Source organism: Nocardia abscessus NBRC 100374, from assembly GCF_000308455.1.
Taxonomy (GTDB): Bacteria; Actinomycetota; Actinomycetes; order Mycobacteriales; family Mycobacteriaceae; genus Nocardia; species Nocardia abscessus.
Genome location: NZ_BAFP01000147.1, coordinates 1 through 55,931, shown reverse-complemented (window position 1 = coordinate 55,931; position 55,931 = coordinate 1). Strand labels below are relative to the sequence as shown.

Annotated in this window: 56 protein-coding genes (1 of these 56 running past the window's edge); 27 read left to right on the top strand and 29 right to left on the bottom strand. The window is 68.4% G+C overall.

Translation table 11 applies throughout. The annotated features are described in order from the left end of the window. Window positions 1-405, top strand: partial view of a glycosyltransferase family protein gene (locus ON19_RS30210; RefSeq protein WP_051169433.1) — the end only. Its footprint begins 981 nt before the window's first position; the window shows 405 of its 1,386 coding nt (coding positions 982-1,386); its start codon lies off the left edge, out of view; it ends in the stop codon at window positions 403-405. Here the strand turns inward: ON19_RS30210 and ON19_RS30205 are convergent. After that, a complete protein-coding gene (locus ON19_RS30205) occupies window positions 402-935 on the bottom strand; it encodes a CGNR zinc finger domain-containing protein (protein ID WP_043700416.1) in 534 nt (177 codons plus the stop codon). The two genes, ON19_RS30210 and ON19_RS30205, sit on opposite strands and share 4 nt — an antisense overlap. Before the next feature lie 84 nt (window positions 936-1,019). Here ON19_RS30205 and ON19_RS30200 point away from each other — a divergent pair, with 84 nt between their 5' ends. Continuing rightward, window positions 1,020-1,919, top strand: a complete 900-nt coding sequence (locus ON19_RS30200) for a DMT family transporter (protein WP_227954523.1) — start codon at window positions 1,020-1,022, stop codon at window positions 1,917-1,919. A gap of 1 nt (window position 1,920) precedes the next feature. Here the strand turns inward: ON19_RS30200 and ON19_RS30195 are convergent, their stop codons facing one another. The 3 genes from ON19_RS30195 to ON19_RS30185 form a co-directional block, all read right to left on the bottom strand. Beyond that, window positions 1,921-2,544: a TerD family protein gene (locus tag ON19_RS30195; protein WP_043700351.1), complete on the bottom strand. Its 624-nt coding sequence runs from the start codon at window positions 2,542-2,544 to the stop codon at window positions 1,921-1,923. Between the two features lie 94 nt (window positions 2,545-2,638). Then, window positions 2,639-3,739 carry a DUF475 domain-containing protein gene (locus ON19_RS30190; RefSeq protein WP_043700411.1) on the bottom strand — a complete coding sequence of 367 codons (1,101 nt, stop codon included), beginning with the start codon at window positions 3,737-3,739 and terminating at the stop codon, window positions 2,639-2,641. A gap of 161 nt (window positions 3,740-3,900) precedes the next feature. Beyond that, window positions 3,901-4,476, bottom strand: coding sequence for a TerD family protein (locus tag ON19_RS30185; protein WP_043700349.1), 576 nt, complete (start codon window positions 4,474-4,476; stop codon window positions 3,901-3,903). Between the two features lie 145 nt (window positions 4,477-4,621). Here ON19_RS30185 and ON19_RS30180 point away from each other — a divergent pair, with 145 nt between their 5' ends. The 6 genes from ON19_RS30180 to ON19_RS30155 all read left to right on the top strand — a co-directional run bounded on the left by ON19_RS30180 (window position 4,622) and on the right by ON19_RS30155 (window position 11,384). Next, window positions 4,622-5,839 carry a hypothetical protein gene (locus tag ON19_RS30180; protein WP_227954522.1) on the top strand — a complete coding sequence of 406 codons (1,218 nt, stop codon included), beginning with the start codon at window positions 4,622-4,624 and terminating at the stop codon, window positions 5,837-5,839. Between the two features lie 13 nt (window positions 5,840-5,852). Continuing rightward, a complete protein-coding gene (locus tag ON19_RS30175) occupies window positions 5,853-7,067 on the top strand; it encodes an HpcH/HpaI aldolase/citrate lyase family protein (RefSeq protein WP_083899708.1) in 1,215 nt (404 codons plus the stop codon). Further along, window positions 7,064-8,530, top strand: a complete 1,467-nt coding sequence (locus ON19_RS30170) for a phosphoribosyltransferase domain-containing protein (protein ID WP_043700347.1) — start codon at window positions 7,064-7,066, stop codon at window positions 8,528-8,530. Before ON19_RS30175 ends, ON19_RS30170 begins: the two co-directional genes overlap by 4 nt. Before the next feature lie 11 nt (window positions 8,531-8,541). Beyond that, on the top strand, window positions 8,542-9,666 hold the full coding sequence (locus ON19_RS30165) for a cysteine protease StiP family protein (protein WP_043700345.1): 1,125 nt from the start codon (window positions 8,542-8,544) through the stop codon (window positions 9,664-9,666). A 59-nt stretch (window positions 9,667-9,725) separates the two neighbouring features. Continuing rightward, window positions 9,726-10,514, top strand: a complete 789-nt coding sequence (locus ON19_RS30160) for an HAD family hydrolase (RefSeq protein WP_051169431.1) — start codon at window positions 9,726-9,728, stop codon at window positions 10,512-10,514. 180 nt (window positions 10,515-10,694) lie between these two features. After that, window positions 10,695-11,384, top strand: a complete 690-nt coding sequence (locus ON19_RS30155) for an esterase/lipase family protein (protein WP_043700343.1) — start codon at window positions 10,695-10,697, stop codon at window positions 11,382-11,384. 67 nt (window positions 11,385-11,451) lie between these two features. Here ON19_RS30155 and ON19_RS30150 read toward each other — a convergent pair whose 3' ends face one another. Next, on the bottom strand, window positions 11,452-11,850 hold the full coding sequence (locus ON19_RS30150) for a MerR family transcriptional regulator (RefSeq protein ID WP_043700340.1): 399 nt from the start codon (window positions 11,848-11,850) through the stop codon (window positions 11,452-11,454). Between the two features lie 47 nt (window positions 11,851-11,897). Between ON19_RS30150 and ON19_RS30145 the strand changes: the two genes are divergently transcribed. Then, window positions 11,898-12,695 carry an MBL fold metallo-hydrolase gene (locus ON19_RS30145; RefSeq protein ID WP_043700337.1) on the top strand — a complete coding sequence of 266 codons (798 nt, stop codon included), beginning with the start codon at window positions 11,898-11,900 and terminating at the stop codon, window positions 12,693-12,695. Between the two features lie 9 nt (window positions 12,696-12,704). Here ON19_RS30145 and ON19_RS30140 read toward each other — a convergent pair whose 3' ends face one another. The 4 genes from ON19_RS30140 to ON19_RS30125 form a co-directional block, all read right to left on the bottom strand. Continuing rightward, complete coding sequence (locus ON19_RS30140) at window positions 12,705-13,550, bottom strand: hypothetical protein (RefSeq protein ID WP_043700405.1); 846 nt, start codon at window positions 13,548-13,550, stop codon at window positions 12,705-12,707. A 203-nt stretch (window positions 13,551-13,753) separates the two neighbouring features. Continuing rightward, on the bottom strand, window positions 13,754-14,518 hold the full coding sequence (locus tag ON19_RS30135; protein ID WP_043700334.1) for an AIM24 family protein: 765 nt from the start codon (window positions 14,516-14,518) through the stop codon (window positions 13,754-13,756). A gap of 2 nt (window positions 14,519-14,520) precedes the next feature. Beyond that, entirely contained in the window at window positions 14,521-15,222 is a 702-nt protein-coding gene (locus tag ON19_RS30130; RefSeq protein WP_043700331.1) for an AIM24 family protein, read from the bottom strand. Between the two features lie 7 nt (window positions 15,223-15,229). Next, window positions 15,230-15,853 (bottom strand): AIM24 family protein, encoded by a 624-nt coding sequence (locus ON19_RS30125; protein WP_043700329.1) that lies wholly within the window; start codon window positions 15,851-15,853, stop codon window positions 15,230-15,232. A gap of 179 nt (window positions 15,854-16,032) precedes the next feature. Here ON19_RS30125 and ON19_RS30120 point away from each other — a divergent pair, with 179 nt between their 5' ends. Then, window positions 16,033-17,463: a TerD family protein gene (locus ON19_RS30120; protein WP_043700327.1), complete on the top strand. Its 1,431-nt coding sequence runs from the start codon at window positions 16,033-16,035 to the stop codon at window positions 17,461-17,463. A gap of 28 nt (window positions 17,464-17,491) precedes the next feature. Beyond that, on the top strand, window positions 17,492-19,057 hold the full coding sequence (locus ON19_RS30115; RefSeq protein ID WP_051169430.1) for a TerD family protein: 1,566 nt from the start codon (window positions 17,492-17,494) through the stop codon (window positions 19,055-19,057). A gap of 24 nt (window positions 19,058-19,081) precedes the next feature. On the opposite strand, the gene ON19_RS30110 is transcribed toward ON19_RS30115, so the two are convergent. From ON19_RS30110 to ON19_RS30100, 3 genes are all read right to left on the bottom strand, one after another. Then, window positions 19,082-20,752 (bottom strand): glycosyltransferase family 87 protein, encoded by a 1,671-nt coding sequence (locus ON19_RS30110; protein ID WP_043700403.1) that lies wholly within the window; start codon window positions 20,750-20,752, stop codon window positions 19,082-19,084. A gap of 718 nt (window positions 20,753-21,470) precedes the next feature. Further along, on the bottom strand, window positions 21,471-23,903 hold the full coding sequence (locus ON19_RS30105; protein ID WP_043700325.1) for a transglycosylase domain-containing protein: 2,433 nt from the start codon (window positions 23,901-23,903) through the stop codon (window positions 21,471-21,473). Between the two features lie 472 nt (window positions 23,904-24,375). Next, a complete protein-coding gene (locus ON19_RS30100; protein ID WP_043700323.1) occupies window positions 24,376-24,795 on the bottom strand; it encodes a DUF5318 domain-containing protein in 420 nt (139 codons plus the stop codon). Window positions 24,796-24,908: 113 nt separating this feature from the next. Here ON19_RS30100 and ON19_RS30095 point away from each other — a divergent pair, with 113 nt between their 5' ends. The 4 genes from ON19_RS30095 to ON19_RS30080 all read left to right on the top strand — a co-directional run bounded on the left by ON19_RS30095 (window position 24,909) and on the right by ON19_RS30080 (window position 28,586). Next, complete coding sequence (locus ON19_RS30095; protein ID WP_051169429.1) at window positions 24,909-26,021, top strand: DUF1707 SHOCT-like domain-containing protein; 1,113 nt, start codon at window positions 24,909-24,911, stop codon at window positions 26,019-26,021. 4 nt (window positions 26,022-26,025) lie between these two features. Then, the gene (locus ON19_RS30090; protein ID WP_043700320.1) at window positions 26,026-26,823 is read left to right on the top strand and encodes a DUF1707 SHOCT-like domain-containing protein; all 798 of its coding nucleotides are present in this window, start codon (window positions 26,026-26,028) and stop codon (window positions 26,821-26,823) included. A 112-nt stretch (window positions 26,824-26,935) separates the two neighbouring features. Then, window positions 26,936-27,493, top strand: a complete 558-nt coding sequence (locus tag ON19_RS30085; protein ID WP_039803160.1) for a PadR family transcriptional regulator — start codon at window positions 26,936-26,938, stop codon at window positions 27,491-27,493. Continuing rightward, a complete protein-coding gene (locus tag ON19_RS30080; protein ID WP_043700314.1) occupies window positions 27,486-28,586 on the top strand; it encodes an inositol-3-phosphate synthase in 1,101 nt (366 codons plus the stop codon). The genes ON19_RS30085 and ON19_RS30080 overlap by 8 nt, the downstream gene beginning before the upstream one ends. A gap of 60 nt (window positions 28,587-28,646) precedes the next feature. Here ON19_RS30080 and ON19_RS30075 read toward each other — a convergent pair whose 3' ends face one another. From ON19_RS30075 to ON19_RS30040, 8 genes are all read right to left on the bottom strand, one after another. Continuing rightward, window positions 28,647-28,916: a type II toxin-antitoxin system RelE family toxin gene (locus ON19_RS30075; protein ID WP_043700312.1), complete on the bottom strand. Its 270-nt coding sequence runs from the start codon at window positions 28,914-28,916 to the stop codon at window positions 28,647-28,649. Next, on the bottom strand, window positions 28,913-29,170 hold the full coding sequence (locus tag ON19_RS30070) for a type II toxin-antitoxin system Phd/YefM family antitoxin (protein WP_043700309.1): 258 nt from the start codon (window positions 29,168-29,170) through the stop codon (window positions 28,913-28,915). The genes ON19_RS30075 and ON19_RS30070 overlap by 4 nt, the downstream gene beginning before the upstream one ends. 39 nt (window positions 29,171-29,209) lie before the next feature. After that, a complete protein-coding gene (locus ON19_RS30065; protein WP_043700307.1) occupies window positions 29,210-29,635 on the bottom strand; it encodes a GyrI-like domain-containing protein in 426 nt (141 codons plus the stop codon). A 9-nt stretch (window positions 29,636-29,644) separates the two neighbouring features. After that, a complete protein-coding gene (locus tag ON19_RS30060; RefSeq protein WP_043700304.1) occupies window positions 29,645-30,103 on the bottom strand; it encodes a GyrI-like domain-containing protein in 459 nt (152 codons plus the stop codon). A gap of 251 nt (window positions 30,104-30,354) precedes the next feature. Further along, window positions 30,355-32,637, bottom strand: a complete 2,283-nt coding sequence (locus tag ON19_RS30055) for a transglycosylase domain-containing protein (protein ID WP_043700293.1) — start codon at window positions 32,635-32,637, stop codon at window positions 30,355-30,357. Between the two features lie 456 nt (window positions 32,638-33,093). Next, on the bottom strand, window positions 33,094-33,987 hold the full coding sequence (locus tag ON19_RS30050) for a carbohydrate ABC transporter permease (protein WP_174377745.1): 894 nt from the start codon (window positions 33,985-33,987) through the stop codon (window positions 33,094-33,096). Next, complete coding sequence (locus ON19_RS30045) at window positions 33,987-35,015, bottom strand: carbohydrate ABC transporter permease (RefSeq protein ID WP_227954521.1); 1,029 nt, start codon at window positions 35,013-35,015, stop codon at window positions 33,987-33,989. The genes ON19_RS30050 and ON19_RS30045 overlap by 1 nt, the downstream gene beginning before the upstream one ends. A 46-nt stretch (window positions 35,016-35,061) precedes the next feature. Further along, window positions 35,062-36,363, bottom strand: coding sequence for an ABC transporter substrate-binding protein (locus ON19_RS30040; protein WP_043700394.1), 1,302 nt, complete (start codon window positions 36,361-36,363; stop codon window positions 35,062-35,064). 121 nt (window positions 36,364-36,484) lie between these two features. Here ON19_RS30040 and ON19_RS30035 point away from each other — a divergent pair, with 121 nt between their 5' ends. Next, window positions 36,485-37,327 (top strand): DUF2786 domain-containing protein, encoded by an 843-nt coding sequence (locus ON19_RS30035; protein ID WP_227954520.1) that lies wholly within the window; start codon window positions 36,485-36,487, stop codon window positions 37,325-37,327. 124 nt (window positions 37,328-37,451) lie between these two features. Continuing rightward, the gene (locus tag ON19_RS30030) at window positions 37,452-37,964 is read left to right on the top strand and encodes a TIGR04338 family metallohydrolase (RefSeq protein WP_043700291.1); all 513 of its coding nucleotides are present in this window, start codon (window positions 37,452-37,454) and stop codon (window positions 37,962-37,964) included. A 447-nt stretch (window positions 37,965-38,411) separates the two neighbouring features. Here ON19_RS30030 and ON19_RS30025 read toward each other — a convergent pair whose 3' ends face one another. Next, the gene (locus tag ON19_RS30025) at window positions 38,412-39,377 is read right to left on the bottom strand and encodes an o-succinylbenzoate synthase (RefSeq protein WP_043700290.1); all 966 of its coding nucleotides are present in this window, start codon (window positions 39,375-39,377) and stop codon (window positions 38,412-38,414) included. A gap of 105 nt (window positions 39,378-39,482) precedes the next feature. Between ON19_RS30025 and ON19_RS30020 the strand changes: the two genes are divergently transcribed. Continuing rightward, a complete protein-coding gene (locus tag ON19_RS30020; protein ID WP_043700288.1) occupies window positions 39,483-39,893 on the top strand; it encodes a hypothetical protein in 411 nt (136 codons plus the stop codon). Between the two features lie 45 nt (window positions 39,894-39,938). Beyond that, a complete protein-coding gene (locus tag ON19_RS30015) occupies window positions 39,939-40,277 on the top strand; it encodes a hypothetical protein (protein WP_043700286.1) in 339 nt (112 codons plus the stop codon). 131 nt (window positions 40,278-40,408) lie between these two features. Here ON19_RS30015 and ON19_RS30010 read toward each other — a convergent pair whose 3' ends face one another. After that, window positions 40,409-41,578: a thiolase family protein gene (locus ON19_RS30010; protein WP_043700284.1), complete on the bottom strand. Its 1,170-nt coding sequence runs from the start codon at window positions 41,576-41,578 to the stop codon at window positions 40,409-40,411. Window positions 41,579-41,677: 99 nt separating this feature from the next. On the opposite strand from ON19_RS30010, the gene ON19_RS30005 reads away from it, so the two are divergent. Beyond that, window positions 41,678-42,208 carry a winged helix-turn-helix transcriptional regulator gene (locus ON19_RS30005; RefSeq protein WP_174377744.1) on the top strand — a complete coding sequence of 177 codons (531 nt, stop codon included), beginning with the start codon at window positions 41,678-41,680 and terminating at the stop codon, window positions 42,206-42,208. A gap of 116 nt (window positions 42,209-42,324) precedes the next feature. On the opposite strand, the gene ON19_RS30000 is transcribed toward ON19_RS30005, so the two are convergent. Then, window positions 42,325-43,407, bottom strand: a complete 1,083-nt coding sequence (locus tag ON19_RS30000) for an ABC transporter ATP-binding protein (RefSeq protein ID WP_043700387.1) — start codon at window positions 43,405-43,407, stop codon at window positions 42,325-42,327. 183 nt (window positions 43,408-43,590) lie between these two features. On the opposite strand from ON19_RS30000, the gene ON19_RS29995 reads away from it, so the two are divergent. The 6 genes from ON19_RS29995 (at window position 43,591) to ON19_RS29970 (ending at window position 48,836) form a co-directional block, all read left to right on the top strand. Continuing rightward, entirely contained in the window at window positions 43,591-44,385 is a 795-nt protein-coding gene (locus ON19_RS29995; protein ID WP_043700282.1) for an LLM class F420-dependent oxidoreductase, read from the top strand. A 147-nt stretch (window positions 44,386-44,532) separates the two neighbouring features. Beyond that, on the top strand, window positions 44,533-46,329 hold the full coding sequence (locus ON19_RS29990; protein WP_043700279.1) for an ABC transporter substrate-binding protein/permease: 1,797 nt from the start codon (window positions 44,533-44,535) through the stop codon (window positions 46,327-46,329). Next, window positions 46,330-47,055, top strand: a complete 726-nt coding sequence (locus ON19_RS29985) for an amino acid ABC transporter ATP-binding protein (protein WP_043700276.1) — start codon at window positions 46,330-46,332, stop codon at window positions 47,053-47,055. 109 nt (window positions 47,056-47,164) lie between these two features. Beyond that, window positions 47,165-47,461, top strand: a complete 297-nt coding sequence (locus tag ON19_RS40790; protein ID WP_083899704.1) for a hypothetical protein — start codon at window positions 47,165-47,167, stop codon at window positions 47,459-47,461. Between the two features lie 32 nt (window positions 47,462-47,493). Next, a complete protein-coding gene (locus tag ON19_RS29975; protein ID WP_043700273.1) occupies window positions 47,494-48,333 on the top strand; it encodes an alpha/beta fold hydrolase in 840 nt (279 codons plus the stop codon). A gap of 98 nt (window positions 48,334-48,431) precedes the next feature. Further along, the gene (locus ON19_RS29970) at window positions 48,432-48,836 is read left to right on the top strand and encodes a nitroreductase family deazaflavin-dependent oxidoreductase (RefSeq protein WP_043700270.1); all 405 of its coding nucleotides are present in this window, start codon (window positions 48,432-48,434) and stop codon (window positions 48,834-48,836) included. Between the two features lie 38 nt (window positions 48,837-48,874). On the opposite strand, the gene ON19_RS29965 is transcribed toward ON19_RS29970, so the two are convergent. The 5 genes from ON19_RS29965 to ON19_RS29945 form a co-directional block, all read right to left on the bottom strand. After that, a complete protein-coding gene (locus tag ON19_RS29965; RefSeq protein WP_043700267.1) occupies window positions 48,875-49,114 on the bottom strand; it encodes a hypothetical protein in 240 nt (79 codons plus the stop codon). A 219-nt stretch (window positions 49,115-49,333) separates the two neighbouring features. Then, window positions 49,334-50,590, bottom strand: a complete 1,257-nt coding sequence (locus tag ON19_RS29960; protein WP_043700265.1) for a CHAT domain-containing protein — start codon at window positions 50,588-50,590, stop codon at window positions 49,334-49,336. After that, window positions 50,587-52,113 carry a tetratricopeptide repeat protein gene (locus ON19_RS29955; RefSeq protein WP_043700263.1) on the bottom strand — a complete coding sequence of 509 codons (1,527 nt, stop codon included), beginning with the start codon at window positions 52,111-52,113 and terminating at the stop codon, window positions 50,587-50,589. Before ON19_RS29955 ends, ON19_RS29960 begins: the two co-directional genes overlap by 4 nt. A 1-nt stretch (window position 52,114) precedes the next feature. After that, window positions 52,115-53,137: a hypothetical protein gene (locus tag ON19_RS29950; RefSeq protein WP_043700261.1), complete on the bottom strand. Its 1,023-nt coding sequence runs from the start codon at window positions 53,135-53,137 to the stop codon at window positions 52,115-52,117. Then, window positions 53,137-54,504 (bottom strand): hypothetical protein, encoded by a 1,368-nt coding sequence (locus ON19_RS29945; RefSeq protein ID WP_043700259.1) that lies wholly within the window; start codon window positions 54,502-54,504, stop codon window positions 53,137-53,139. The genes ON19_RS29950 and ON19_RS29945 overlap by 1 nt, the downstream gene beginning before the upstream one ends. Before the next feature lie 260 nt (window positions 54,505-54,764). Between ON19_RS29945 and ON19_RS29940 the strand changes: the two genes are divergently transcribed. Further along, window positions 54,765-55,379, top strand: coding sequence for a DUF8020 domain-containing protein (locus ON19_RS29940; protein ID WP_043700257.1), 615 nt, complete (start codon window positions 54,765-54,767; stop codon window positions 55,377-55,379). 212 nt (window positions 55,380-55,591) lie between these two features. Here ON19_RS29940 and ON19_RS29935 read toward each other — a convergent pair. Then, window positions 55,592-55,931 (bottom strand): DoxX family protein (locus ON19_RS29935; RefSeq protein ID WP_043700254.1); only part of this gene is annotated, 340 nt, incomplete at its 5' end.

Genomic DNA, 55,931 nt, shown 5'->3' with positions numbered 1-55,931 from the left:
TGGCTCGGCTGGAGGCGCTACCTGACGACCGGCGCCTTCCCGTGGGTAGGTGTGAGCGGTGCGATGCTGTGTGGATTCCTTCTGTTCCACAAGGTGCATTCGCCGCAGTACACCCTGTGGCTGGTGCCGTTCCTGGTGCTGCTGGAGGTGCCCTGGTGGCTGATCGGCAGCTATCTCGTCGCCGACGCGGCCATCGGGGTCGGGGTGTTCCGCTACTTCTACTCGATGGGGTCGGGTAACTCGGTCGAGCTGATGGAGCACATCGTCCAGTTCGGGGTGTGGGGGCGCGCGACTCTGCTGATCGTTCTGTTCTTCGTGTTCCTGTGGGCGTTGCCGCGCGGGCATCGGTCGGTGTCGCCGCCGGTGCGGCGATCCGACCCCGCCAATCTGGTCCCGGTGGTCTAGGGACCTCCGTGCCGGGCGCGGAAGGTGGCGCTCTTGGCGCGGTTACCGCACAGCGTCATGTCGCACCAGCGGCGGGAGCCGCCGCGGGAGGTGTCCACGTACAGCCGGGTGCATGCGGGGCGCCCGCACTCCTTGACCAGTGCCGGGCCGCCCAGTAGCTCGATCGCGGAACGGGCGACCGCGGCCAAGGCCGCGTCCGCGTCGCCGGATCGGACGATCGTGCCGCCGGCGCCCAGGCTGACCGCGGGCGGTGCGCCTTCGGCGAACTCGTTGACGGTCCGGCGGTCGGTGTCGGTGCCAGTGCTCGCCTGCGCGGTGGCGAGCGCCATGCGATAAGCCGCCTCGCGCAGGCGCACCGCCCGCGCGAGAGTCTCCGCGTCGCTGGGCGGGGGAGTGTCGAGCAACCGCGCGGCGACGATCCAGTCGGCCAGCGCGGCGGGGGTGGTGAGGACGTCGTCGAACGTGGTGGAGCGCGCCTTGACGGTGCCGGCGAAATCCAAGGCGAGGTTGCCGCTCACGAAGGTGAACACCTCCACATGCTAACCGTCTTGACAGGTTAGTCGGGCGGATGCCACCGTGATAACCATCTGAGGCGGTTACTTCTGGGAGGGCCCGTGCAGAGTCGATTCGCGATGGTGGCCGCGCAGCCACTGTTCGTCGTGTTGTGGAGCAGTGCGTTCATCGCCGGGGTGATCGGGGTCGGCGCCGCGCCGCCGCTGCGGGTGCTGTTCGCCCGTTTCGCCATCGCAGCAGTTCTGCTCACGGCCTACGCCCTCGCGGCGCGGGTCACGTGGCCGCGGGGCAGCCGGCTGCGGCATGTGCTCGTCGCCGGGCTGTCGATGCAGGTGGTCCAGTTCGGCGCCTTCTACACGGCGATGGCCGAGCATGTGCCCGCCGCGGTGATCGCACTGGTACAGGGCTTGAATCCGGTGGTCATCGCGCTGCTGGCCGGACTGATCGGCGAAACCGTCACCAGGCGGCAGTGGTTGGGCTTCGGCATCGGCGGAATCGGCGTGACGCTGGCGGTCGTCGACAGCTCGCACTTCTCCCTGACCGGATTACTGCTGTGCGTGGTGGGGCTGCTCGGATTGAGCGTGGGCACCGTGTACCAGAAACGGTTCGTAGCCGCCGTCGATCCCCGGGCCTCCACAGCGCTGCACGTGATGGTCAGCGCACCGATCGCGGGCGTGCTGGCCTTGCTCTCCGGCCAGGTGTACGTGTCGGATGTGAGCCGGTTCGCCGGGGCGCTCACCTGGATGGTGCTGATCAACTCCATGGCCGCGTTCCTTCTGCTCAACGCGATGTTGCGGCGGTGGGACGCGACCAGGGTGGGCAAACTGTTCTTCGCGACGCCCGCCGTGACAGCGCTGCTGGCCTGGCTGCTGATCGATCAGCCGGTGCGGTTGACGACGGTCGCGGCGCTCGGCATCGGCCTGGTAGGCCTGGTGTTCGCCGCTCGCACCCCGGCTCGGCGCGCGGTCGAAGCGCCGCCGCCCGTACCCGCGGCGCGCTGACCTACTTGCGCGCGCTGTGCCACTGCATGCCCCACTGGTAGGCCTGGTCGAGTTCGCGCTGGGCGCCGTGGACGTAGTGCACTTCCCGGTGCACGGTGATCCCGGCCCCCTGGTTCTGCAGCAGGGCGATGGCGCACGAACGGGCGCCGTCCACGGGTGAGTCGAGGCGGACCTCGATCTGCGGGCCCGAGGTCGGGTAGAGCGTCACCACGCCGTCCGCAGCGGCCCAGTTGGGCACGCCCTCGTAGATGAAGGCGAAGATCAGAATGCGCTTGAACAGTTCGGGCCTGGCGAGGTTGATGTGCATGTTCTCGCCGGTCGTGCCCGAACCGCTGCGATCGTCGCCGTCCAGCACAATGTACGGCTCGGCCTCCAAGGCGCCGAAATTGTCGCCGATCGACTGGATGACGCCCTTGGCGCCGTTGGCGAGTTCGTAGAGGCAGCCGAGGTCCAGGTCGACGGGCTTGGAGCGGCGGAAGAATCCCCGGGATCCGCTCGACCAGTTCAGGTTGACCCGCATGGTGCCCTGCTGCTCACCCGGCTTGGTCAGGTTGATGCTCGGTGTCGCTTTCGACAGCGTCACCTTGGACAGGTTGACGCCGCCGGGGTTGCCGTCGATCGCCATGGCGCGATCCCCCCTCTGTGGAAACGAGAGCGGCAGCGGCCATCCGTCGGGATGGGGCCGCTGCCGCAACAGGTCTTCGGCTGCTTGCCGGGAATCAGCCTACCGGCGTGGGTTCCCGTTCGCTGTCCAGTTCCTCTTCGTCCGCTCCGCGGTTGCGCAGGATGCTGGTGACGAACGCCGCACCGATGAACGCGACGCCGATCAGGCCGGTGATGAGTTCGTTGACGTGCACCCCGATCGAGACGAGCAGGATCGCCGCCAGGGCGCCGATCGCCCAGTGCGCGCCGTGCTCCAGGTAGACGTACTCCGCCAGGGTGCCCTTGCGCACCAGGTACACCGTGATCGATCGGACGAACATGGCGCCGATCAGGCCGAGGCCGAGCGCGATGATGATCGGGTCGGAGGTGATGGCGAACGCGCCGATCACGCCGTCGAAGGAGAACGACGCGTCGAGCACTTCCAGGTAGAGGAACAGGAAGAAGCCCGCCTTACCGGTGGCCTTGGCCAGCTGGGACGGGCCGCTTTCGGTGTACTCCTCGGTGTGGAACATGGAGCCGAGCCCGTCCACCGCGATGTAGGTGATCATGCCGAGCAGGCCCGCCACCAGGACGGTCGAGCGGTGCGCCTCGTCGGCGAGGAACTCCGCGGTGAGGATCAGGCCGGTGCCCGCGACCACCACCGAGAGCATGTCCAACTTGCCCGCCCTGGCCAGCGGCCGCTCCAGCCAGCTCAGCCAGGTGATGTCGCGCTCTTCGAAGATGAAGTTGAGGAACAGCATCGCCAGGAACATGCCGCCGAACGACGCGATCTGCGGATGCGCGTCGGTGAGCAGTTTCTCGTAGCTCGGGCTGCCGTCCGGGAAGGTCAGGGCGTCGCCGGGGGGCGGGTTGAGAGCCAGGTCGAAGGCTTCCACCGGATTCAGACCGGCCGTGATCCACACGATGGCGAGCGGGAAGACCAGTCGCATGCCGAACACGGCGATCAACACGCCGATGGTGAGGAAGATCCGCTGCCAGAAGGCACTCATACGTTCGAGCACGGTGGCGTTGATCACCGCGTTGTCGAACGACAGCGACACCTCGAGGATGCCGAGGATGACGACAAGCGCGAGGGCGGTCGGCCCGCCGTACAACACCGCCACGACCAGGGAAACCACCGTGACGAGGAAGGACATGCCGAATATGCGCAGGACCACGCTGGGACCTTTCATGAAGTGAAGACGAGGCGGCGACGGTTGCTACCAGCGTGGCTGCTGAATCGCCGGTTGTCCAACGCTGCCCCCGGGGCGCCCGGCATGCCTGGGCCACACGACGAGGGGGCCCGTCGCCGGGCCCCCCGCGAACAGCGAAGTGTTCTCTAGACGTTCACGCCGTAGTCACGGGCGATGCCGGACAGGCCGGAGGCGTAGCCCTGGCCGATCGCGCGGAACTTCCACTCCGCGCCGTTGCGGTACAGCTCGCCGAAGACCATGGCGGTCTCGGTCGAGGCGTCCTCGCTGAGGTCGTAGCGGGCCAGCTCCTCGCCGCTGCTGCGGTCCACGACGCGGATGTAGGCATTGCGGACCTGGCCGAAGGACTGCGACCGGGAATCGGCGTCGTAGATCGAGACCGGGAAGAAGATGCTCTCGATCGTGGGCGGGGTGTTCGCCAGGTCGACGTTGATGACCTCGTCGTCGCCCTCGCCCTCGCCGGTCCGGTTGTCGCCCACGTGCTCGATCGAGCCCTCGGGGGAACGCAGATTGTTGAAGAAGACGAAGTGCTGGTCGGACACGACCTTCTTGTCCGCGCCGGTGGCGATGGCGCTCGCGTCGAGGTCGAAGTCGGTGCCGGTGGTGGTCCGGACATCCCAGCCGAGGCCGACTGCAACAGCAGTGAGGTTAGGCGCCGCCTTGGTCAGCGAGACATTGCCGCCCTTGGACAAACTGACACCCATGCGGGATTCCCTTTCAATAGTCCGTCATTGGTTCCCAGCATGTCCGAATCGCCGGGTACGTCATACGACAGTAGTAGGTTTCCGCGAACTTGCGTAGGAACCGGCGTAACCCTCGCCGAACAGGAAGATCTCCTACCATCGCAGCGTGGCAGGCCGAAGGCGCGGATGGTTCCGTTCGTCGGGAAACGACGAGTGGATCGAGCATGCCCGCGCGAGGCTGGCCACCGCGTTCCTCGACATGGACCGGCGCCAGAGCGTGGCCGACGCGGCGGTGCATGCCGCCGATGAGGTCTTCCCGGAGCGGGGCACGGGCGCGCGCTGGGAACCGGTGCGCCACAGTTGCTATGGCGCGGCGGAGGTCTACCTGACGTTGAGCGCGGAGCTGGAGGCCGCGCAGCGCGGCGGTCCGCCGATTCCGCAGGGGCAGCAACGAGTCGACGCCGCGGTCGGTCGACTGACCGCCGCGGCGCAGGCCGTAGACGAGTTCTATCGCGCCGACCAGGGCAGGCTCGAAGAGGCGGTGGCCGTGCTCGGCGCGGTGCCGCAATTGGTTCAGCAGGTGAAGGCCGCCGCGGCGGTGGTGCGCACGCAGGCCACCGAATCGGAGTTCGCGAACTACCCCTCGGTGCGCAAGGGTGCCGTCGCGGTCGATGAGGCGCTGGTCACACTGGAGGCGGCGGGGCCGGACACGCCCGCGGGCACGGTGCGCGAGACTGCCAACCGGCTGGCGGCGCTGACCAAGGAGCTGGCGGATGCGTTGGCGCAAGCTCCATCTCGGGCCGCGGCCGCAAACACCGCGATCTCGTCGGTGACAACCCGCCTTGCCGCCGTCCGGACCAGGGCCGAAGGAGTTGCGCCCGCGTTCTCGGCGCTGCTACGCGAGTTCAATGCTGCGAGTTCGGCCGATCTGGCTAACAATGAGCGGGAAAGTCAGCGAGCCATCGAGGCCGCGGACGCGGTCCTGGGCAGGGCGCGTGCGGCGGCGGCCGAGAACAATCCGGAGTTTGCACTTGATCTGACCACATCCGCGCGCGGGTTTCTCACCGAGGCCGAGCAGCGGGTCGACGCCGTGACCAAGCGGCTCGCCCTGCTGCGTGCGATCCGGTCCGACCCGCAAGAACAGGCCAAGGCCGTACGATTCCGGCTGCGGGACGCGCAGATGCTCGCGGTGAGCCGCGGGCTGGTCGCCGAATGGGGTTCGGTGCTCGACGCGCAAGCAGCACGGATCGACCGAATCAGCGAAACACTGTCGGGGCGTCACCCCGACTACTGGGCCTATGTGGCGGAACTGGATGCCGTCACCGAATTCATAGCCGGGGTAGTGGATCGAATGAGAAAACAAGCAGGACCACGACGAGAATGAGGATGGGGCAACGATGACCGCAGGCATCGCCGTCCAGCAGGAGGTTTCCCTGCGGAAGCGAATGCCGCTGCGCCACTTCCGGCAGTTGCACGGCCCAGAGGCTCGGCGACTTTTCCACCGGGAGCCGGAGCCGTTCGGTGACGGGCACACCGACCGCGAGCTGCTCGCGATCGGGCTCGGCGCGACGCTGTACGCGCCCGCGACCAGGCCCGACCTCGCGCTGACGATCGGCAGGCGGGCCGCGCACGGTGTGTGCTCGATGGTGATCGACCTGGAGGACGCCGTCGCCGATCACGAGGTGGAGTACGCCAAGCAGCAGACCGTCGCCGCTCTCGATCTGCTCGCGAGCAGCCACGACGCCAACCCGCTGCTGTTCGTCCGGGTGCGCGACGCGGACACGATCACCGAGCTCATCGAGCAGCTCGGACCGGGTGCCAAGGTGCTGACCGGGTTCGTGTTCCCGAAGTTCGACAGCGTCACCGGACCGAAGTACCTCAACGCGCTGAACGTGGCGGCCCAGCGGGTGGAGCGGCCGCTGTACGGGATGCCGGTGCTGGAGTCGCCGGTGCTGGTCCACCGGGAGACCCGCGATCACGAACTCACGCAGATCGCGGCGCTGCTGGCCGCGCACCGGGAACGGGTGCTCGCGGTACGGGTCGGTGCGACCGACATGTGCTCGACCTTCGGCATCCGGCGCGACCGCGACCTGACCATCTACGACGTGCGCGTGGTCGCCGATGTCATCGCCGACATCGTGAACTACCTGGGGCGCGCGGACGGAACGGGTTTCGTGATCACCGGGCCGGTGTGGGAGTACTTCGCCGACCACGAGCGGATGTTCCGGCCGTTGCTGCGGACCGCGCCGTTCGAGGAGTCCGACGCGGTGCCGTTCCGGCAATACCTGGTCAGCCGGGATCTGGACGGCTTGCTGCGCGAGATCACACTGGACCGTGCCAACGGCATCCAGGGCAAGACGGTGATCCATCCGTCGCACGTGGCCGCCGTGCACGCGCTGTCGGTGGTGACACACGAGGAGTACTCCGACGCGCTGGACATCCTCCGGGAGGATGTCGGCGGCGTGGCGGCCTCGGGGTACCGGAACAAGATGAACGAGATGCGGCCGCATCGCAGCTGGGCGCGCCAGACCCTGTTGCGCGCGCAGGTGTTCGGTGTGGCGAACAAGGGAGTGTCGTTCGTGGATCTGCTGACGGCGTTGGTCACCGTATGAGCGGGCGCGCGACCGAACTCGACAACAACGAAATACCCTGGGCGACAAGAATTCTCGGTATAGCGCTGCATCATGATCCGGTGCGTGAACGCGATTCGGATCGATTGCGTTCGGCTCAGCTGCCGATCACGGCCCTGGTGCGGCCGGGTATCCGGCACAACAATCCGCGCCGCGCGCACCTGCTGGTGTCCACCGTGCTCGGCAAGCACCTGCCGACCGATCCGCGGGTCGTGCTCGGTGCGGGCGATCGGTTGGGCGATCTGGTGCGCGCGGTGCTCGGTGAGCGCGAAGCCGTCGTGCTCGGGTTCGCCGAGACCGCGACGGGTCTCGGTCACTGCGTGGCGGCGCGGATCGGCGCGAGCTGCTATCTGCACTCGACCCGGCGCGAGGTGCCGCACGCGCAGACGCTCGCCGGGTTCGAGGAGGGGCATTCGCACGCCACCTCGCACCTGCTGCAACCGGCGCCGGCCGACATCTTCGTCAACGACCTGCCGCTGGTGCTGGTCGACGACGAGATCTCCACCGGCGCCACCGCGATCGATGCGGTGCGTGCGCTGCACGCGTTCTCGCCGCGCGCCCATTACGTGCTGGCGTCGCTGGTCGACCTGCGCAACGAGGTCCATCGCGCCGAATTCGACGCTGCCGCCGCAGAACTCGGGGCACGCATCGACACGGTCTGTCTCGCCACCGGCCGGGCTTCGCTGCCGGAGGAACTGGTCGAGGCCGTCGGCGCTCTTCCCGAGCCGCGGTTGAATCCGACCGCCGGATCTCCCGGTTCGTTCCGCCGAATGGAACTACCCTGGCCGGACTCCGTTCCGGAGGGCGGCAGGCACGGCATACTCGCCTCCGACACCGGCGCGTTCGAGGCCGCGCTGCTGGACGCGGGGCAGGTGCTGGCCGCACGGCTCGCCGCCGACTTCCCGGGCCGGGCCGCGATCGTGCTCGGGCACGAGGAGCTGATGTACCTGCCACTGCGGTTGGCGGCGCTGCTCGCCGAGTCGGGGACCCCCACGCGTTTCCAGACCACCACGCGATCGCCCGCGTACGTGCTGGACGAGCCGGGTTATCCGTTGCGGCGCGGGTTCCGGTTCGTCGCGCCCGAGCCGGACGACGTCGCGCCGCGCTACCTGTACAACGCGCACTGGCCCGTCGATCCACTCGATCTGTTCCAGGCAGACCTGGGCGGACCGGCCGCCGTGACGCGCGGCGACGATGCCGTCGGCACGATCACCGAGGACGGCGGCGATGCGGCGGCCGGTCCGCCCGCGGCCGATCCGGTGCTCGTCGTCGTGGTCGACTCGCCCGCCGACACGGCGGAGTTGACGGCCGAGCACGGACTGGTCGACGTCTTGACCGCTTCCGGCGCCGACGTGCTGCTCGCCGTGCTGCCGGGGGCCGACCCGCGGCGGCTGCACGCCGAGCGCGCCGCATCGCCGCGGGTAACGGACGGGAGTGCGGTGTGAGGAGTAGGACGGTGGGTGCGCTACCCACTCCGCTGCACGGCCCGGCGTTCGGCTCGTACGCGGCCGACGAGGTTTCCTGGTTGCTGAAGGACCTGTCGGACGTCGACCTGGAGGCCGACGTCGCCGAGCGGGAACGGAAGATCCAGGCCGGGCAGGCGCACTACGCCGAGTCACTGCCGATCGAGTATCAGCCGGACGCGGCGTACCGGGCGCTGTTCGACGAGGTGCTCGCCGCCAGCGCCGAGCGGCTCGCACTCGCCGTGGCGACCGTGTCGGAACTGGTCGTCGCCGAACGCGGCGAGGACCTCGTGCTGGTGTCGCTGGCGCGGGCGGGTACGCCGGTCGGCATTCTGATGCGCCGCTGGCTGCGGTCGCGGCGGCCGAGCCTCGAGGTGCCGCACTACGCGGTGTCGATCGTGCGGGATCGCGGCATCGACGCGGTGGCGCTGGACTATCTGGCCGAGCAGCACGACCCGGCCTCCGTCGTGTTCGTGGACGGATGGACCGGCAAAGGCGCGATCACCCGCGAGCTGACCGAGGCGCTGGACGCCTATCACGCGGCCGGTGGCGCCAGGTTCGACGACGAGCTGGCGGTGCTGGCCGATCCCGGGCACTGCGTGCGCACCTACGGCACCCGCGACGACTTCCTGATCGCCTCGGCTTGTCTCAATTCGACCGTCTCCGGACTGATTTCGCGCACTGTCCTGAACGACACGCTGATCGGCCCCGGTGATTTCCACGGCGCGAAGTTCTACCGCGAACTGGCCGGTGACGACGTGTCCGGGCGTCTGCTGGACACCGTGAGCGGCGCTTTCGACGCGATCCGCGATCAGGTGCCCGCCGAAGTGGCCGCGATCCGCGCGAGTGACCGGACGCCCACCTGGACCGGCTGGGCGTCGGTAGAGCAGGTGCGAGAGCAGTACGGCATCGCCGGCGTGAACTTCGTGAAGCCCGGCGTCGGCGAGACCACACGGGTGCTGCTGCGGCGGGTGCCGTGGATGGTGCTGGTGCGCGAGGCGGACGCGCCCGAGCACGCGCACATCCGGATGCTCGCCGCGGCCCGGGGTGTCCCGGTCGAAGTCGTCGCCGACCTGGCATATTCGTGTATGGGATTGATCAAGGACGTGCAGCAGTGAACCTACCTCCGAGAGCACACCGAAGACATGCGCTGATCGCGACCGACCTGGACCGGACGATGATCTACTCGCGTAACGCCTTCAGCACCACCGCCGACGTGCCGACGGTCTGTGTGGAGCATCTGGAAGGGTCGCCGCTGTCGTTCATGACCACCACCGCGGCCCTGCGGATGCAGACCCTGACCGAACCCGCCGCCGTCGTTCCCACCACGACTCGCACCATCAAACAGTTCGACCGCATTCGACTACCCGGGGCGCCGTGGCGCTACGCGATCACCAGTAACGGCGGGAACATCCTGGTAGACGGCGTGCCCGACCTGAGCTGGCGCATCGACATCGATGCCGAGGTCCGTGCGGGCGGCGCCACCCTCTCCGAAGTGACCAAGGAACTGCACGAGCGCATCGATGACTCGTGGGTGACCAAGTTCCGCGTGGCCGACCACCTGTTCTGCTACCTGGTGGTGCAGCCCAAGGATGTCCCCGAGGGATTCCTGGCCGAGTGGGACGACTGGTGCCGTCCCCGGGGCTGGTCGGCGTCACAGCAAGGCCGCAAGATCTACACCATGCCGATCGCGGTCTGTAAGAGCCGCGCGGTCGCCGAGGTGCGCAAGCGCCTCTGGGAAAGCGGAGAACTCGCCGACGACGCCCGCACCCTCGCCGCGGGCGACGGCGCCCTCGACGCCGAAATGCTCCGCGCGGCCGACGCGGCCATCCGCCCCCGCCACGGCGAACTCGAACAGCTCAACTGGACTTACCCGAACCTCACCATCACCCGAGCCACCGGCATCCTGGCAGGCGAGGAAATCATCAACTGGTTCATCAAGGGAGCCCCGCCGTCCTCCGAGTAGCCCGCACGGCATCGAATCGGTAATCGGCGCAGTGCTTTAGAAGCTGACCAAGTCGGCGGAATGCCGTGATAGATCCAAAGGCCTGGCGGCAAAATGAATTTCACGTTTCACAGTCGCCGGATGAGCCCTCGCGCTATTTTCTGTCTGCTCGTAGTGCAACGAGCAGATCGGAGTTAATTCATGCACGTCACATCGATCACGCGCCGCCTCGGGATGGCCGCAATCACCCTGGTCGCGACAGCTACCGCTGCGCTCGGCATCGCCACGCCACAGGCGGCTGCCGCGCCGGCGCGAGATCCCATCCTTTTCGTCCACGGATGGCGGGGATCGGCGGCGGACTGGAATTACATGTGGGGCCGATTCCTGGACGCGGGATACTCCGCGGATGAGATGGCACGATTCAGCTACAACAGCACCCAGTCGAACAAGGACATCGCGCTGGAGGTGAAAGCGCAGGTCGATGCGCTGCGCGCGAAAACCGGTGCCGCCGAGGTCGACATCATCACCCACTCGATGGGCGGCCTCAACAGCCGCTGGTACCTGAAGAACCTCGGCGGCCTCGATTTCGTCGACGACTGGGTGTCCATCGGCGGACCCAATCACGGCACCGACACCGCCAACGGATGCCTCGACGCCTCCTGCGTGGAGATGCGGCCCGGCTCAGCCTTTCTGGCCGAACTCAACGGCACCGACGAAACCCCCGGCCGGGTGAACTACGGCACCTGGTGGTCACCGTGCGACGAGATCATCAACCCCGATGCGAGCACCATTCTCAGCGGCGCAGGCAACACCCAGACAGCGTGCATCGGCCATGTCGCGCTGCTGTCGTCGCCGACGGTTTTCGAGGGCGTGCGTGACTTCGTGAAGTAGTCGGCTGAGCCCCAGCCCGGCCCCGTCTCACATCCGCGAGGCGGGGCCGAATACCGGGTTCGCGGACTCACATCGCGTCGGCCGCACTTTCGAACGTGGATTTGAAGTCCGGGCATTCGACCAAGGGGTCGTGGGTGCAGGTGGAGGCGTGGCGGAGGCTGTCGCGCATGCGGATGAGGCGGGTGATGTCGTCGTCGAGTTGGCGTGCTTTTTCCGCCATGCGGGTGCGCAGTTCGGCGTCGGTGGGGGAGGCGCGCAGGAAGCGGGCGATTTCGGCGAGGGTGAAACCGGCGCCGCGGGCGCAGGCGATGAGGGCGAGGCGGCCGAGGATGTCGGGGTGGTAGGTGCGGCGCAGGCCGTTGCGGCCGGTGGCGGTGATGAGCCCGCGCTTTTCGTAGAAACGCAGCGCGGAGGGGGCGAGGCCGGCATGGTCGGCGACTTCGGCGATATCGAGCAGGTCGGTCATCTCGTCTCCTTGACTTGAACCGCGCTTCAAGTCACAGACTAGCGCGCATGACAGTTCATCACCTCAATTGCGGGTCGGTGCGGCAGATCGAAGCCACCTACGACGGACTCGCGCCCGCCCATGCCGTGAACCACTGCCTACTGGCCGAGACGGCATCCGACGGGCTGGTCCTGGTCGAAACGGGGATCGGGCTGGACGACGTTCGCGACCCGGCGGGCACGCTCGGCGCCGACTGGGTCGCGATGTCGCAGCCGGTCCTGTCGGAGGACGAGACCGCTGTCCGCCAGGTGCAACGCCTCGGCTACGACCCCGCAGACGTACGGCACGTCATCCTCACCCATCTCGACGTGGATCACTGCGGTGGACTGCCCGACTTCCCGCACGCGCGGGTCCATGTCCTCGCCGCCGAGCTCGCGGCGGCGCGGGCCGAGGCCCCGAGTTTTCGCTACCGCTCCGCGCACTGGGCACACGACCCGCACTGGGTCACCTACCCGAAGGACCCGACCGGCAAGTGGTTCGGCTTCGACGCGATTCAACCGAAGGATCTGCCCGACGACTTCCAGTTGATCCCGCTGGGCGGACACACCGCGGGCCATACCGGGGTGGCCGTCCGCGAGGGTGAACGTTGGCTGCTGCACTGTGGCGACGCCTACTACTACCATCGCGAACTCGACCCGCAGCCGCAGCCACACCCGATCCTGGACATCGTGCAAACCTCCGCCGAGGTCCATCACGATCTGCGAGTGGGCACCCAGGCGCGGTTGCGCGAACTACACCGCGACCACGGTGACGAAGTCACCTTGCTCAGCGCGCACGATCCCTGGGAATTCCAGCGCTTTCGCTGAGCCGCAGAATCATCGCCGCTGCCAGCACTGCGCGGTGTCGCCGAGATTCCACCACGAGACATAGTCCGGGTCCTGGTCGAGCAACGTCCATCCGGCCTCCAGCAGGTCGAAGAACGCGCTGTCGGCCGTGCGCCCGCCACGTGGTTCGCCGATGTAGACCAGCGACGAGCCGCCTGCCTCCGCGTAGGCGGCGAGAGTGGTCGATGCCATCGGGTTCTCCCAGCCGGGCGGCCAGCAGAGAAACAAGACATCCTCGGCATGGGCGGCGACCAGATCGGCTGTGCAGGAAGGCGGCGTGGCGGTGGGATGCCATGTCGCGGTTTGCCCGACGGCGGCCGGGAACGCCGTGTTGGTCGCCCGATCGGGTGGATGCGAGTCGAAAGCGCTGGTCGGAACGCCGGTTCGGGTGAGCTGGTGCGCCCAATAGCCGCGGCCCGAACCCACTTCCAGCACCGGCCTGCCCTGCGCGGCATCCGCCACCCAGCGCAGCGTCGCAGGGGAGGGGATCGCGTAGGCGTAGGCCGCCTGCAACACGATCTGCGCATAGGCCAGGCGCGCACTACCTTTCGGGTTACCGCCGTTCACCTCGGGACGGTTGGCGCGCTCCCGCGGCCCGGGCGATACCGCGGCGGCGACGATGTCCCAGTAGGGATTCGCGCTGGCGCCGCCGGTCAAGTAGTGCAGCAGGTGTAGGTCGAACGTGGCGTCGGCGATGTCGTCTCCGGTGCCGGGCAACCGGCTCGCGGTGGACCAGTAGTCGGCCACCCGCGGATACGCTGTCGCGAAGGTGGACTCGTCCTGGACCAGGTTCGTCAGCGCCGTGCGACGCTGTGGCGAGAGCGCCAAGTCAGCCATGACCCGATTCTGCGCCGACCGTGCACCGGCGCCGGTGCACATCGGGACGAGTTCACCGTTCCGTCGCGAATCCTTTGCTGTCCGTATGCGATTCGCCCGTCGACCCGAGTTACTCTGACGCGGTTTGCCCGGTCTCCCGGTTCATGAGCCGTCGCGCATCGACACCAGTCCGCCGCGGTCCACCACGCGAGTGATTGCGCGATTCAGTACTGCTGCTGCCCGGCCAGCTGCTGCGCGATGAGCCCTTGCAGCCGTTGCAGGCCGCCGACGGTGATGCCGCTCTGGATCTGCCCCTCGATGGTGCGCACCAGCGCCGAGTCGCTGAGCACTTTCTCGCTGGACTGGATCAGCACCGTGCCCGCGCCGGTGAAGTCGAACTGACGCTCCTCACCGGAGTTGACGCCGAGGCGCGCCGCACCGGCGGCCAGGAAATCGGTGACCCACCGCTGGTCGTAGTGGTGGCTGGGGGAGGGGCAATCCGCCCATCCGACCAGGGATTCCGGGTCCACGCGCAGCGGCGGCTCGGCGAACATGACCGGCCCGTTGGACGAGGCGAGGAACTTGCCGGTGCCGATGAGGGTGAGGAATCCCGGCACGATGGACTGGTTGAGCGACAGGCCCGGCTCGAAGGCCAGCAGGTTCGCCGCCCGGATGGTCAGGTTGCCGTTGTCCTCGAGATCGTAGGAATTGATGTCGTAGCCACGGTCGCCGATGATCAGCTTGCCGTGCCCCTCCGCGACGACGTAATCGCCGGTGAACAGCGGCGCCGAGAACTGCTGCGACACCATGTGCAGCAGGCCGCCCTGCAACCCGTGGGTGAGCGTCTGGAACCGCATGTCGCCGTAGTAGGCGATCATCGCGCCCTTGCGCATGAACCACGGCTTGTTCAGGTCGATGCAGTACGCGTAGCTGTTTCCCGGGATGTTGTCGCTCTCACCGAGATTCATGGGACTGAGGATCTGGGACATGCTCACAACTTCTCTTCGGAGGCCTGCACGTAGACGACGCCCTGCCCGACGCAATGCAGCTGCATCGCCTCCCCGGCACCGCGCCCGACGGCGTCGCGCCAGCTCATCGCCGACTTGAGTTCGGTCTGCACGTTGCCGTAGGCGGCGACGAACGCCTGCGGATCGACCACGATCGGATTCGGGCCGCCCACCTGCAATTCCAGGAATCCGCCGTGCGCGAGCAGCACCGCGGCGCCCTGCCCGGACAGCTGGGTGGTGAACATGCCCTGCCCGGTCAACGCGCCCGAGGCGGCGCCACGCAGCGCACCCATCAGGCCGCCGCCACCGCCGCCTCCACCACCCGAACTCATCACGGAGACCACCGAGCTCTGCAACCCGGCGGTATTGGCCAGCAGCCGCGAAGCCTCGACGCGCAGCGCCGCGCCCGGCTGCATCTGCACCACGTGGACCTCCAGGCCGGCGAGACCGTAGTGCACCTCGCCGTTGCCCTGCGCCAGCATGGTGCGCTCGTGCTCACCCGCCATCGCCCGGCCCGCCAGACCCATCAGCCCGCCCATGCCGCCCATCCCCTGGGCGCCCGGAATCTGGTGGGGGGCAAAGGAGACATCGCCGGTGTAGAACAGCATCGCGCCGTTGCGGGCGACCACTCCGCCCGCCATCCCGACGTTGACCTTGACGACTTTGCCGTTGACCTTCTCGAACACCGCTCGCCTACCGTTCCGCCGGTTGGATCAACACCACGCCTTGGCCGTCCCAGCGCAGCGAGAACGCCTCGCCCGCGTCCTGGCCGACGAAACTGCGCCACGACACGTCGGAGACGAAGGACTGGTTGAGGTTGCCGCGCGCCGCGACGAACGCGTCCGGGTCCACGGTCAGCGGGTACTGCGGGGAGACCTCCAGATGGATCAGCGGACCACCCGCCGAGAGCAGCGCGACCTGGCCCTGGCCGGAGACGGTCGTGGTGAACAGGCCCTGCCCGCTGGACGCGCCGCGCAACCCGGCGAAACGCACATCGGTGCGCAGGTTTCCGGCGAACGCGAGCAGTTGTTGTGACTCCACCTGCAGCGTCTCGTTGTTCAGGTTCACGACGGTGACGTGCTGGCCGTTGACCGCGAAGAACACCCGGCCGTGCCCGGCGCACTCCATCAGCGACAGTTTCTCGCCGGTGGCCCGGCGCTTCAGCCCGGCGACCACACCGTCGCCGCCGCCGAAACCGGCCGCCTTGAACTGCACATTGCCTTCGTAGGCGATCATCGAGCCGGAGATCGCGCGGAGGCTGGTGCCGGCCAGATGGGCCTCGATCACCTTCTTCGATTGCTCGAAAAGTTGCGCCATGGAGTTTGCCTGCTGTCTCGTTCGGGAACACGGTGGGATCGCCGCATTCCATCTGCGTGCCGTCACCCTAACCGATGCTCGCGCGGGGGTCGGGGCAGCGCGTCCGTTCAGTCCGAGCGGCGCCGAGCGCGTTTCTCGTAGAGTGTCAGGCGAACGCACCGACAAGCGAAGGGTCGAACTTGTCCGCAACTCTCGCCAAGGGCCAGAATGGTCCGCTGGCCACCAACGACGTGGTGATTTCCGTCCAGCTCTCGGCGCCGGCGGATCTGTCGGCACTACTGGTCACCGAGCGGGGCAAGGTCCGTTCCGATGCCGACTTCGTCTTCTTCAACCAGCCCAGCGGCCCCGGCGTCAATCTGCAGCCCGCGCCGGCCGGTCAGCCCGCGTCACTGGCGGTGTCGTTGAACGCCGTGCCGGCCGACATCGACCAGATCCGCGCGGTGATCACGCTGGACGACGCGAACAGCAATTTCGGCAGTTTCCCCGCTCCGACCGCGATCGTGTCGGACGCGGCCGGTAATCAGTTGTACGAGTACCGGATCGAGGGGCTGAACACCGAGTCGATCGTGATCGCGCTCGAGCTCTACCGCCGCCAGGGCGCGTGGAAGGTGCGTGCGGTCGGACAGGGCTACGCGGGCGGTTTCGCCGCGCTGGTCACCGACCACGGCGTCTCGGTCGACGACGCGCCCGCCCAGCCCGCGCAGGCCCCGCAGCCCGCGCAGGCTCCGCCCCCGCCGCCGCAGCAGCCGGTTCAGCAGCAGCCGCCGAACTACCCGCCGCCGACCACCCCGGCGTACCCGACCCAGCAGCAGGCGCCGCAGTACGCGCCGACGGGCGGCTATCCGCCGCCCGGCCCCGGTTACCCGCCGCAGGGCGCTCCCGGTCAACCGCCGCAGGGTGGCCCGGGTTACCCCCCGCCCGGCCAGGGCTATCCGCCGCCGCCCGGTCCCGAGGCCGGTTACCCGCCGCCCGGCCAGCCCGCGCCGCCGCAGCCGCAGCAGCCGCCTGCCGAGGTCAGCTTGAGCAAGGATCGTCCGGTCAGCCTGGTCAAGGGCCAGCGGGTCACGCTGCGGAAAGAAGGCGCCGCGCTGACCTTCGTCAAGATGGGCCTGGGCTGGGATCCGGTGCGCAGCCGCGGCATGTTCGGCAGCCGCACGGTCGATATCGACCTGGACGCGTCGGTCATCCTGTTCGCCGACATGAACCCGGTGGACGTCGCCTACTACGGCCAGCTGACCTCCAAGGACGGCTCGATCCGCCACCAGGGCGACAACCTCACCGGCGAGGGCGAGGGCGACGACGAGATGATCCTGGTCGACCTGACCCGCATCCCCGTCCATGTCACCACGTTGGTGTTCATCGTGACCTCCTACAAGGGCCACACCTTCGAGCAGGTGCAGAACGCGTTCTGCCGCTTGGTGGACGGGACGAACAACGGCGAGCTGGCCAGGTACACCCTCGCCGGTGGCATGCCGTTCACCGCGATGGCGATGTCCAAGCTGTACCGGGTGGGCAACGACTGGAAATTACAGGCGCTCGGCGAGGGTTTCCAGGCCAAGCATCCGGGTGAGGCGGTGCCGCAGCTCGGCCGGTTCCTCGTCAACAGTTGACCGGCGACGGGACAGCAGGACAGACATCGTGATTCAACTGCAGGCCGGTCAGAACATCCCGCTGACCGGTGAGGTCGTTCGTTTCAGTGCGAAAGCCGAGGCTGCCCTCGACGTTTCCGCGCTGGTGGTCGCCGAGAACCTGAAAGTGTTCTCCAGCGACGATTTCGTGTTCTACAACCAGCCCGCCGCGGCGGGGGTCGCGTTGGCCACCGACGGGGTGACGATCACCCTCGCCGAGGTGCGCGCCGACGCGAAGGCCGTGCTCCTGGTGGTCAGCGCCGACCCGGCCGCCCCCGCACGGGCCGACGGGCTGGGGCCGGTGACCGCCACGATGTCCGAGAACGACAGTGTGATCGCGGAATTCGCGATCACGCCATCGTCCGGCGAGACGGCGCTGATCTGTCTCGAGGTCTACCGGCGTGGCCCGGCCTGGAAGCTGCGCGCCGTCGGCCAGGGTTACGCGGGCGGGCTCGCCGTGCTGCTCACGGCACACGGTGTCGAGGTGGACGGTGCGGATCAGGCTGCCGAGCCCGGGACGCACACCATGGCGGGTCCGCTGGCGGGTGACGCGCAGATCGCGACCGCGGGTGCGCCGCTGGAGGTCGGTCACGGCCTGGAACGGCTGTGGATGGTGTTCGAGGACGCCGCGCGGTCGGCCGCCGCGCTGGTCTCGGCGCGCGAGTACGCGGCCAAGCGGTTGGATAACGAACTGTCGCAAGCCGTCTCCGATCCCGCGACCAGGAATACTCCGGAAGCCGAGCAGGCTCGTCGTGCCGCGCAGCAACGGCACGACGAACTGATCGGCACCGCCGAGCACAACCACGAGCGCGACGCCGAACAGCTGATACGCGAACTCGCCGAGGCCGACCAGGTGCTGCCGCCCGCCTTGGCGTCCTGGGACTCGCCCGCCTGGGACAAGCCGCCCGTGCCCAGCGACGGTATCCGGCTCGGCGAGCTGTACGCGCTCGACCGCGGTCCGTTGCGCATCCCGTATTGCGTTCCGGTTCCGCTGAATCGGCCGCTGTGGATCGATGCCGAATCGACCCGTGCGGTCGCGCCGGTCGTGGGCGCGCTGCTGGCCCGGCTGCTCGCCGCGGCGCCGCAGCGCAGGACACTGGTCGACATCATCGATCTGACCGACGCGTTCAGCGGCATCACCGGCCTGCTCGCTCCCGTGCTGAACGGCCCGCCGATCACCGACCACGCCGACATCTCCGCGCGGTTGCAAACCCTGGTAGACGCGGCCGAGCTGGCCGAATTGGCCTACGCGAGCGGCGCGTTCACCCCGCCCAGCGAGCATCGAGTGCTGTTGGCCGCGGACTTCCCGCACGGCTACCAGAGTTCGGACGCGCAGCGCATCGGGGTGCTGATCACGCGTGGTGAGTTGATCGGACTGTCCATCGTGATCGTGGGCGCCAACGAATCCGACTCGGCCGACAACACCGTGGCGATGCTGTCGCAGTCGTGCCGCCACCTGCCGACCATCGGCGGCACGCCGCTGTTCGATCCGTGGACCGGCAGCGCGTGGGAGCTCGATCTGGATCTCTTACCGCACGAGCCGGAACGCCAGGCGCGCTTTCTGCGTACCAGGTGAGCGCCTGATCCCCGCGGCGGCCGGTCAGCCGCGTGCGACCGCCACTCGCGGCCGCAGCGGCTCCGGCAGCCAGGCCAGCAGGGGATCGGGCATGCGGTCGACGATCCCGCCGACGGGATCGTCGACGAAGTCGCGGCGCACCAAGTCCTCCTCCGGGCGGTAGATCTGGCGCACGATCAGCGCGCACAGCCCCAGCACCGCCAGGTCACGCAGCGCCACGGTGCCGGTGAACCACTCTTCGGGCAGGCCTTTGCGGTCCAAGCCGAGGTAGTAGAACATGCGCGGCACCCAGACCAGCGCATCGATGGTCATCCAGGCCAGCAGGATGCGCCGGTGCGGCAGCGCCAGCACGGCGAGCGGAACCAACCACAGCGAATACTGCGGACTCCACACCTTGTTCGTCAGCAGGAACGCCGCGACCACGAGGAAGCACAGTTGCGCCAGCCGCGGCCGCCGCGGCGCGGTGAGGCCGATGTAGGCGATCACCGCGCAGGCCGCGACGAACGCCAGCAGGGAGACGGCGTTCAGGATGGCGGGCTGCTCCCCGTGCGCGAGCTCGCCGTCGAAGCCGGGCCAGCCGGTGAACGAGGAGATCACGTTGTAGATCGAGTCCGGGTCGGCGTGCCGGGTGGTGTTCAGCCGGAAGAACTCTCGCCAGCCGTTCGGATACAGCGCGGCGATCGGCAGGTTCACCGCGAGCCAGGTCGCGAGCGCGGCGCACACCGTGACGAACGCGGCGCCGAGCGGACGGGCACCGAGGAACTGGATACGGTAGGGCGTCTCGCGCACCCACGCCAGGAAGGCCGGCCAGCCGTCGATGTCGCGCATCCGCAGGCCGAGATGCGTGCGCGGCGTGCGCTGCATGGTCTCGGTACGCAGGCAGAGCACGACTATGGGACCGAGCAGCAGCAGTGGATACAGCTTGGCCGCGCCGCCCAGACCGAGCAGGATGCCCGCGAGCACGGGTTTGCGCCGGGCCCAGGCGAGCAGGCCGGTCGCGGCGAAGGCCGTCGCGAGCGCGTCGAAGTTGGTGAACGCGTGCACGATCACCAGCGGCGAACAGGCGATCAGCGCCGCGTCCCAGACCCGGCGGCCTGCCAGCAGCGCCGACGCCCACACAGTGGTCAGCCAGGCCAGCGCGAGACCGAACGCGACGACGTTGAAGTAGATCACCACCTGCAGCGCGCCGGGCAGCGGCGACGCGTCCCAGCTCTTGGCGATCCGCATCGCGAAGTACTGGTACAGGCCCGAGAGCACCGGATACTCCATGTATCGCGTCTCCCGGCCACCGTCGGGAGTCTGCTCGGTCCACTGCTTCTTGTACGGGAAAGCGCCTTCGTTCAGTCGTTCCGCGCCGTAGAGCGGCACGGTGTCCGAATAGCACATCGCCACGTACTGGCGGCCGTTGTTCCAGTCGAGGGTGGGACCGTCCGCGCCGTCGGTCTGCTGGATGCACCCCGCCTTGCCGAACCAGCCCAGCGCCAGGAATACCACCGTGAACGCCAGCAGTACCCGCATGGGCGTCCAGAACCGCACCCGCCCGACCAAGGCGTGATCCCCGACCGGCCCGCCGATCACCGTGGACAGCTGCGCCGCGAGGGAATCGTTGCGACTCGGCCGGTCGCGCGCATCCGCCGACCGGAGATCGGACGCGAGCGGGGCAGGTGCGGCATAGTACGCACCACCGGGCCCCATCTGGTCCGACAGCGGCGCCCTCCCGCTCCTGCGTAACTCCACCAGCTGCTGATCGGTCACGGAACCCGAGGCTACCTGGGATGTGGCTGCTCGTTCGGATCGAGTCGGCTCCGGTCTGCCACCGCACTCGCGAGCCTTTCGCGTCCGGCGCAGCGAGCCCGCAGGCGATAATTCTCTTCCAAGGTAATTACGTGGATGTTATGATCACCATCGGTTGACGCATAAATCTCGCGCGTCTACTTCGAAACGGGGTGGGTATGTTCAAGAAAGTTCTTGTCTCGCTGACAGTCGCTGGGGCGGCGCTGGTCGGACTTGCCGGAAATGCCAATGCTGGGTATTCGTCCTACTCGGAGTGTCTCGGGTGGAAAGGTATTCCGGACAAGTGTGTCCAGATATCGGATGGAACGTACGTCGTTCTGCAGGGGTACTGGAAGTTCACTGAGTGCTTGAGCTGGGCGGGTGTTCGGGAGAAGTGCTACCAGGACCCGAATGGTTTCTGGTACATAACTCCTGCTTGACCTCTCCGGAATTCATTTGCCCGGTTCGAATGCCGCCGGGCAGATGTGATCACGAAGAAAGTGCCACCGAAGTTCGGTGAACACATGCCCGCCGCAGAGAGCGAGTTCGGGCTGAATGGGGAATTCGCCGATCTGAACGGATAGGGCAGTCGGCGAATTTCTTTTTCGCCGACTGCCCTATCGATCACGGATCCCGAATGCTATCGGCCCCGGGTCGGGGGTGCTCCGGTCGTTCCCGAGTCATTGCCGGTCCCGTTGTTGCCCGCGCGTGGCGCGTTGGTAGCTGTGGGGGACGAACCGTCGGTCGGTGCGACCGGCTGGCCGGGCAGCGGGCCCGCGTCCGACTCACGTTGCTGCTGCGGGCGCTGCTGCTGCGGCGCGGGCTGGACGCCGGGTACCGGGATAGTGATGCCGGGCAGGATCTCCACCTGCGTCGGCGCGACCACAACCGGGGGCAGCAGCGGGGAGTCGACGGTGGACGGCGGCGTGTAGGGCGCCGACCACTCCGGAACACCGGCTTGGCCCTTGATCGGGGCGGGCTTCGGGAACGTCTCGTTGCGGGTGCCCTGCAAGGCGCCGTCCATGGTCGCCTTCCAGATGTCGGAGGGCAGACCCGAGCCGTAGATCATGCCACCGCTGTAGTTGCGCAGCGGCGAGTTGTCGACGGTGCCCACCCACACCGCGGTCGACAGCGACGGGGTGTAGCCGACCATCCAGGCGTCCTTGTTCTCGCCGGTATCCAGCAGCTGCGCGGTACCGGTCTTGGCTGCCGATTCGCGTCCGTTGGCCAGCCCGTGGTTGCGGGAGTAGCCGGCGATCGGCTTCATCGCGGCGGTGACGTTGTCGGCCACGGCGGCCGAGACACGCTGCTCACCGGCCACCTCACCGCGGTCGAGCAGGACCTGCCCATCGGCGGTCACCACCTTCGACACGAAGTGCGGCGCGTGGTAGACGCCGGAGGCAGCGAGCGTCGCGTAGGTGGAGGCCATGTCGAGCGGCCGAGCTTGGTACTGGCCGAGCACGATACCGTTGTTCGGGCCGGAGCCGTCCGACTCGGTGAGCGTCTTGCCCACACCCGCGATGCTTTCCGGGATGCCCAGCTTGTGACCCATTTCGGCGATCTTCTGCGGACCGTTCTGCATGTCCAGTTGCATCCGGTAGAAGCTGGTGTTCAGCGACCGCTTCAGCGCCTCGGCGATGGTGCACATACCGCACTGCTCGCCTTCGACGTTGGTGATCTTGATGCCGTTCACGGTGAGTGGTGAGCTGTCGTACAGCTGCGACAGCGGGATGCCCTGCTCCAGGTTGGCCGCGAGGCCGATGACCTTGAACGAGGAACCGGTCTGCAGTCCCGCGTTGGCGTAGTCATAGCCTTGACCGTCGGGCCCCCCGTAGTAGGCGCGCACCGCGCCGGTGCGCGGATCGATCGAGACGACGGCGGTGCGCAGCTGCTCAGGCTCGCCCTGCATCTTTTGCGTCGCGGCGTCGACCGCCGCCTGCTGCGCCTTCGGGTCGATCGTCGTGGTGATCTGCAGGCCCGAGGTGTTCAGCTGCTGCTCGCTGATGCCCGCCGCGGCGAGTTCCTTGAGCACCTGCGTCTTGACCAAGCCTTCGGGGCCGGAGTCCTGCTCCTTGTCGCGGGTCGAGGCGAGCGGGACGACCTGCGGGTACTGCAGGCCCTGGCGCTCGGCGGCGTTCAAGCTACTGGCGGAGACCATGCCGTCGAGCACGTAGTTCCAGCGGGTCTTCGCACCTTCCGGGTTCTTCTCCGGGTCCAGGCTGGAGGGAAGCTGGATGGTGGCGGCGAGCACCGCGCCCTCGGCGACGGTCAGTTCCTGCACCGGCTTGCCGAAGTACGCCTTGGCCGCCGCGTCGATGCCGTAGGCGCCGCGACCGAAGTAGATGGTGTTGAGGTACGCGGCGAGAATCTCGTCCTTGCTCCACTGCCGCGCCATCTTCGCCGAGATGACCAGCTCGTGCATCTTGCGCGTCAACGAGCGTTCGTCACCGACCAGCGCGTTCTTCACGTACTGCTGGGTGATCGTCGAGCCACCGCCCGCGCTCTCCTTGCCGAGGACGTTGTCCCTGGCCGCGCGCGCGAAGCCGGAGATCGAGAAGCCGGGGTTGGTGTAGAAGTCCCGGTCCTCGGCCGCCATCACCGCGTTGCGCACGTGCGGCGGGATCTGCTCGATGGTGACATCGGTGCGGTTGCCTTCCGGCGGAACCACCTTGCTGAGCACCGTGGTGCCGTCGGCGGCCAGGATGGTCGCGACCTGGTTGGTCTTCAGATCGCCCGGCTGCGGCACCGACACGGTGGTGTACGCGGCCAGGAAGATGCCGCTGGGCACCAGGATGGCCAACGCCACCAGGACGTAGAGAGTGCGGCGCACGATGCGCCACGGTGACTTCTTCGGCTGGGCGGGCCTGCGGCGGCCGGGTCCGTCGGATCCGTCGCCGTTGCCGCCGCCACGGCGCGGCGGCGGGCCGGACGGCGGGCCGCCCGCGGTCTGCCTGCGCTCGCCGGTGGTGGGTCCGCTGCCGGGGACGCGACGACCCTCTCGGTCCACGGCCGGGCGGGCGCCCGTCACCGGACGCGGCCCGGTGGCCGGACCGCGACGGTTGCGCTCGGCCACCGCCTCGGTCAGTGAGCCGGGGCGCTGAATCTTCTGGGTCGACTGCGGGCCGGGGGCGCCGTCGTTGGGCGCGCCGCGGTTGGGTTGCGGCGGTCGGCCCGGCTGGGGTGGACGGCCGCCTTGCTGCGGCGGTCGGCCTTGCGGCGGGGGACCGGGACGGCGTGGCGGCGGCTGGGGGCCGCGTGGCTCGCCTGGGAAGGGCGCGCCGGGCCGCGCACCGGGCGGCGGGCCCGGACGGGCGCCGGGCGGGGGGCCGGGGCGAGGGTCCTGATACGGGTTGGGACTTGGACGTGAACTCCGTGGAGGACGGCCGCCATGTGGCTCATCGCCGTAGGGGGAAGTCTCGTAGGGCGAATTCACTGACAAGATCTCCATAACTCGTAGCGGTCCAGGTGGCAATCAGCGGTAGTCGTCGCCGGAGCGGACGCAGGCCGGCTCCGCGAGTCACCCGACGGGCAGATGACCAGGCACTTCATTCGGCGGCAGTGCGCCGGTTCGCGCGTGTCCCGGTGCGACGGCGCGTCGGCGCCGGCGCGGAACCGAGCACATAGGACTGCACCAGATGATTCCAGCTGCAGGTCCGGCATACCTCGACGACATGCACCGAGAACTCTTCGCGAGTCTCGGCGAGGCGCACCAGCTCCTCGGGCGTGCGAGCCGATCCGGCGACCGGCCCGAGACCGTCGCCGAAGACCCAGGATACGAGGGTCAGTTGTTCTTTCCGGCAGATGGGGCATGTGACCTCGCTCCCCCGACCGTGGAACTTCGCCGCACGCAAGAGATAAGGATTTGCATCACACACCTCGGCGACATCGACCCGGCCCGCATAGACGTCAGCCAGCAGCGACCGGCGCCGGAGGGCGTAGTCGACAACTTGCCGCTGAATTCGCACGAGAACCAGAGTAGCGGTGTTGCAATCCCGCCGCCCCGGGCTGTGCGGATTGACCGGTCCGGATCAGCGCCCGAACCAGCGCGCCGCGCCGTTATCCGGTTTACGATCCGTCTGTGTCCACCGCAGCATCCGGGCGCACGCGAGCGCGTGACCTCGACCGCGCCGCCGCGTCCAGTGTGCTGGATGCCGCCTACGCCGAGGGCCAGCTCGGCGCCGACGAGTATCACGACCGAATCGCGCAGGCCGCGGCGGCGAAAACGCTCGGCGAGTTGGCCGCGCTCACCGCCGATCTGCAAACCTCCGCCGTGCCGCGGGGGTTCACCGCGGATCGGTCGTCGGTGACGCGAAAAGCCTTGCGCCGCCCGGGATCCGGCGGAAGTTATCCTGCTCACACTCGGGCCCGAGATGCCGATCGCGCCACTACCCGCGAGCTATTGGACCGCGCCCGTGCCGACGGCCAGCTGTCCGAAGAAGAGCACGACGCCCTCACCGAACTCGTCGCGGACGCGCGCACCCTGGGGGATCTGGCGGATCTGGTCGCGGACTTGCAGCGGCCCGGCGATGCCGCGCCCGCGCCGCGTCCGCCGCGCTCACGCCGCCGCCAGTGGTACCTGGGTGCGGTGACCGTGGCCGCGGTGCTGGCGGCCTGCGCCGGATTTCTCGCGGTCACCCGGGTGGCGGAAGAACCGCCGCACTCGGCGCAAGCCGCGCCCGCGGTGGACCTCGGGGTGGTACAGCCGCTGGTGGTTCCGACGCCGAGCCTGGTCACCGCCGACGGAGTCGCCACTTTCCTGCGTAACTATCAGCGGAAGTTCGGGGACCTCCGAGTAGACGAACTGAGGATGCACCCCGAGCACGCCTCATTCGCCCGGTCGGTGCCCGGGCAGTCCAACCGGAAGGTCGAGTATGACTACCGCGGGGGTTTCACCCAGTCCCGCGAGATCACGACGCGTAAGGCCGACACCCCGTCGGTGGATCTAGGCCTGTTGAACGTGGCGGCGATCGGTCGAGCGCTCGCCGACGCGGCCACTATCACCCGGGTTCCCGGCGGCGCCGTGTCGCATTTCGCGGTGAGCGTGAACGACGTCAGTTTCTACGGCCGGTACGGCATTCCCGCCGGGCAACCCATCATCGAGGTCTACGTGAACAACTCCGTCAAGGAGGACGGTCACTTCCTGATGACCCCGGCCGGCGAGGTGCGCCGTGTCTGGCCGTTCGAGGGATGAGGCAATGGCGACAACCCGATACAGCGGCATCCGCGCACGTGACACGGACCGCGCCGACGTGTGCGGACTGCTCGACACCGCCCTGGCCGACGGACAGATCACCGAGAGCGAGCACGCCACGCGTACGGCCAAGGCGATGCGCGCCAAGTCCTTCGGCGAGCTCGACGCGTTGATCGGTGATCTACAGATTCCGGGCGAACTCGCGAACGCCCCGGTGGTGCGCGTGGACCGGCGTCGGCCGCGGCGCTGGCTGGCGCCGGTCTCGACTGTCGTCGCGGCATTGGTCGTGGGTGCGATGGTGGGGGCGATCAGCCGTTGCGGCGTCGAGCTGCCCGGGTCGTCGGAGAATGTTCCCGATATGACCACCGGTGCGGGCCTGGCCTACTTCCTCGCGGAGTACCGGGCCGAGTTCGGCGACCTGATCGCCGACGACGTCACGCTGTATCCGAAGTACGTGCTCGTGGACCGGCAGACACCCGGCCGCACATCCGAGACCAGCGACTATCGCTACAACGGTGACTTCCGCACCTCGACGACCTCCGAGCGCAAAACGGGGACACGCACCTTCGACCTCGCCGCCCTCGACGTGCCCGCCCTCGCCCGGCTGCTGGCCGGTGCGCCGCAGACGGTGCGGTGCCCGGACGGCGTGATCAGCCACGTCAGCGTGCAGTTCGACTCGCCCGGCGCGGTCGACCCCGGGCCCGTGGTGGATATCCACGTGAAGTGCAAAGGCGGCACGTCCGGGCACGCGAAGGTCACTCCCGCGGGCGAGCCGCTGGCGGTCTCCCCGCCCTCTCGCTGAATCCGTATGTCGTCCACATAAGGGCGACGACTGTGCACAGATGTATCGCTCCGATATAGTGGAAAGTCGCATCCATCGGTTAGGTCTGTACACAGTCAGGGGGTGAAGCCCGGTGCTCGAACTGGCAATCCTCGGGCTGCTCCTCGAAGCGCCCATGCACGGGTACGAGCTGCGTAAGCGGCTGACCGGCCTGCTCGGGGCGTTTCGGGCCTTCTCCTACGGGTCGCTCTATCCCACCCTGCGCCGCATGCAGGCGGACGGGTTGATCGCCGAGGAGATCCCCGCGGGCGCGACGACACGCCGTGCGCGACGGGTTTACCAACTGACGCCGGCCGGGCGGGAGCGGTTCAGCGAGCTGCTCGCCGACACCGGACCGCAGAACTACACCGACGACGGCTTCGGCGTTCATCTGGCCTTCTTCAGCCGCACCCCCGCGGAAGCGCGGATGCGGATCCTGGAGGGCAGGCGGCGTCAGGTCGAGGAGCGCCGAGAGGGGCTCCGGGAGGCGATCAAGAAGGCCAGCGGGTCGTTGGATCGCTACACCCGGCAGCTCCATCAACTCGGACTCGAATCAAGCGAGCGCGAAGTGCGCTGGCTCAACGAGTTGATTGCGGCGGAGCAATCGACGAAGGCGGCACCACAGAAAGAGGGAAATATCGGCCATGAGTGACAACGACAAGGCTGACAACGCCACAGAAGTTCGCGTCGCCATCGTAGGTGTGGGCAACTGCGCCTCTTCGCTGGTCCAGGGCGTGCAGTACTACAAGGACGCGGACGAGACCTCGACCGTCCCCGGCCTGATGCACGTGAAGTTCGGGCCCTATCACGTTCGCGACGTCAAGTTCGTCGCCGCGTTCGATGTGGACGCGAAGAAGGTCGGCTTCGATCTGGCCGAGGCGATCTTCGCCAGCGAGAACAACACGATCAAGATTTCCGACGTGCCGCCCAGCGATGTCGTCGTGCAGCGCGGTCCGACCCTCGACGGCATCGGCAAGTACTACGCGGAGACCATCGAGCTGTCCGAGGCCGAGCCGGTCGACGTGGTGCGGGTGCTGAAGGACAACAAGGTCGACGTGCTGGTGTCCTACCTGCCGGTGGGCTCGGAGGAAGCCGACAAGTTCTACGCGCAGTGCGCCATCGACGCCGGTGTCGCGTTCGTCAACGCGCTGCCGGTGTTCATCGCCTCCGACCCGGTCTGGGCGGAGAAGTTCACCAAGGCGGGCGTGCCGATCGTCGGCGACGACATCAAGAGCCAGGTCGGCGCGACCATCACCCACCGCGTGATGGCCAAGCTGTTCGAGGACCGCGGTGTGCAGCTCGACCGCACCATGCAGCTGAACGTCGGCGGCAACATGGACTTCAAGAACATGCTCGAGCGCGAGCGCCTGGAGTCCAAGAAGATCTCCAAGACCCAGGCCGTCACCAGCAACCTGAAGAAGGAGCTCGGCGCCAACGACGTGCACATCGGCCCGTCCGACCACGTCGGCTGGCTCGACGACCGCAAGTGGGCCTACGTCCGCCTGGAGGGTCGCGCCTTCGGCGACGTGCCGCTGAACCTCGAGTACAAGCTCGAGGTGTGGGACTCGCCGAACTCCGCGGGCATCATCATCGACGCGGTGCGCGCGGCGAAGATCGCCAAGGACCGCGGCATCGGCGGACCGGTCATCCCGGCCTCGGCCTACCTGATGAAGTCCCCGCCGCAGCAGCTCGCCGACGACATCGCGCGCACCCAGCTGGAAGCGTTCATCATCGGCGCGGAGTAGGCACCGCACCGGCAAGAGGCCGGCCGAAGGGCAATCGCCCTCGGCCGGCCTGCCGTCGAACTACAGACCTCGGTAGACGTCTTTCCGCCAGCCGACCTTCACCACGAGAATCACCAGCACGCCGTTGTCCACTCGGTACGCGACCCGGTATCTGCCGATCCGCAGACGGAACAAGTCCTCGCGCCCCGACAACTTCCTGACGTCCAGCCCGGGCGCATAGGGGTCCTCGCCGAGTGCCGTGAGGGCGGTGAGGATCCGCATCGCGTCCTGACGCTCGATGGCGCGTAGTTCTCGGCGCGCGGACTCGAGGAAGTGGAAGCGGTATTTCACTTCGTGTCGTCTTCGAAAAGGTCGGCCAGCACCTCCGCCATGGTGAAGGTCCGCTCGTCGGCCGCGAGCCTGACCTCGGCTTCCCGCGCGAGAAGCTCGTCCTCGGCTGCGTCGAACGCCTCGACCATGGACAACGGCACCAGCGCCGCGGCGGGCGCGCCGTCTCGCAAGATGATCACTTGCTCGCCGGATTCGGCTTCGCGGACGTGGGCGGCGAGGTTGGCGCGCAGCTCCCGGATACTGATCTCCGACATATCTGAAGTGTACACGTTGTCGTGTACACGTCAGCGAATTCAGTCCAGCGAGACGTAGACCTCTACCGACGCGGGGCCGGTGTAGCGCTCCACCTCGGCGGTGTGTGAGCGGGTGATGGTCCCCGCGCTCTCGGCCTTCGCCACCTGTGCCCATGCGGTGCGCAGCAGGTCGTAGGGCTTGTCGGCGACGACGAATTTGGCGTAGCGGCCCTGCGGGATGATGGTGAGCACGTCGCCGGGGTCCAGTTCGCCCATCGCGCCGATCTCGTAGCCCAGCACGGCGACGGCGTGATCGTTCTGGCCGATGTAGGCGGCCACTCGCTGTACGTTCTTCTCCCGTGCCAGGTACCGATCCCAGGTGAAGTTCACCAGGTCGAGGTCACGCGCGGTCACCTCGCGGCCGGCCAGCGGCACGGTCAGGCCCGCGACCATGCTCTGCGGCAATGTGACGATCTCGAAGTCCACTGTCTGTTCCTACCCGTTGCCCTGATCGTCTGCCAATGCCACGAAGACTTCCACCGTCCGCGCGTCCGGATAGTGTTCCCAGTCGCCGGTGTACGCGCGCACGAGCCGCCCCGAGGCCTCCGCGTCCCACACCGCTCGCCAGATGCTCACGATGGTGTCGCCGAGATTGTCGCCGCTGGCGATGAACCGGGCGAAGCGCCCGGCGGGCACCCGGGCGAGCACGTCGCCGGGCAGCAGGTCGGCCAGGCTGTGGCAGCGGTAGCCGACGATGTGGGTCAGGTACGAATTGATCTCCGGCGCGTGGTCGACGTACGCCGTGGTCGGCGGTCCGGGCAGCTTGCGGGCCAGGTTGCGCTTCCACGCCTCTTCGACTTTCGCGCGGCGCGGTCCTTCGACCGCGAGCGCGGGGCTGCGAAGCACTGTTCCCGCCACCAGCGTCTCGGGTTGGTCAACGACATTGAAATCCACCGGCGTAGCCCCTATGTCTCGTCTGTCTTCAATCGGCGTCGCTCCCGGTGCCCTCCATGGTGACGCAGGCTACCGCCTCCGGGCCCGTCGCTCGCGCCGCGCTGCCGTCGCTCGAGCGCATATCCTTCCGCATCGTTTCCGCGGTTTCGGCGTCGGCCCGTACCGACGCACTCGCTGTTCGCTCTCACTCTGGCAAACGATGCTGCCACGTCATGCGTTCCACCGGGCGACGGAAGGTCACAGCATCATCGCTATCCAGGAACCGGAATGCTCAGCCCCGGGAAGATCTCCACCTCCCTGGGTGGTTGCGCGCTCGGCGGGATGACGACGGCGGGTTCGCGCTGCGGCGACTGCTGCGGTGGATTCAGGATGTCGTAGGGCCCGCCGGAGGGCGGCTTGCTCTGATTCGGCCCGGCCGGAGCCCGCGTGCCCGAGAACTGTTCGATCGGGGTGCCGTCGAGCGCGTCGTCCATGACCTGTTTCCAGATGTCGGCGGGCAGGCCGGAGCCGTAGATGTCGGCGCCGCGCGCGGTGCGGATCGGTTGTGACTGCTCGGTGCCGATCCATACCGCCGTGGACAGCGACGGGGTGAAGCCGATCATCCACGCGTCCTTGTTGAAATCGCTCTCGCCGAGCTGTGTGGTGCCGGTCTTGGCGGCCGAGGGACGGTTGTTCTTCAGCGCGTGCCCGTTGGAGTAGGCCGCGATCGGGAGCATCGCCTCGGTGGTGTTCTCCGCGATCTTCCGGGGGATGCGCTGCTTCCCCTCGGGCAGCTGTTCGCCGACCTGCTGGTCCGGGTCGCCGCGATCCAGGAGCACCCGCCCGTCGCCGGTCACCACCCGCTGCACGAAATAGGGCCGGTGGTGCACACCTGCCGCACCGAGCGTGGCGTAGGCCGAGGCCATGTCGATGGGCCGGACCACATACTGCCCGAGGACGATTCCGTTCAGCGGTTTACCGCCGTCCTCGCTGAGGGTCTTGCCCGCCACGCCCGGCAGCTCTTCCGGGATACCGGCTGCGTGCGCCGCGTCCGCGATGGCCTGCGGCCCGTCGAACATCGTCATGGTCAACCGGTAGAAGCTGGTGTTCAGTGAGCGCTTCAGCGCCTCGGCCATGGTGCACTTGCCGCACGACTCGCCGTCCACGTTGGTGATCCGGGTACCGCGGTCGGTCACCGGGGAGCTGTCCAGCACGCGCGAGAGCGGAATGCTCTGCTGCTGCGCGGCGATCGCCGCGAAGACCTTGAACGCCGATCCGGTCTGCAACGGCGCCTGGGCGAAGTCGAAGCCGATGCCGTCGTAGCCGCCGAAGTACGCGCGCACCGCGCCGGAGCGCGGATCGATCGACACCACCGCGGCGCGCAATTCCGGTGGCTGGGCACCGAGCCGGTCGCGCACCGCCCCCAGCACCGCCTGCTGCGCCCTGGCGTCGATGGTGGTGGTGATCTGCAACGCGCCCTTGTTCAGGTCGCGCTCGCTGATGCCGGAGTCGCGCAGCTCGCGCACCACCTGGTTGCGGATCAGTCCCTCCGGGCCGCGGGCCACGTCCTCGTCCGGGATCTCGGTGAGCGGGATGATCAGCGGAAAGGTGGTGGCGTCACGATCACCCGGCGCGAGGACGCCCATCTCGACCATCCCGTCGAGCACGTAGCGCCAGCGCGCTTTCAACTCCGCGAGATGGGTTTCCGGGTCCAGGATCGAGGGCGTCCGGATCAGCGCGGCGAGCACCGCGCCCTCCGCGAGGGTCAGCTGGTTCACCTGTTTGTCGAAGTAGACCTTGGCCGCCGCGGCGATGCCGTACGACCCCCGGCCGTAGTAGATGGTGTTGAGGTAGGCGGCGAGGATGTCGTCTTTGCTCCACTGCCGCGCCATCTTCGCCGCGATGATCAGCTCGCGCATCTTGCGGGTGACCGTGCGCTCGGAGCCGAGGAACGCGTTCTTGACGTACTGCTGGGTGATCGTGGAGCCGCCGCCCGCGTTGTCCTTCCCGAGCAGGTTGTCTCGCACGGCCCGCAGAAAGCCGGAAGTCGAATAGCCGGGATTGGTGTAGAAATTCCGATCCTCGGCCGACAGCACCGCGTCGCGCACCGGCTGCGGCACGTCGGACAGCGGGACCGGCATCCGATTACCGTCCGGCGGCACGATTTTCGCGATCACCGTGCTGCCGTCGGCCGCCAGGATGGTCGCGATCTGATTCGTCTGCACCGCACTCGGATCCGGGATCTCGGCACTCCAGTACGCCAGGACCGACAGCAGCGCGGGCACCACGCCGAACAGGATGAACAAGGCGAGCAGCAGGCGGCGGATACGTTCGGCTCTGCTGCGCGGCGGCCGATTCTCCGCCGGCGCCGGGCGCGGCACGGGCGGTCGCGTCTTCCTACGGTCCGCCATGCGTTCGCGTCGGCTCCGCGCGTCGCGTCTCGCCGCTTCCGGCCGCTCGTTCCAGCCCGCGATCGAGGCATACGGTGCGGGCGGGGGAGCCCCCTTGCCGCCGCGTCTACGTTCTCGCGGTTTGCGGAACGAGCTCACGATCATCTCCTCCCGGAGCGCCGGACGAACTCACCTGCACGAACGAACGGAAAAGAGCATCGAAAGCCAGAGTTTACCGCGTTCGTTCACAGGCGGCTTTCCACTTTCCAGCCGTCCGACACAGCCGAGCCGCATGCATTACCCGCGCGTGTGGCCCCAAGAATCGCCGATGCACGTGGGCCGCTCGGGCCGCGTGCTGCGAAAGGACGGCGAACCCCGCTGTCCGGTGGTTACCTCGGCAACGCCACCGGCTCACCCCGACTCCAGGTTTCGAGCGAAGCGAGACCGAGCATGCGCCGTTCGCGGCCCGGCTCGCGTCCGAGCGGCCGCCGCGTCCGCGACGCAGTCGCCAGCGGCGGTCGCTCGGACGCGAGCCACAAGAGGGCCGCGAACACCCAGCGCCGCAGGCGCTGGAAAAACCAACACAGCCCGCGAACCCGCCGCGCCCGCGCGGCCAAGGATTCAGCTCTTCACGCCGCCCGCGGTGAGGCCCGAGATGATCCGGCGCTGGAAGAGCAGGACCATGACGACCAGCGGGATGGTGACGATCGTGCCTGCCGCCATGATCGCCGCGTAGGGCTGCACCAGCGGGTTGTTGCCGGAGAAGCGGGCGATCGCGACGGTGACCGGTTCGGTCTTGTCGCTGGAAAGCAAACGGGCCAGCAGGTATTCGTTGACCGCCGCGATGAACGCGAGAATCGCGGTGGTGAACACGGCGGGGGCGGCCAAGGGCAGCATCACCAAGCGGAACGCCTGCATCTTGGTGGCGCCGTCGATCCGCGCGGCTTCTTCCAGTTCCCACGGCAGTTCGGCGAAGAAGGACGCGAGGATGTAGACCGTCATCGGCAGCACGAACGAGATGTTCGGGATGATCATCGCCTGGTACTCGCCGATCCAGCCGAGGTTGGTGAACAGCTGGAACAGCGGGGTGACCAGGACGACGACGGGGAACATCGAGGCGCTGAGGATCAAGCCGGACACCACGTACTTGCCGCGGAAGGTGAGCCGGGCGAGCGCGTACGCGGCCAGCACGCCGACCGCCAGGGCGATCACCGTGGTGATCGAGCCGATGACGAGGCTGTTGACCAGCGCCTTGCCGAAGTTGTTGCCGCGGCTGGTGTCGAACGCGTTGCGGAAGTTCTCCAGCGTGACGTGCGTCGGCCACGGGGTGTTGTCGAAGGTGTAGTCGGGGTCGCGGAACGCGTTGACCGCCATCCAGTAGAACGGCGCGAGGCCCCAGACGAGCACGATCAGCGCGCCGAGGTACAGCCGTACCGAGCCGAGGCGCTTGGTCCACGGAACCGGCTGCGCGGCACGCTGCCCCGTCACGGGCTTTTCCGCTGTCTGCACGGACATCAGTGCGCCTCCCGCTGTTCTTCCTGGGTGCGAACGGCGTTGGCCCCGAGAATCTTCACCAGCACGAACGCCACCGCGAAGATCAAAAGGAAGGTGATGGTGGACAACGCGGCCGCACTGTTGGGGCCTTGCCGGACCTGGTCGACCACCAGGATCGACACCGTGCGGGTGGACGGATTGCCCAGCGTCATGATCGCGGGCAGGTCGTACATGCGCAGCGCGTCCATGGTGCGGAACAGCACCGCGACCAGCAGGGCCGGCTTCAGCAGCGGCAGCGTGATCTGGGTGAACCGCTGCCAGGCCGACGCGCCGTCGACGCGAGCCGCCTCGTACACATCGCCCGGGATCACCTGCAGACCGGCCAGCAGCAGCAGCGCCATGAACGGCGTGGTCTTCCAGACGTCGGCCGCGATCACCGCGAACCGGGCAGGCCAGGCGTCGGAGGTCCACAGGATGTGCGTGCCGAGCACGCGGTTGACCACGCCGTCGTACTGGAACATGAACTCCCACAACCGTGCCGTGACGGCGGTCGGGATGGCCCACGGAATCAGCACGGCCGCGCGCAGCAGCGCCCTGCCGCGGAAGGTCTTGCCCATCACCATGGCCATGCCGAGGCCGAGCGTCGCCTCCAGCGCGACGGTCACGACTGTGAAGAACAGCGTGACCCCGATGGCCATCCAGAATTGCGAGCCGAGATTGCCGGTGGGGCACGGCACCGTCTCGCCGGTCACGACCTGGCACTGCTGCAGCAGCCAGTGCGTGTAGTTCGAGAACCCGGCGCTGCCGCCTTCGACGAACATGCCGGTCGCCGGGTCGAGCCCGGGGTCCTTCTGGAAGGACATCCACAGGGCCCGGAACACCGGATACCCGATGACGACCGCTAGCGCGATCAGCACCGGTGTGACGAACACCCAGGCTTTCCCGGAGCGTCGCAGGTCCAGGGCCAGCCGTGCGGCGAAGCCGCGCTGGGCCGGAACAACTTCGTCGTCTTTCGGCACGCTAGTCGCCGTTCCCGAAGGATCCGACACCGTTTCTCTCTCCTGCGGGTTCGTCGGGTCCATCGCGCTCGATCACTTACGATCCGGCGGTCTCGATGCCCTTTTGCATACCGGTGATCGCGTCGTCGACGGACTTGGTTCCGTTCAACGCAGCATAGGCGTTGTCCTGGATGGCCTTGCTCACCGCTGGATAGAAGGGTGTCACCGGGCGCGGGACCGCGCTGGCGATGGAGTCCTTGAGCGCGGGCAGGTAGGGCATCTTCGCGATCAGCGCCGGGTCGTCGTACATGGACGCGCGTACCGAGGGCAGCGCGCCGGAGGCGACGATGTGCTGCGCGTCCTCGCTGATCAGGAAGCGCAGGAAGTCCAGCGCGGTGGCCTTGTTCTTGGAGTACGCGCTGATCGCCGCGTTGTAGCCGCCGAGGGTGGAGGCGCCGACGCCGTTGTCCCCCGGCAGCGGAGCGACCGAGAACTTGTCCTTCACGGCGGAGGCCTCGCCGCCGACGTCACCGAAGGTGGACGGCCACGAGCGCAGGAACATCAGCTTGCCCTGAGCGAAGGCGTTGCTGGATTCCGGCTCCTTGAACGTGATGGCCTCTTTGGGGATGTCGCCGTTGTTGAACGCGTCGACCAGCACCTTCAGGCCGGTGCGCGACTGCGCGCTGTTCACCGTGGGGGTCTTGCCGTCGGCGCCGACGAAGCTGCCGCCGTAGGCGTTGATGACCTCGGCCGCGTTCACGGTCAGGCCCTCGTAGGGCGCGAACTGACCCGCGTAGCAACCGATGTTCTGCTGGCGCGCGATCGGGCACTGGGCCAGCAGTTCGTTCCAGGTCTTGGGCGGGTTCGGCACCAGGTCCTTGCGGTAGAACAGCAGGCCGCCGTTGGTGTTCCGGGGTGCGGCGTAGAGCGTGTTGTTGTAGGTGGCGCTGGCGACCGGCGGCGAGAGCAGCGCGCTGGTGTCGATCGCGAAGGAGTCCTTCAGCGGCTGGATCCAGCCCTTGGCGGCGAACTCGGCGGTCCAGGGCACGTCCAAGGCGACCACGTCGTAGTTGGACTGCTTGGAGCGCATGTGCTCGACCAGGTCGTCGTACTGCTGCGAGGCGTCGTTCGACTGTTCCTTGAACGTCACCTGCTCGTCCGGGTGCGCGGCGTTCCAGCGCTCGATCAGCTGCTTGACCGCGCCGGTCTCGGTGGTGTCCTTGCCCTCGACGTAGGTGATCGGACCACGTCCGGTGAGGTTCTGGCTGGTCGGGCTGCCGCCGCTGTCGCTGGAGCAGGCACTGGTGAACGTCGCGGTCAGCAGCCCGACCGACGCGACCGCGACCGCGGCCCGTGGCACGAGCGTCGCACGTAGGGACGACACCTTCTTCACAGCCATCGCAAACACTCCAGGATCGTTCGTGAGCGGCAGCACACCCTGCCGGTGCACAAGGCAAGATACATGGTGTCGATCCGGCATGCGGGACAGTGGCGGGAAGTCGCCCATTAGGCTGACGGCGATGACTTCGCCGAACGCGGTTCCCGATCGGATGCTCACCCGCATCGGTGGGTTGCTGCGCAAGGCCGAGTCCACGGACAACGAACACGAGGCCGAAGCGTTCCTCGCCGCGGCTCAGCGGCTGGCTACGAAGTCGTCCATCGACCTCGCCGTGGCGCGGGCGCACATCGCGGGACGCGAGCGCAGGCCCACCCCCGTGCAGCGGATCATCCCGATCGGCGAGCCGGGCAAACGCGGGTTGCGCACCTACGTGCAGTTGTTCGTCGCGATCGCTGCGGCCAACGACGTGCGCTGCGATGTTGCCAGGACATCGACGCAGATCTACGCCTACGGTTTCGACTCCGATATCGATACCTGCGAGGCGCTCTACGCCAGTCTGATCGTGCAGATGGTGCGCGCGTCCGACCAGTACATCAAGTCCGGCGCCTACCGATCGGCCACCGTGGAGAAGATCGTGGTGGAGAAGCGGTGGGGCCGCCAGGTCCGGCGGCGGGTGCAGGCGCCGGTGGCGGGCGTGACGGCGCGGCTGAACTTTCAGATGGCGTTCGCGGCGCGAATCGGGCGGCGGCTGGCCGAGGTGAAGGCGGAGGTCGAAGCCGAGGTGTTGCCCGGGGACGGGCGCGCGACCGGCACCGCGCTGGCGTTGCGCGACAAAGAGATCGAGCTCACAGATTTCTACGCCCGGACGTCGGAGGCACGCGGCACCTGGCGCGGACCGCAGGCGTCGACGGGACATTCGGCGGCGGCGCGGGCGGCGGGCGATCGCGCGGGCCGGGCCGCGCGGATCGGGACGTCACCCGAACTCCCTGCCGCCCGTGCGAAATTGACCTCCGAAGGCGGCTGATCGGCGTGCGCATCGCGGGCTGTCCGGTGCGAGCGGGCGACCTCGACCGGGTGTGGCCGGCCGTCGTGCCGGCGCGGGTCGGCAACTTATCGGTGCTCGCCGCGGTGCGATCGGTGTCGCGGCGATGACGGTGCGCGATGGTCAGCGCGCCAAGGTGTACGACGCCGAACAGTTGGTGCGCGGGGTGTTCGATCGCGCGGACGAGTACGGAACGCGCACTGTGGAACTCTACGGTTCGCATCTCACACTGCCGATCGAGCGCCGCTTCGCCTCAGTGGAATCCGTGCAGAGTTATACGGACAAAGTGCTGAACCTCAATTGGGTGCGGGCGCGCTGGGATCGAGCCGCCGTCGCGGTGCGCGTCCGCTCGCGCGCCGGGACCACCGCCGCGCACTACGAGGCGGCCGAGGCCGTCCTCGCCGTTCCGCTGCACACCGGCGGCACCGCCTGGGCGCTGCGGGAACTGGTGATCCTGCACGAACTCGCGCATCACCTGGAGCCCGCCCCCGGATCGGTGGCCGCGCACGGTCCGCAATTCTGCGATCGATATCTGGAACTGGTCGACGGGGTCGTCGGTCCCGAGGCGGCGCTGCTCTTGCGCACCACCATGCTGGGCTGCGGCGTGCGGATCGGGTGAGTCGCCGATCAATCATGTGAACGACGAGCGGAAGAGCTGTCGGCTGCGATGTCGTCTCTCGCGGGCCACGATTCGCGATCGGGTCGGAGCGTTCCAGCGTGCGCAGTCGGAGTGCTGACCGGAAAACGATGTCCGGAGTCGCGGTCGGCGGGGGCCGTTACACCAGTACGGCGATTTCGGCCCCAGCGGGCAGCTGGTCGGGGCCCTCGGTCGCGCCGGCCGCGTTGTTGATGGCGGTCAAAACTCGTGACGCCGTTGGCGAAGAAGGTGTTCACCACTCGGCGGAGGCGGGGCGCGATGGTCGAGCGCAGGTGCCTCCTTCGTGCGGCCGCCGCACGGACGAGGCGCTGCGTGTCCGGGAAATAGGCGGCGTCGCGATGGAGTGTCGCGCGTACCGTTGCCAGGGCGGATGGCAGCGGTCTGCGCCTTGTTATTGCGCGGGGACTATCAGAGCAGGGCGGTGACCCGGGCCAACCGCTCATGCCACCACGCGGTGCGTTCGGCGTCGGGGTGGCGGTGGCGTTCCAGCAGGTCGGGGTCCGGTGCGGGCGGGGTGCGCAGGACCGGGAGGTAACCGTCCGATGGGCGCAGGGAGCCCGGCGTCACGTCGCCGGTGAGCAGGCTCAACGTGCCCAGACCGCAGGCGAAGTCGAGTTCCGGGAGCGCGCCCGCCAGGGCCAGCTGCGCGGCGAGGCCGACGCTGGTCTCCAAGGCGGAGGAGACCACGCAGGGCAATCCCGCCGCCTCCGCTACCTGGAGGGCGCGGCGGACGCCGCCGAGCGGCGTGCACTTGAGGACGGCGATGTCGGCGGCACCGGCGACCGCGACGCGCAGCGGGTCCTCGGCCCGGCGGATGGATTCGTCGGCGGCGATGCGCACGTCTACCCGGCGGCGCACCGCGGCGAGTTCCTCGATGGTCCGGCACGGCTGTTCGACGTACTCCAGCCCGCCCGCGGCCTTGTCGATGCGCTCGATGTGGCGCACCGCGGTGTCGACATCCCAGACCGCGTTGGCGTCGACCCGGATCGCGCCGTTCGGGCCGAGCGCGTCGCGCACCGCCTCCACCCTGGCCAGATCCTCCGCGAGCGATTCGGGATGGTCGGCGACCTTCACCTTGGCGGTGCGGCAGCCGGATCGACCGACGATCGCGTGCGCCTGCTCCGCGTCGACGGCGGGCACGGTGCAATTGATCGGAATGCGATCCCGCACCGGTTCGGGCCAGCCTATCGTCACCTGCTCGATGGCGGTGGCCAGCCAGGCGGCGGCCTCCCGGTCGTCGTACTCGGGGAACGGGCAGAACTCGCCCCACCCGAGCGGTCCGTGGATCAGCATTCCCTCGCGCACCGTGATGCCACGGAAACGGGTGCGCATCGGGATGGCGTAGACGACGTTCTGCTCTGCGGAGTCGCTCATCGCCGCCCAGCTTATTCGGCCGCTGCGGCCGATCGGGGGATTGCGCATGCGGACTCGAGTAGTTTCCCGGAGTCGGGGTGGCGCCCGAAGCGGGATCGTCGAGGCATGATCCAGACCGGTACCGCGCAGCCCTGGCCGCCTTACGGCCCGGCCCCGGGGCCAGGGCAGTGGCCCGCCGGGCAGCGGCCGGTGCGAACTTGGGACGTGGTGCTCGCTGTCGTGCTGTATTGCGTCGCGGCTGTCCTCGGACTCGCCGCCGCCTACTTCACCGTTTTCTTCGCCTTCGCCACCGATCCGTGTGGGCCGGACAACTGCCGCACCGACTACTTGGGCTGGGCCTTCGCGGTGTCGTGGGGCGGGACCGCGTTCGCGATCGTCGGCGTGACCGGCATGCTCATCCTGGCCGCCGTCAAGCGCTGGTACATGTGGTACTGGCCGGTGCTGGCGATGGTGCTGATCATCGCCTCGTTCTGCGGCGGCCTGGCGCTCGCGTCCAAGGTCTACCCGGGAGCCTGAGCCGTTCGAAATGCCGTGCGGTCGCGCGCCGGTCATCCTGAAGGTATGGCGTGGCGGTTCCGGCGGCGAATGACCGATGCCTTGCGCGTGGCGCTGGGTTCGGTGATCGTCCTCGGATTCGGCTGGCTGATGGCGTCTTTCGTCCCGCTCTACGAAGTGCTCGCGCGCGACGGCCGTGATGGCCGCGGTGTCGAGTATCTGCCGTGGGCCCAGGTCATCGCGTGGACCGGCATCGCGGCGTCGGTGCTCGCGGCGGTCGCCGCGGTGCTGGAGAAAGTGCGCGACAAAAGGCCGATCGCCTGGACCCCGCTCATCGCAGTCCCTTTGATCCTCGAGTCGTGGTTGGTCGGCTTCCTGATCGCGGTCGTAATCGTGTCGTATTAGTTGGCCGTGACTTCGTCGTGGCGTGTTCGCCTGGAACGGCGACGAACTCGCGGCACCGGCCGCGAGCGGTGCGCCACCGGCGAGCGTGTTCGCCTGGACCTCGACGGACACGCGGCGCCGGTGGCGTGGGGTCACAACCTTTCGATGATGGTGGCGTTGGCCAATCCGCCTGCTTCACACATGGTTTGCAGGCCGTAGCGGGCGCCGCGTTCCTGCATGGCGTGTACCAGCGTGGTCATCAGGCGTGCGCCGGACGCGCCGAGCGGGTGGCCGATGGCGATCGCGCCGCCGTTGACGTTGACCTTCGCCAGATCCGCGCCGGTGTCCTGCGCCCAGGCCAGCACCACCGGTGAGAAGGCCTCGTTGATCTCGATCAGATCGATGTCGGACAGCTGCAAACCGGCGCGCCGCAACACCTTCGCGGTCGCCGGGATCACGGCGGTGAGCATCAGCAGCGGGTCGTCGCCGGCCACCGCGAAGCTGTGCAGCCGGGCCAGCGGCCGCAAGCCGAGTTCCTTCGCGCGCTCGCTGGTCATGATGAGCACCGCCGCGCTGCCGTCGCTGACCTGGCTGGCCGTCGCCGCCGTGATCGCCCAGCCGATCTGCGGGAAGCGGGCGGCCATGGCCGGGTCGTAATAGGCGGGACGGAGTGTGCCCAGGGTCTCCAGCGTGCTGCCGACCCGGATGCCCTCGTCGGTGGCGAGTCCGTTGATCGGCGCGAGTTCTTCGGCGAACGAGCCGTTCTTGGTGGCGAGTGCGGCTTTGTCGTGGCTGGCGAGTGCGAACTCGTCCAGTTGGGTACGGGTGAGCCCCCACTTGGCCGCGATCAGCTCGGCGCTGATGCCCTGCGACACCAGGCCCTCCGGGTATCGCTCGGCGAAGCCGACGCCGGAGATGTCGTCCGAGCCGACCAGATTGGCGCCCATGGGAATCCGGCCCATCGACTCCACGCCCGCGGCGACCACGATGTCGTAGGCGCCCGCGATCACGCCTTGCGCGGCGAAGTGGATCGCCTGCTGGCTGCTGCCGCACTGCCGGTCGACGGTGGTGGCGGGCACGGATTCGGGGTATCCGGCGGCCAGTGCGGCCCGCCTGGTCATATTCGCGCCCTGCTCGCCGAACTGGGTGACGACGCCGCCGATCACGTCGTCGATGAGGGCGGGATCGATCCCGCTTCGCTCCACCACTTCGCGCAGGCTGTGGGCCAGCAGATCCACCGCGTTGACATTGTGCAGTGCGCCGTTCGGCTTGCCTTTGCCGATCGGGGTGCGTACCGCTTCGACAATCACCGCGTCTCTCATGGTGCTTCCTTCCGGACCGAGAGCCCGGCCGCCATGCCTGGCTCTATCAACACATAGTCAGAGTACATCTGACAATAGTCGAGGCAAGTCAGCATCGGTATGATGTTCGTCATGGCAGCCGTGATGGAAGGACCGTTGGCCGATCTCAGTGCGTGGAAGGCCGAGGAATGCTCGATCGCGAAGGCGATGGACATCGTCGGCACGCGCTCGGCCGTGCTCATTCTGCGCGAGGCGTACTACGGGACCCGGCGCTTCGACGGGTTCGCCGGCCGGGTCGGCATCACCGACGCGGCCGCCGCCGCACAGTTGCGCAAGCTCACCGAGGCGGGCTTGCTGACGAAACAGCCCTACCAAGAGGAAGGCAAGCGCACCCGGCACGAATACGTGCTCACCCGGATGGGGCGGGATCTGCTGCCCGCCGTGCTCGCGCTCATGCAGTGGGGTGACGCCTACCTGCAACCGGGTCCCGCGCCGCTGCTCTTGGTCGAGGAGGCGACCGGCGCTCCGGTGCGGGTGCAGGTGCGCAGCGCATCCGGCCGCGAGATCGAACTGGAGGAACTCGGCGTGCGGCTCAACGAGGAGTATGCGCGGCAGCGGCGCGAACGCCGCCGATCGAACGCGACGGACTGATCGCACCGGGCCCGCTCACGGCGCGAGCGAGACGCGGGCGCACTCCGTCGCCGGGGTGCGGGTCGGTGAGCGGCCCAGCGGCGAAACCGCCGAGCTGAGCCGCCCCCGGCGGTGAGCTAGTTGAGCCTGCGCCCGTCGGTGTCGAAGAAGTAGATGTGCTCGGCGTCGGTGGACAGCCGCAGGTGCGTGCCCTTCGCCGGCGGATTGCGCCAATCCGCGCGCGCCACAATGGTTTCCGCGGCGCCGTTGGTCGCACCCTCGGCCACGGTGCGGCCGTAGATGTAGGCGTCGGAACCGAGTTCCTCCACCACGTCCACCTCCATCTCGATGCCGGAGCCGTCGCCGAGCTCGAAGTGCTCCGGCCGGATGCCGACCGTCACGGTGGCCCCCGCGGCATCCGCGACCGTCCGCGGCAGCGCGAGCGCGTGCCCGCCCAGCTCCACCCGGCCATCGGCCACGGGGAGCGTGAACAGGTTCATGGCCGGTGAGCCCATGAACCCAGCGACGAACACGTTGGCCGGATCGCGGTACAGGTCGCGCGGCGTGGCGCACTGCTGCAGCAGGCCGTCCTTCAGCACGGCGACGCGATCACCCATGGTCATCGCCTCGACCTGGTCGTGGGTGACGTACACCGTCGTGGTGGCGAGCCTGCGCTGCAACTGGGCGATCTGCGTGCGGGTCTGCACGCGCAGCTTGGCGTCCAGGTTGGACAGCGGCTCGTCCATCAGGAACACCTGCGGCTGGCGCACGATGGCCCGGCCCATCGCGACCCGCTGGCGCTGACCGCCGGACAGCGCCTTCGGTTTGCGATCCAGGTAGGGCTCCAGGTCGAGCAGTTTGGCCGCCTCCAGGACCCGCTTCTGCTTCTCCGCCTTGGCGACCTTGGCCAGTTTCAGCGCGAAGCCCATGTTCTCCGCGACGGTCATGTGCGGGTAGAGCGCGTAGTTCTGGAACACCATGGCGATATCGCGTTCCTTCGGCTCGGCGTGCGTCACGTCGTTGTCGCCGATCAGGATGCGGCCGCCGTTGACCTCCTCCAGCCCGGCGAGCATGCGCAGCGAGGTCGATTTCCCGCAGCCGGACGGGCCGACCAGCACGAGGAACTCGCCGTCCTCGATCTCCAGATTCAACCGATCCACCGCGGGTTTGGCGGAGCCGGAGTAGAGCCGCGTCGCGTTGTCGAAGGTCACCGTGGCCATGCCGAATTCACATCCCATCCCGGCAGGAACGTGCCGGACGATCCGAGTAAGGGTTGAGCGGCGATCCTATCCGGCCGGGCGACGATGAGCCACGTCAGCGCCCGCACCGAGCGGCTACCTGCGGGTGTCCGACCGCGCCGGTAGCCTCGGGGCGGGGGCAGGCCGAGCGACGAGGAGCATGCCATGAGTCGTCCAGTTCGTATCGGAGTTCAGCTGCAGCCGCAGCACGCGCCCGAATACGGGCTCATCCGCGACGCGGTGCTGCGCTGCGAGGACGCGGGTGTCGACATCGTGTTCAACTGGGATCACTTCTACCCGCTCACGGGGGATCCCGACGGTGCGCACTTCGAGTGCTGGACGATGCTGGGCGCGTTCGCCGAGCAGACCGAGCGGGTGGAGATCGGCGCGCTGGTCACCGGCGGCGGTTACCGCAATCCGGATCTGCTGGCCGATATGGCGCGCACCGTCGACCACATCAGCGGCGGCCGGCTCATTCTCGGTATCGGCGCGGGCTGGTTCGAGAAGGATTACGACGAGTACGGCTACGACTTCGGCACCCCGGGCAGCAGGCTGGAACTGCTGAAGGAGAACCTGGCCCGGATCAGCGCCCGGCTGCCGAAGCTCGAGCCGCGCCCGAACCGCGACCTTCCGATCCTGATCGGCGGAGGGGGCGAGAAGAAGACCTTGCGGCTGGTCGCGCAGTACGCCGACATGTGGCACACCTTCGCCGACCTGGACGTGCTCGCGCACAAGAACAAGGTGCTCGCCGAGCACTGCGCCGCCGTCGGCACCGACCAGGCGCGCATCGAGCGATCGGTGCAGTGGCCGGGACTGGCGAAGGCGCCCGCGTTCGTCGAGGCGGGCGTGACGACCTTCACCCTCGGGGTCAGCGGACCGGACTACGACCTGAGTGAAGTCGCGACGGCCGTCCGGTGGCGCGACGAGGTGAACCCGGAGCCGGTGAGCGGACTGGCCTGAGCCGGATTGCCTGGCGGTCGGCGCGCCGCGGCGCGGAATTCGGATCAGGCTGATCGAAATCTCGACCGCAGGCCGGGCATGGCCGCGCGGGCACCCGCCTCGGGGTAGCTGTGAATTAGCAGATTCTCGCGGCTAGGGTTGTCCGTCATGGCTGTTCTGCCCGCTGTGCGGTCTCGTGCGTTGATCGCCGTGCTATTGCTTGCCGTCGGTCTCAGCGCGACGGCGTGCGGTTCCGGCTCCGACGACGCGGCCACCGAGCGCAACCTCTGCGCACCGCCCGGCTTGGCCGCCGCCTCCGCCGCGCCCACCAACCTCGCCGAATCGGCCGCCGCGGGCAGCGACCGCTACACCACCGCGACCACCGTGGCGCCGACCTCGATCGACCTCTCGAAGCTCGGATTGATCACGCCCGGCAAGCTCAGCGTCGGCACGCTCTCCGACGCCCCGCCGAGCATCTGCGTCGACCGGCAGGGCACGTTCACCGGCTTCGACAACGAGCTGCTGAAGGCGATCGCCGCCAAGCTCGGCCTCCAGGTGGAGTTCTCCGGCACCGAGTTCGCCGGGCTGCTCGCCCAGGTGTCCGGCGGCCGTTTCGACGTGGGCTCGTCCAACATCACCACTACTGACGCGCGCCGCCGGCTGGTCGGCTTCACCAACGGCTACGACTTCGGCTATTTCTCCCTGGTCGTGCCGAACGGCAGTCCGATCAAAGGGTTCTCCGACCTGAACCGCGGCACCCGGATCGCGGTGGTGCAGGGCACGGTGCAGGACGAGTTCGTGGTGAACCAGCTGCGGCTGGACCCGGTGAAGTTCCCGGACTACAACACCGCCTACGCCAACCTGAAGTCCGGCCAGGTGGACGCCTGGGTCGCCCCGTCCGCTCAAGCGGAAGGCGCGATCGAGCCCGGTGACGGAATATCGGTGTCGCAGAACACCTTCAGCCTGGACAACTTCGTCGGTTACGCGGTCGCCAAGAACAACCAGCCGCTCATCGACGCGCTCAACAGCGGTCTGGACGCGGTGATCGCGGACGGCACCTACGCCGAGCTCTACGCCGAGTGGGTGCCCCGGCAGCTGCCGCCGGGCTGGAAGCCGGGCTCCAAGGCCGCGCCCGCCCCGCAGCTGCCGGACTTCGCCGCGCTGGCCGCGGGCAAGCAAACGGGCGAGTCGGAGCAGAACGCGCCGAAATCCACCGTCCAGCAGTTGAAGGACACGTTCTTCGATTGGTCGCTGTACCGCAAGGCTTTCCCCGACCTGCTCGAGACCGGTCTGCCGAACACCTTGATCCTCGCGGTGGTTTCGGGTGCGCTCGGCACCGTCCTCGGCATGCTGCTCGCGGTCGCCGGAATCTCGCGGACCCGCTGGTTGCGCTGGCCGGCAAGGGTGTACACCGATATCTTCCGCGGCTTGCCCGCCGTGGTGATCATCCTGCTGATCGGTCTCGGCGTCGGCCCGGTGGTGCGCAACCTCACCGGCAACAACCCGTATTGGCTCGGTGCGGTGGCGCTGGCCTTGCTCGCCTCGGCTTATATCGGCGAGATCTTCCGCTCCGGTATCCAATCGGTCGAGGCCGGGCAGCTGGAGGCGGCGCGCGCGATCGGTTTCGGTTACCGCCAGGCGATGACGCTGGTGGTGATCCCGCAAGGCGTGCGCCGGGTGCTGCCCGCCCTGATGAACCAGTTCATCGCGCTGATCAAGGACTCGTCGCTGATCTACTTCCTCGGCCTGCTCGCCACCCAGCGCGAGCTGTTCGCCGTCGGCCGCGACCTCAACGCGCAGACCGGCAATCTCTCGCCGCTGGTGGCCGCCGGACTGGTCTACCTGATTCTCACCGTCCCGCTCACCCACCTGGTGAACTACATCGACCGCCGGATGCGGACCGGCCGGCCCGACCGGCCGATCGACCAGGTGGAGGCGGCCACGATCACGGAAGGGCGCGGATAGATGAGTGCCTCCCTCACCGGTACCGGACTGCATCTGACGCTGGGGCACAACCACGTGCTGCGCGGGATCGACATCCACGTCGACGCGGGCAAGACCGCTACCGTCATCGGGCCGTCCGGCTCGGGTAAATCGACCCTGCTGCGGGTGCTGAACCGGCTCTACGAGCCGGACGAGGGCGACGTGCTGCTGGACGGCAAGTCCGTGCTCACCGAGAATCCGGACCGGCTGCGCCAGCGCATCGGCATGGTGTTCCAGCACTTCAACCTGTTTCCGCACAAGACCGTCGCGGAGAACGTCGCGCTGGGACCGCGCAAGCTGCGCGGGCTGTCCAAGGACCGGGCGCGGGCGCTGGCCGTCGAGCAGTTGGAGATCGTCGGTCTGGCGGACAAGGCCGATTCCAGGCCTGCCAACCTGTCCGGCGGGCAGCAGCAGCGCGTCGCCATCGCGCGGGCGCTGGCGATGCAGCCGGAGGTCATGTTCTTCGACGAGGCCACCTCGGCGCTGGACCCCGAGCTGGTGAAGGGGGTGCTCGCGCTGATGGCCGACCTCGCCTCCGGTGGCATGTCGATGGTCGTGGTGACCCACGAGATGGGCTTCGCCCGCTCGGTGTCCGACAGCGTGGTGTTCATGGACCAAGGGCAGGTCGTGGAGACCGGCACGCCCGACGCTTTGTTCGACGACGCGCAGACGCCGCGATTGCAAAGGTTCCTCTCCCAGGTGCTCTGAGTCGCGCGGGACGATCCAGCACACGCATGGCAATCTTCATTGATGCGCATCTGCTAATGTATCGATCATCACGATTCCAGCTATCCGATCAAGGAAAGAGGGAAATTCGATGACCACAGCACACGCGCAGCACACCGGCCACGACCATGTGCACGGCCCGGATTGCGGGCACACGGCGTTCCAGCACGGTGATCACATCGACTACGCCCACGATGGTCATCTGCACCGCGAACACCAGGGACACTACGACGAATGCGAGCGTGCCGGGCACACCGAGTGCGCCGATCATCCGCATCAGCACGGGCCGAACTGCGGCCACGAGGCCGTCCAGCACGGCGACCACGTCGACTACGTGCACGACGGGCACCGCCACGCCGCCCACAACGGCCACTTCGACGAGCACTGATCGCGTCGGTACCCGGTTCTAGAGTCGGGCGGGTGATCGAAGAACTCGAGATTCGCACCGAGGCAGGCACCTTCGACGTACTGGCCGCCGGCGCTCCCGGCGGCCGGGAAGTGCTGTTGCTGCACGGGTTTCCGCAGGGTGCGCGCGAGTGGGAATTCCAGCTCGGCCTGCTGGCCGACGGCGCATGCCACGCCGTCGCGCCCGACCAGCGCGGGTATTCACCGGGGGTGCGCCCCGAGCGGGTCGCCGAGTACCGGCTCGAGGAGCTGGTCGGCGATGTGGTGGCGATCGCCGGCGCGCTGGGATGGGAGCGCTTCGACCTGATCGGCCACGACTGCGGGGCGTTGGTCGGGTGGGCGGTGGCCGCCGAACTGCCGGAGCGGGTCCGCACCTTCAGCGCGTTGTCGCATCCGCATCCCGCCGCGCTCGCGCAGGCGATGGCCGAGGACGAGGACCAAGCGCAGCGCTCGCACTACCTGACCCGGCTGCGTGAGCCGCGCACCGCGGAGCGGACCTTGCTCGCCGACGACGGGGCCGCGTTGCGCCGGATCTTCGAGTGGAAGGTTCCGGAGGAACGCGTCGAGGACTATGTGCGCAGGCTGGCCCAGCCCGGCGCGCTCACCGCGGCGCTGAACTGGTACCGCGCCATGCCTCTCGGAGGTCCGATCGGCCCGGTGGAGGTGCCCACCCTGTACGTGTGGGGCACCGAGGACGCGACCGTCGGGTCCACCGCCGCGCTGGCCACCCAGAAATACGTATCCGGCCCGTATCGCTTCGAGATGCTCGAGGACGTCTCGCACTGGATTCCGGAGGAGGCGCCCATGGAGCTGGCTCGGCTGCTGATCCAGCACCTGCTCGCCCACCCCGGCTGAAATGCCCTGGCGCCGCCGCCGATCCCGGCGTTTCCCGGACAGGGCGTGCGACCGGAGAGAAAGCTGATCCTCGTCCACCACATCCCGGGAGGTGAACCGTGGACGTCAAGGAAATCAACAGGCGAACCATCGCGCAGTTCCGAGCGGGCGGCGAGATCGACGGCATGCAGCGCGACCGCCTGGTCTTGCTGACCACGACCGGCCGCAGCACCGGCGCCCCGTACACCACGCCGATGATGTTCCACCGCGACGGCGACCGGCTGTTGATCGTCGCTTCCAACATCGGCGCGCCGAGACACCCCGACTGGTACCTGAACCTGCGGAAAGACCCGCACGTCACCGTCGAGGTGGGCGAGGAGACCTATCCTGCGCTGGCCACCCCGCTGACCGGCGAGGACCGTGCCCGCACCTGGGCGATGCTGAAGAACACCTATCCGTTCTTCGCCGAGCACGAAATGGCCACCTCCCGCGTGATTCCGGTGGTGGCCCTCACGCGGGCGTGACGAGGCGGCTCAGCACCGCGCTGCGCACCGGCGACCGATCAGCGGGCCGCCGTGTCGGTGTGGGAAGCCGTCGCGTCGACTCGGCGGTCCGCGACCAGGTCGAGCAGCGCGGTCAGGTTGTCCGGGTCGGCGGGGTCGAGGGCCCCATCCGGTAGGGCCAGTTCGGTGAGCCGTTGCCCCCGGTGGAAGGCGGCGGGGCGCAGCGGCGGCGCGTCGTCAGGTTGTCCGAGGATGGTGGCGAGGTTTCCGTCGTTGTCGTAGACGGCGTAGTAACGCATTGTTGGGCTCCTCAGAGGCCGGTCGAGGCGGTGGTCCGACTGGTGTAACTACGTCTCCTGCTCAGAACTCGTGATGGCTGACGGCGTTCGAGCTTATCCACACGTTCAATGCTGAGTGTTGGTTTGCGCAGTAGTAGCGTTACCCGTTTTCTCGCGAATATCGCGGCATCGTCGCACGTAGAGCGGTATATGGAGACTCGGGAGTGGGATTTGCCCGGGTCAGGCGCACACGGTCGCGAATGCCGCCCACAGCACCGGGGAATGCTCGATCCGGCCGGTGTCGCGCCAAGCGGCCAGGCGTTCGCGCTGCCATTCGGCCAGCGCGGTCACCGGATCGGGTTGTTCGTGCGCGCTGTCGATGGCGCAGACGGCCTGTTGCAGCGGTTGGGCCTGCGGCGGCGCGCCCGCGACGCGCTGGAAGGCGAAATCGGTGGGCAGCGCCCACCTGCTCGCGGTGACCAGTTCCGCACCGCCGTTGATCATCGCGGCGGTCAAACCGAGCGCCTCGCTGAACCGCAGGTCGCCCCCGCTCTCGCAGGCGATCAGCGCGACCCGGCTCGGCATCGGCCACAGCTGCGGCCCTGCAACCGGATCCGCGTCGATGGTGTGCGTGCCGAGCAGCAGGTCTTTGGCCGAGAGCGGCCGGTGCGTGCGGGACGCCTCGGCGAAGCCGACGGCGTCGGCGGTGCAGGCGAGATGCAATTCGGCATCCTCGCTCCGGCCGGATTCGGGTGCGGCGGCGGTGACGTGCCCGACGTAGACCAGGCGGCTCGCGCCCGCGCGCAGGGTAGCGCCGAGCCAGGCGCGGTCCACGTCGGTGCGCCGGAAAGCGTCCACCGGATTCGGTACCGCCGGACGCAATCGGTCCTGCGCGGCGTAAGTCGCGATCCGTTGCGCGAGCGGGGCTTCGGCGGTCATCCGGCCCAGTACAGAACCGAGCGTCGAATCGGCGCGGAAGCCGGGTATACGCGGATCCAGCACCGCGACGACCGGAAGCGTGGCGCTCTTCGTCCACTCGCGCGCGATCCGTCCCGGCGCTTGCACGACACTCGCGGGAGCGAGCAGGCTGACGTCGGCGATGTCGATCAGCCGGACATCGCGGTCGGGCGCGATGAGTTCCCACGGCACCTGTGCCAGACGCGGTGACGGTTGCAGCCGGATATGCGGGCGCACGCCGCCCTGCCACAGCTCGTAGAGCTGTGCGGCCAGGCCGTAGGGCAGCAGCGCGCGGGAAAGCGCTTGCGCGACGGCGTATTCCCGCTCGTAGTCGGCGAACGCGCCGGTGGTGAGGGCGTGCGTGAGACCACCGGTCTCGGCGGGCCGCGGGAGCGCCTCGGCGAGCAGTCCGACTGCCCGCACGGCCGCGTCTTCCGGAAGCACGCCCGCGCCGCGGGGCGCGCTGTCGTCGACCCACCGCCACGACACGTAGACGTCTCCCGCGTCCGCCATGCGGACGAGCACGGTCGGTCGCGTCATACCGTCAGCACCCGATCGTCGCGGATCACCCGGCCGTAGCGCTGTTCGGCGGCGACGATGAACGGCGCGAGCGCGATCCGGTCTTCCGCGGCCAGCGCCAAGCGCGGCGGCGGCGCGACCGGCAGGCCCGCTCCGGCCGCGACCTCGGCCAGGGCGGCGCCCAGTTGCAGGGCGGCTCTGCCGGGATGATCGATGAAATCCTCCGGTGCGTCCAGCAAATCGAGCGGAAGCCGCGCAGGAGTATCCCGCTCCGCTCTATCGATGGCTAAAGTAGTTCCAGCACACTGCGTTTCGATCAGATCGGCGACGAGCACGCCATTGCCGGACAGGTAGGCGAAGCGGAACGCCAGCCGCATGGCGGGGTCGGCGATCTGCCGGTTCCACTGCTCGCGCTGTGTGCCGTTCGGCAGGGTGTAGCGCACGGCGTCGATGGCCAGTGCGGCCGGAACGGCGATCCCGACCGCCTGCGCGAGCATCTGCGCGGGTGGCGATTCGGTCGCGCTGATCGCGCCTTCCAAGAGCGTCGCGTGCCAGAAATCGAGTTGAGCGCAGTGCAGTCCGAGCCCACGCTCGGCATAGGTCGCGAACGCCGCGGCGAGCAGCCGCTCGGATTCGCCGGCCCGGCCGGTTCGGAAGGCCACGGTAGCCAGCCTGATGCGTAAATCGGCTGCGTCGAGCACGGCGCCGGACGCGACGAAATACGCCAAACTCCGTTCGTAGCAGTCCTCGGCGACCGCCAGATCGCCGCGGCCTTCGGCGAGGAACCCCATGGTCTTGAGGCCGACTCCGGCTCGGTGCCCCAGACCGGCCCGCTCGAAATACTGCTGACTCGATCGCAGCGGCGCCTCCGCCTCGTCGTACCGCTCGATGCGAACGAGCATGATGGCGAGGTTCTGTTCGGTCTCGGCGACCGCGTTCCGATCGCCCGCGGCCTCGAACGCGGCCAGTGCCTGCTGCGTGAAGTCGACGGCCAAGTCGCGGCGTCCGGTCTCGAAATAGGTGGCGGCGAGATTCATCAGCGGGTGACCGGCCAGCTGCGGCGCGAAATGCCGTGCCGCTTCCAGCGATTCGGTGGCGAGTTCGGCCGCGTAGGCCCAATCGTGCCGGTGCAGCGCGACGGCGGTCAGCGAGAGCAGGCAGGCCACGCGCAGCACGCCGAGGTCGGTGTCGGTGTTGTCGGCGAGCAAGGCCCGTGCCTGCTCCAGCGCCGCTTGCGCTTCGTCGAGCTCGCCGAGATGCTGGAGCGCCTGGGACATGTTGACCAGGGCGTTCGGACGCAATCGCGGTGCGTCATCCGGCATCTCGGCCAGGGCCGAGCGGTAGAGCGCGAGTGAGGCGGCGTGGTCGCCGAGTTCGTCGGCCATGCTCGCGGCATTGATGATCGCGCCGAGCCGGATGTCGCCCGTGGTTCGTTCGGCGGCATCTTCGAAGAGCCTCTTGGCCTCGACCGTGTCCCCGCGGGCGTACGCGTCGGCGCCCGCGGCGAGCAGTTCACGGCCGTCGCCCGCGGTCTCGTCGGCCATGTCAGAAGTCCGAATCCGACGCGGCGGCGGCGACTTCCGCCAGCAGCGGTGCGTCTACGGAGGTGTCGGGTGTGTCGGCGGTGCGCCGCAGCCGTGCCGCGACCAGTTCGCGGATCCGCGCGCGGCGGGCCGCGGCGTCCGGCTCCTGCTCGTCCACGCCGACGCCCGGCACATAGACACGTACGGTCACGCCCGCTTCCGCACCGGCCGGTGCCGTGGTCTCGGCCTGCCACAGATCGCCCTCGCGGATCAGCGGCACGTCCGTGGCATCGGCCGCGGTGCCGATCGCGGCTCGGGGACGCAGGTGTGCCGGGATGTTCGCGGCCGACAGCGGCGCCGCGACCGCGCTCACCCGCACGATCGTCGTGCCCGCCTCGCGCACCACTTCCCAGGACACAGCGCGTTCGGAGGCGTCGAGCAGCCCGGGCGGGCAGCGATTCCAGTCCCAGCCCGCGGTGCCTCTGGCCAGGACGAGGGCGCCGGGCGCGACGATCGTGGCCGGTCCCGCGGCCAGCGCGTAGTCCTCCGCGCGGCCGAGCGCCTCGGCGGGGGTGCGCTCCTCGGTCACCGCGTCGGCCCCGTCGACGATCAGGTCGCATTCCTCGCTCAACGTGGCGATTTCGTCTTCCAGCAGGCTCTCGTCCAGCGGGGCGATGCCGTCCAAGGTCGACGCGGGCCACCAGCGCGCCGCCCAGCGGGCGTAACCGAGCCGCCACGCGCGCGCGGCGAGGTCCGGCAGCGCGGGCTCGGACGGGAATTCCCCTTCGCTCGCGACGGATTCGTCGAGTGCGAGGGACACCTCCGGGCCGTACACCGCCCAGATCCACTCCTGCGCGAGGGCGAGATCATCGATCACCGCCGCCGGTGTCACCTGCCCGGCGAGCAGGCTCCAGGTCAAGTGTCCGCCCGCCACCTCGAGCACGAGCACGTCCACCCCGGGCTTGTCGTCCACCACGGTCGGAGCGTCGTCCGGCGCGATGATCCACAGGTCGTCTCGGCGGCGGATGCGTACGGTCGTGCTCATCAGCTCGCCTTCGATTCCGCCGCGTCCGGCTCACCCGCGCCCGCGCGCACACTGAGCGCCCGCTTGACCCGCGTGCGATGGTCCAGGATGACCGACCGCGCCACACCGTCGAGCAGATCCCACAGTTCGTCCGGATCATGGATCGCGAACTCCCGCACATCTCTGCCGTGCAGGCGAACCCACAATCGGCGCAGGTACGGCCGCCACGGCGTGATCAACTCGGCCGCGATCGCGGCCAGCGGACCCGCGGGTGGTTGCGCGGGGTCGGCGCTCACCACCAGCCGCCGGGCCTGCAGCACGTAAGCCTCCCGCTGCCAGCGGCTGTTGACCACGTGCTGCGCCGTGGATCGTGCCGCGCCCGAAGCCGTTTCGGCCAGACGCAGCCGCGGTCGGGCCTCCCGCGCGCGGCTGTGCTCGATGGGCGACAAGCCGGTCGCCAGTGCGGTGCCCGCCGTCGCGGCCACGCGCAGCGACTCCTCCAGCAGCGCCCAGGGCGCGCAGCTCCTGGCGATCTCGGCGTCGACCAGCTCGGGGATCGGCGGCAGCTCCGCACGGTCGGTGGATGCTTGCAGCACGGTGAACACCCGCTCGTAGACGGTGCGATCGAACGGAAGCCCGAGCGTCGATTTCGAGGCCGAGGAGCCGATCGCCGGACGCAGCGGCACCGGGTGCGTGGTCAGCCCGAGTTCCTGGGCCGAATTGCCGGAGGTGTCCTGCCACAACCGGATTCCCGCGTGGGTACCGGCATGGGCGGCGACCAGCCGATCCAGCGCGGGTTGTCCATCGGCGGCGTCCCGGCCCAGTCGTGCCGCGGCGCAGGCTTCCAACAGCGCGGCCACCTCGGCGGCATGGTCGGCACCCTGCGGTCCGGTCGGCGGGCGTCGCCGCCAGGCCAGCTCGAGCAGTCCGGCCAGCTCGCGCTCCCGGGCGCGGTCGGTCAGGTATTCCTTCAGCGCTTGGGTGGTGCGCCCCGCGGTGTACTCGTGGATCTCCCGCAGCGCGTCCTCCGCGGCCGCGCGTGCCCGTGCCGGATCCGGCATACCCGAGGTGGTCGCCAGCTCGAAACAGCGCTGGAAGTACAGATCCTGTGGGTGCCCCTCGGTGATCCGCAGCGTGCGCCGCACCTGCTTGAGCACCGTGAACCAGGCCGCCGTCGCACGAAGCACATCGGCCGCGGCCTGGATGCGCGCCTCCAGCAGCACCGCGCCGTCGGTCGTCAGGATCGGCCCCGCACACGAGGGATGTTGCACGGGGCGGATCACCAGCGGGTCGAGCACGAGCTTCACGGTCCGGCGCAACGGGCCCCCGTGCGGGCCGCTGAGCGGCTCCACGCCATCGAGCCTGCGCCACACCTCATCGAGCACCATGGCGCGCGGTCGTCGCATGGGCGCATTGTATTGCCGCGACTTCGTCCCGGCGTGTTCACGGCCCAGCTGGAAGACGGGATTGCGCGGGGGCATGGCTGGTCGCGCTGCATGCGCGGAGTACTGTGCTCCAGCCGGTCACATGGGAAACAGGAGTGCGGTTACTTCGGACTGTGTGTGGCGTACCACACATCACTGAATTCGACGCCTAAGGTCTGACTCGGTCCGCCCATCAGGGGCAGCTGAGTGGAGGGATTCGAAGAATGAAGTTCGAGAAGTTCACCGCTGCCGTTTTCATGGTCATCTCGGCCGTGGGTATCACCGCGGCGACCGCCCATGCAGAGCCGGCCGTAACCGAGCAACCGAACGCGGTCACCGTTCGGGACACAACTTCCGGTGTGGATCACGGAATCAACTACCGGATCACCGTTTCGCCAGTCGACAGGGTCATCAGCGCCACCGTCGAGAATGGCAAGTTCGAGATCGCGCGGAACGGTGCGGTGGTGCTCGAGTCCGGCGACGGAGCGGAGGTGACCGAAGTGCCGCAATGGTTCGCCGTCGACGGGCGTTCGATCGCGATTGCGCAGCAGATCAGTGCGGACGGCCGCACCCTGACGCTGACACCGACGGCAGAAGATAGTGCGCAACCGAAGGACATCAGCTCCTACGACCGGCTCAAGGAGCAGATCAACAAGAATATGCCCGGCGTCGTCACCGGTGCCATCGTGGGCGGCCTCCTCGGGGCTTGCATGTTCCTGATCTGGGGGGTCAGCATCCCCGTGGGTGTGCTGATCGGTGGAACCGTCGGCGGATACGCCATGGGCGGCCCGGAGTTCCTCGACGCCGTACAGGCGTTCGTCACCAACCAGGGCAGGTGAATCAGCGGCCAAGTGGTGGTCCGATACCGGACTCTCCGCAGGCCATCGAGACATTTACCTGCGGCCACCTGGTGCGGCGCCCGGGCCGGGCCGCCGCGGACCAGATGGCCGCTGGATCGATCGCCGCCAACCCGACAGGCGATCGATCCGGGAACGCACGACCGGCGATCGGTGGGTTCGGCCACCGATCGCCGGTCGTGCTCATGGATTTATCATCGCGACAGCCAGGTGCGCAGATCGGTGATGGTGGCGCGCCGCTCGTAGGCGATCCAGGCGAAGATCGCGGCCAGCACCAGCGGGAAGATCCCCATCGAGGGCTTGTCGGCGATGAAAGCCTGCGTCCCGGCGGCGAGCACGGTGAGAACGGACAGACCCGCGGCGGCAAGGGCGCTGAGCCGTGGCACCATCAGCCCGATACCGCCTGCGACCTCCACGACTCCGATGAAGATGAGCAGCCCGAGGGGGATGGTCAGATTCTCGGGGGCGTTGTCCGCCAAGGTGTTCGGGATAACGAGCTTCGGACCGCCGGAGGCGATGATGAAGAACAGGCCG

Excerpts from the sequence above, each read along its gene's own strand:
- ON19_RS30080 (WP_043700314.1), top strand. The coding sequence starts at position 27,486 with ATGAGTGACAACGACAAGGCTGACAACGCCACAGAAGTTCGCGTCGCC.
- ON19_RS30090 (WP_043700320.1), top strand. The coding sequence starts at position 26,026 with ATGGCGACAACCCGATACAGCGGCATCCGCGCACGTGACACGGACCGC.
- ON19_RS29995 (WP_043700282.1), top strand. The coding sequence starts at position 43,591 with ATGAGTCGTCCAGTTCGTATCGGAGTTCAGCTGCAGCCGCAGCACGCG.
- ON19_RS30195 (WP_043700351.1), bottom strand. The coding sequence starts at position 2,544 with ATGGCGATCGACGGCAACCCCGGCGGCGTCAACCTGTCCAAGGTGACG.
- ON19_RS40790 (WP_083899704.1), top strand. The coding sequence starts at position 47,165 with ATGACCACAGCACACGCGCAGCACACCGGCCACGACCATGTGCACGGC.
- ON19_RS29965 (WP_043700267.1), bottom strand. The coding sequence starts at position 49,114 with ATGCGTTACTACGCCGTCTACGACAACGACGGAAACCTCGCCACCATC.
- ON19_RS30185 (WP_043700349.1), bottom strand. The coding sequence starts at position 4,476 with ATGGGTGTCAGTTTGTCCAAGGGCGGCAATGTCTCGCTGACCAAGGCG.
- ON19_RS30010 (WP_043700284.1), bottom strand. The coding sequence starts at position 41,578 with ATGAGAGACGCGGTGATTGTCGAAGCGGTACGCACCCCGATCGGCAAA.
- ON19_RS30150 (WP_043700340.1), bottom strand. The coding sequence starts at position 11,850 with ATGACCGACCTGCTCGATATCGCCGAAGTCGCCGACCATGCCGGCCTC.
- ON19_RS30050 (WP_174377745.1), bottom strand. The coding sequence starts at position 33,987 with ATGTCCGTGCAGACAGCGGAAAAGCCCGTGACGGGGCAGCGTGCCGCG.
- ON19_RS30110 (WP_043700403.1), bottom strand. The coding sequence starts at position 20,752 with ATGGGGCCCGGTGGTGCGTACTATGCCGCACCTGCCCCGCTCGCGTCC.
- ON19_RS30025 (WP_043700290.1), bottom strand. The coding sequence starts at position 39,377 with ATGAGCGACTCCGCAGAGCAGAACGTCGTCTACGCCATCCCGATGCGC.
- ON19_RS30015 (WP_043700286.1), top strand. The coding sequence starts at position 39,939 with ATGGCGTGGCGGTTCCGGCGGCGAATGACCGATGCCTTGCGCGTGGCG.
- ON19_RS30155 (WP_043700343.1), top strand. The coding sequence starts at position 10,695 with ATGCACGTCACATCGATCACGCGCCGCCTCGGGATGGCCGCAATCACC.
- ON19_RS29940 (WP_043700257.1), top strand. The coding sequence starts at position 54,765 with ATGAAGTTCGAGAAGTTCACCGCTGCCGTTTTCATGGTCATCTCGGCC.
- ON19_RS30035 (WP_227954520.1), top strand. The coding sequence starts at position 36,485 with ATGACTTCGCCGAACGCGGTTCCCGATCGGATGCTCACCCGCATCGGT.
- ON19_RS29955 (WP_043700263.1), bottom strand. The coding sequence starts at position 52,113 with ATGGCCGACGAGACCGCGGGCGACGGCCGTGAACTGCTCGCCGCGGGC.
- ON19_RS30020 (WP_043700288.1), top strand. The coding sequence starts at position 39,483 with ATGATCCAGACCGGTACCGCGCAGCCCTGGCCGCCTTACGGCCCGGCC.
- ON19_RS29990 (WP_043700279.1), top strand. The coding sequence starts at position 44,533 with ATGGCTGTTCTGCCCGCTGTGCGGTCTCGTGCGTTGATCGCCGTGCTA.
- ON19_RS30005 (WP_174377744.1), top strand. The coding sequence starts at position 41,678 with ATGATGTTCGTCATGGCAGCCGTGATGGAAGGACCGTTGGCCGATCTC.
- ON19_RS30030 (WP_043700291.1), top strand. The coding sequence starts at position 37,452 with ATGACGGTGCGCGATGGTCAGCGCGCCAAGGTGTACGACGCCGAACAG.
- ON19_RS30170 (WP_043700347.1), top strand. The coding sequence starts at position 7,064 with ATGAGCGGGCGCGCGACCGAACTCGACAACAACGAAATACCCTGGGCG.
- ON19_RS30160 (WP_051169431.1), top strand. The coding sequence starts at position 9,726 with ATGATCTACTCGCGTAACGCCTTCAGCACCACCGCCGACGTGCCGACG.
- ON19_RS30055 (WP_043700293.1), bottom strand. The coding sequence starts at position 32,637 with ATGATCGTGAGCTCGTTCCGCAAACCGCGAGAACGTAGACGCGGCGGC.
- ON19_RS29985 (WP_043700276.1), top strand. The coding sequence starts at position 46,330 with ATGAGTGCCTCCCTCACCGGTACCGGACTGCATCTGACGCTGGGGCAC.
- ON19_RS30000 (WP_043700387.1), bottom strand. The coding sequence starts at position 43,407 with ATGGCCACGGTGACCTTCGACAACGCGACGCGGCTCTACTCCGGCTCC.
- ON19_RS29950 (WP_043700261.1), bottom strand. The coding sequence starts at position 53,137 with ATGAGCACGACCGTACGCATCCGCCGCCGAGACGACCTGTGGATCATC.
- ON19_RS29945 (WP_043700259.1), bottom strand. The coding sequence starts at position 54,504 with ATGGTGCTCGATGAGGTGTGGCGCAGGCTCGATGGCGTGGAGCCGCTC.
- ON19_RS30140 (WP_043700405.1), bottom strand. The coding sequence starts at position 13,550 with ATGGCTGACTTGGCGCTCTCGCCACAGCGTCGCACGGCGCTGACGAAC.
- ON19_RS30135 (WP_043700334.1), bottom strand. The coding sequence starts at position 14,518 with ATGTCCCAGATCCTCAGTCCCATGAATCTCGGTGAGAGCGACAACATC.
- ON19_RS30145 (WP_043700337.1), top strand. The coding sequence starts at position 11,898 with ATGACAGTTCATCACCTCAATTGCGGGTCGGTGCGGCAGATCGAAGCC.
- ON19_RS30175 (WP_083899708.1), top strand. The coding sequence starts at position 5,853 with ATGACCGCAGGCATCGCCGTCCAGCAGGAGGTTTCCCTGCGGAAGCGA.
- ON19_RS30125 (WP_043700329.1), bottom strand. The coding sequence starts at position 15,853 with ATGGCGCAACTTTTCGAGCAATCGAAGAAGGTGATCGAGGCCCATCTG.
- ON19_RS30070 (WP_043700309.1), bottom strand. The coding sequence starts at position 29,170 with ATGTCGGAGATCAGTATCCGGGAGCTGCGCGCCAACCTCGCCGCCCAC.
- ON19_RS30040 (WP_043700394.1), bottom strand. The coding sequence starts at position 36,363 with ATGGCTGTGAAGAAGGTGTCGTCCCTACGTGCGACGCTCGTGCCACGG.
- ON19_RS29960 (WP_043700265.1), bottom strand. The coding sequence starts at position 50,590 with ATGACGCGACCGACCGTGCTCGTCCGCATGGCGGACGCGGGAGACGTC.